This is a genomic window from Paraburkholderia sp. FW306-2-2C-D06C, assembly GCF_058781505.1.
The window spans coordinates 1-44,708 of sequence record NZ_JBYSWU010000067.1 but is presented as its reverse complement, the minus strand read 5'-3'; the positions used below and the strand labels follow the sequence as shown (position 1 = coordinate 44,708).

46 protein-coding genes are annotated in these 44,708 nt (G+C 62.7%); 16 read left to right on the top strand and 30 right to left on the bottom strand.

Annotated elements, in window-relative coordinates; genetic code table 11:
- Positions 1-336 precede the first annotated feature (336 nt).
- A complete protein-coding gene (locus AC3WLT_RS33360) occupies positions 337-1,011 on the top strand; it encodes a MarC family protein (RefSeq protein WP_492595878.1) in 675 nt (224 codons plus the stop codon).
- A 68-nt stretch (positions 1,012-1,079) separates the two neighbouring features.
- Here the strand turns inward: AC3WLT_RS33360 and AC3WLT_RS33355 are convergent, their stop codons facing one another.
- Both AC3WLT_RS33355 and AC3WLT_RS33350 read right to left on the bottom strand, forming a co-directional pair.
- Entirely contained in the window at positions 1,080-2,819 is a 1,740-nt protein-coding gene (locus tag AC3WLT_RS33355; RefSeq protein ID WP_492595877.1) for a cobaltochelatase CobT-related protein, read from the bottom strand.
- Between the two features lie 11 nt (positions 2,820-2,830).
- Entirely contained in the window at positions 2,831-4,054 is a 1,224-nt protein-coding gene (locus tag AC3WLT_RS33350; RefSeq protein ID WP_492595876.1) for an AAA family ATPase, read from the bottom strand.
- Between AC3WLT_RS33350 and AC3WLT_RS33345 the strand changes: the two genes are divergently transcribed.
- The 6 genes from AC3WLT_RS33345 to tkt all read left to right on the top strand — a co-directional run bounded on the left by AC3WLT_RS33345 (position 4,053) and on the right by tkt (position 11,709).
- A complete protein-coding gene (locus tag AC3WLT_RS33345; protein ID WP_492595875.1) occupies positions 4,053-4,226 on the top strand; it encodes a hypothetical protein in 174 nt (57 codons plus the stop codon). The genes AC3WLT_RS33350 and AC3WLT_RS33345 overlap by 2 nt on opposite strands.
- A gap of 281 nt (positions 4,227-4,507) precedes the next feature.
- Complete coding sequence (locus AC3WLT_RS33340) at positions 4,508-5,614, top strand: porin (protein ID WP_492595874.1); 1,107 nt, start codon at positions 4,508-4,510, stop codon at positions 5,612-5,614.
- Between the two features lie 189 nt (positions 5,615-5,803).
- Entirely contained in the window at positions 5,804-6,253 is a 450-nt protein-coding gene (locus tag AC3WLT_RS33335; protein ID WP_492595879.1) for a sugar dehydrogenase complex small subunit, read from the top strand.
- Between the two features lie 3 nt (positions 6,254-6,256).
- Positions 6,257-7,867, top strand: coding sequence for a GMC family oxidoreductase (locus AC3WLT_RS33330; protein WP_492595873.1), 1,611 nt, complete (start codon positions 6,257-6,259; stop codon positions 7,865-7,867).
- 2 nt (positions 7,868-7,869) lie between these two features.
- Positions 7,870-9,156 carry a c-type cytochrome gene (locus tag AC3WLT_RS33325; RefSeq protein WP_492595872.1) on the top strand — a complete coding sequence of 429 codons (1,287 nt, stop codon included), beginning with the start codon at positions 7,870-7,872 and terminating at the stop codon, positions 9,154-9,156.
- Positions 9,157-9,621: 465 nt separating this feature from the next.
- Entirely contained in the window at positions 9,622-11,709 is a 2,088-nt protein-coding gene (gene tkt / locus AC3WLT_RS33320; protein ID WP_492595871.1) for a transketolase, read from the top strand.
- Here the strand turns inward: tkt and AC3WLT_RS33315 are convergent.
- The 12 genes from AC3WLT_RS33315 to AC3WLT_RS33260 form a co-directional block, all read right to left on the bottom strand.
- Positions 11,706-12,059, bottom strand: a complete 354-nt coding sequence (locus tag AC3WLT_RS33315) for a response regulator (protein WP_492595870.1) — start codon at positions 12,057-12,059, stop codon at positions 11,706-11,708. The two genes, tkt and AC3WLT_RS33315, sit on opposite strands and share 4 nt — an antisense overlap.
- 9 nt (positions 12,060-12,068) lie before the next feature.
- On the bottom strand, positions 12,069-12,359 hold the full coding sequence (locus AC3WLT_RS33310) for a PAAR domain-containing protein (protein WP_492595869.1): 291 nt from the start codon (positions 12,357-12,359) through the stop codon (positions 12,069-12,071).
- On the bottom strand, positions 12,356-13,021 hold the full coding sequence (locus AC3WLT_RS33305) for a hypothetical protein (protein ID WP_492595868.1): 666 nt from the start codon (positions 13,019-13,021) through the stop codon (positions 12,356-12,358). The genes AC3WLT_RS33310 and AC3WLT_RS33305 overlap by 4 nt, the downstream gene beginning before the upstream one ends.
- 2 nt (positions 13,022-13,023) lie before the next feature.
- Entirely contained in the window at positions 13,024-14,502 is a 1,479-nt protein-coding gene (locus AC3WLT_RS33300) for a T6SS phospholipase effector Tle1-like catalytic domain-containing protein (RefSeq protein ID WP_492595867.1), read from the bottom strand.
- Between the two features lie 2 nt (positions 14,503-14,504).
- Positions 14,505-15,029: a DUF3304 domain-containing protein gene (locus AC3WLT_RS33295; protein WP_492595866.1), complete on the bottom strand. Its 525-nt coding sequence runs from the start codon at positions 15,027-15,029 to the stop codon at positions 14,505-14,507.
- 2 nt (positions 15,030-15,031) lie between these two features.
- Complete coding sequence (locus AC3WLT_RS33290; RefSeq protein ID WP_492595865.1) at positions 15,032-15,565, bottom strand: DUF3304 domain-containing protein; 534 nt, start codon at positions 15,563-15,565, stop codon at positions 15,032-15,034.
- A 2-nt stretch (positions 15,566-15,567) separates the two neighbouring features.
- A complete protein-coding gene (locus tag AC3WLT_RS33285; protein WP_492595864.1) occupies positions 15,568-16,065 on the bottom strand; it encodes a DUF3304 domain-containing protein in 498 nt (165 codons plus the stop codon).
- Positions 16,066-16,093: 28 nt separating this feature from the next.
- Entirely contained in the window at positions 16,094-17,509 is a 1,416-nt protein-coding gene (locus AC3WLT_RS33280) for a DUF4123 domain-containing protein (protein ID WP_492595863.1), read from the bottom strand.
- The gene (locus AC3WLT_RS33275; RefSeq protein WP_492595862.1) at positions 17,461-19,101 is read right to left on the bottom strand and encodes a DUF2345 domain-containing protein; all 1,641 of its coding nucleotides are present in this window, start codon (positions 19,099-19,101) and stop codon (positions 17,461-17,463) included. The genes AC3WLT_RS33280 and AC3WLT_RS33275 overlap by 49 nt, the downstream gene beginning before the upstream one ends.
- Positions 19,014-19,823: a contractile injection system protein, VgrG/Pvc8 family gene (locus AC3WLT_RS33270; RefSeq protein WP_492595861.1), complete on the bottom strand. Its 810-nt coding sequence runs from the start codon at positions 19,821-19,823 to the stop codon at positions 19,014-19,016. The genes AC3WLT_RS33275 and AC3WLT_RS33270 overlap by 88 nt, the downstream gene beginning before the upstream one ends.
- Before the next feature lie 341 nt (positions 19,824-20,164).
- Positions 20,165-20,506 carry a hypothetical protein gene (locus tag AC3WLT_RS33265; RefSeq protein WP_492595860.1) on the bottom strand — a complete coding sequence of 114 codons (342 nt, stop codon included), beginning with the start codon at positions 20,504-20,506 and terminating at the stop codon, positions 20,165-20,167.
- Positions 20,503-20,790 carry a hypothetical protein gene (locus AC3WLT_RS33260; RefSeq protein WP_492595859.1) on the bottom strand — a complete coding sequence of 96 codons (288 nt, stop codon included), beginning with the start codon at positions 20,788-20,790 and terminating at the stop codon, positions 20,503-20,505. Before AC3WLT_RS33260 ends, AC3WLT_RS33265 begins: the two co-directional genes overlap by 4 nt.
- A 259-nt stretch (positions 20,791-21,049) precedes the next feature.
- On the opposite strand from AC3WLT_RS33260, the gene AC3WLT_RS33255 reads away from it, so the two are divergent.
- The 3 genes from AC3WLT_RS33255 to AC3WLT_RS33245 all read left to right on the top strand — a co-directional run bounded on the left by AC3WLT_RS33255 (position 21,050) and on the right by AC3WLT_RS33245 (position 26,250).
- Positions 21,050-21,511, top strand: coding sequence for a response regulator (locus tag AC3WLT_RS33255; RefSeq protein ID WP_492595858.1), 462 nt, complete (start codon positions 21,050-21,052; stop codon positions 21,509-21,511).
- A gap of 100 nt (positions 21,512-21,611) precedes the next feature.
- Positions 21,612-23,825, top strand: coding sequence for a glycogen debranching protein GlgX (glgX, locus tag AC3WLT_RS33250; protein ID WP_492595857.1), 2,214 nt, complete (start codon positions 21,612-21,614; stop codon positions 23,823-23,825).
- Between the two features lie 259 nt (positions 23,826-24,084).
- Entirely contained in the window at positions 24,085-26,250 is a 2,166-nt protein-coding gene (locus AC3WLT_RS33245) for a hybrid sensor histidine kinase/response regulator (RefSeq protein ID WP_492595856.1), read from the top strand.
- Between the two features lie 84 nt (positions 26,251-26,334).
- Here AC3WLT_RS33245 and AC3WLT_RS33240 read toward each other — a convergent pair whose 3' ends face one another.
- The 5 genes from AC3WLT_RS33240 to AC3WLT_RS33220 form a co-directional block, all read right to left on the bottom strand.
- Positions 26,335-27,354, bottom strand: coding sequence for a class I fructose-bisphosphate aldolase (locus AC3WLT_RS33240; protein WP_492595855.1), 1,020 nt, complete (start codon positions 27,352-27,354; stop codon positions 26,335-26,337).
- Positions 27,355-27,463: 109 nt separating this feature from the next.
- Positions 27,464-27,883 (bottom strand): secondary thiamine-phosphate synthase enzyme YjbQ, encoded by a 420-nt coding sequence (locus AC3WLT_RS33235; RefSeq protein ID WP_492595854.1) that lies wholly within the window; start codon positions 27,881-27,883, stop codon positions 27,464-27,466.
- Between the two features lie 64 nt (positions 27,884-27,947).
- Positions 27,948-28,268 carry a thioredoxin family protein gene (locus AC3WLT_RS33230; protein WP_492595853.1) on the bottom strand — a complete coding sequence of 107 codons (321 nt, stop codon included), beginning with the start codon at positions 28,266-28,268 and terminating at the stop codon, positions 27,948-27,950.
- Positions 28,269-28,337: 69 nt separating this feature from the next.
- Positions 28,338-28,622 carry a hypothetical protein gene (locus AC3WLT_RS33225; protein ID WP_492595852.1) on the bottom strand — a complete coding sequence of 95 codons (285 nt, stop codon included), beginning with the start codon at positions 28,620-28,622 and terminating at the stop codon, positions 28,338-28,340.
- 56 nt (positions 28,623-28,678) lie between these two features.
- Positions 28,679-29,095 carry a MarR family winged helix-turn-helix transcriptional regulator gene (locus AC3WLT_RS33220; RefSeq protein ID WP_492595851.1) on the bottom strand — a complete coding sequence of 139 codons (417 nt, stop codon included), beginning with the start codon at positions 29,093-29,095 and terminating at the stop codon, positions 28,679-28,681.
- A 187-nt stretch (positions 29,096-29,282) separates the two neighbouring features.
- Between AC3WLT_RS33220 and AC3WLT_RS33215 the strand changes: the two genes are divergently transcribed.
- A complete protein-coding gene (locus AC3WLT_RS33215; protein ID WP_492595850.1) occupies positions 29,283-29,579 on the top strand; it encodes a DUF2628 domain-containing protein in 297 nt (98 codons plus the stop codon).
- Positions 29,580-29,881: 302 nt separating this feature from the next.
- On the top strand, positions 29,882-31,204 hold the full coding sequence (locus AC3WLT_RS33210; RefSeq protein WP_492595849.1) for a sugar efflux transporter: 1,323 nt from the start codon (positions 29,882-29,884) through the stop codon (positions 31,202-31,204).
- 61 nt (positions 31,205-31,265) lie between these two features.
- Here AC3WLT_RS33210 and AC3WLT_RS33205 read toward each other — a convergent pair whose 3' ends face one another.
- Positions 31,266-31,781: an ankyrin repeat domain-containing protein gene (locus AC3WLT_RS33205; RefSeq protein WP_492595848.1), complete on the bottom strand. Its 516-nt coding sequence runs from the start codon at positions 31,779-31,781 to the stop codon at positions 31,266-31,268.
- A 182-nt stretch (positions 31,782-31,963) separates the two neighbouring features.
- Here AC3WLT_RS33205 and AC3WLT_RS33200 point away from each other — a divergent pair, with 182 nt between their 5' ends.
- On the top strand, positions 31,964-32,596 hold the full coding sequence (locus AC3WLT_RS33200) for a LysE family translocator (protein WP_492595847.1): 633 nt from the start codon (positions 31,964-31,966) through the stop codon (positions 32,594-32,596).
- Between the two features lie 88 nt (positions 32,597-32,684).
- On the opposite strand, the gene AC3WLT_RS33195 is transcribed toward AC3WLT_RS33200, so the two are convergent.
- Both AC3WLT_RS33195 and AC3WLT_RS33190 read right to left on the bottom strand, forming a co-directional pair.
- A complete protein-coding gene (locus AC3WLT_RS33195; RefSeq protein WP_492595846.1) occupies positions 32,685-33,212 on the bottom strand; it encodes a GNAT family N-acetyltransferase in 528 nt (175 codons plus the stop codon).
- 6 nt (positions 33,213-33,218) lie between these two features.
- Positions 33,219-33,791: a helix-turn-helix domain-containing protein gene (locus tag AC3WLT_RS33190; protein ID WP_492595845.1), complete on the bottom strand. Its 573-nt coding sequence runs from the start codon at positions 33,789-33,791 to the stop codon at positions 33,219-33,221.
- Positions 33,792-34,049: 258 nt separating this feature from the next.
- Here AC3WLT_RS33190 and AC3WLT_RS33185 point away from each other — a divergent pair, with 258 nt between their 5' ends.
- Entirely contained in the window at positions 34,050-34,754 is a 705-nt protein-coding gene (locus tag AC3WLT_RS33185) for a YceH family protein (RefSeq protein ID WP_492595844.1), read from the top strand.
- A gap of 35 nt (positions 34,755-34,789) precedes the next feature.
- On the opposite strand, the gene AC3WLT_RS33180 is transcribed toward AC3WLT_RS33185, so the two are convergent.
- The 8 genes from AC3WLT_RS33180 to AC3WLT_RS33145 all read right to left on the bottom strand — a co-directional run bounded on the left by AC3WLT_RS33180 (position 34,790) and on the right by AC3WLT_RS33145 (position 42,591).
- The gene (locus AC3WLT_RS33180) at positions 34,790-35,620 is read right to left on the bottom strand and encodes a MipA/OmpV family protein (RefSeq protein ID WP_492595843.1); all 831 of its coding nucleotides are present in this window, start codon (positions 35,618-35,620) and stop codon (positions 34,790-34,792) included.
- Positions 35,617-36,504: an alpha/beta hydrolase gene (locus AC3WLT_RS33175; RefSeq protein ID WP_492595842.1), complete on the bottom strand. Its 888-nt coding sequence runs from the start codon at positions 36,502-36,504 to the stop codon at positions 35,617-35,619. Before AC3WLT_RS33175 ends, AC3WLT_RS33180 begins: the two co-directional genes overlap by 4 nt.
- A gap of 3 nt (positions 36,505-36,507) precedes the next feature.
- Positions 36,508-37,278 carry a DUF4118 domain-containing protein gene (locus tag AC3WLT_RS33170; RefSeq protein ID WP_492595841.1) on the bottom strand — a complete coding sequence of 257 codons (771 nt, stop codon included), beginning with the start codon at positions 37,276-37,278 and terminating at the stop codon, positions 36,508-36,510.
- A gap of 281 nt (positions 37,279-37,559) precedes the next feature.
- Complete coding sequence (locus AC3WLT_RS33165; RefSeq protein ID WP_492595840.1) at positions 37,560-38,078, bottom strand: SLATT domain-containing protein; 519 nt, start codon at positions 38,076-38,078, stop codon at positions 37,560-37,562.
- An 87-nt stretch (positions 38,079-38,165) separates the two neighbouring features.
- The gene (locus tag AC3WLT_RS33160) at positions 38,166-39,062 is read right to left on the bottom strand and encodes an ABC transporter permease (protein WP_492595839.1); all 897 of its coding nucleotides are present in this window, start codon (positions 39,060-39,062) and stop codon (positions 38,166-38,168) included.
- Between the two features lies 1 nt (position 39,063).
- Entirely contained in the window at positions 39,064-39,978 is a 915-nt protein-coding gene (locus AC3WLT_RS33155) for an ABC transporter permease (protein ID WP_492595838.1), read from the bottom strand.
- Positions 39,979-40,120: 142 nt separating this feature from the next.
- Positions 40,121-41,416 carry an ABC transporter substrate-binding protein gene (locus tag AC3WLT_RS33150; RefSeq protein ID WP_492595837.1) on the bottom strand — a complete coding sequence of 432 codons (1,296 nt, stop codon included), beginning with the start codon at positions 41,414-41,416 and terminating at the stop codon, positions 40,121-40,123.
- A 116-nt stretch (positions 41,417-41,532) separates the two neighbouring features.
- Positions 41,533-42,591, bottom strand: a complete 1,059-nt coding sequence (locus tag AC3WLT_RS33145) for an ABC transporter ATP-binding protein (RefSeq protein ID WP_492595836.1) — start codon at positions 42,589-42,591, stop codon at positions 41,533-41,535.
- A 348-nt stretch (positions 42,592-42,939) separates the two neighbouring features.
- On the opposite strand from AC3WLT_RS33145, the gene AC3WLT_RS33140 reads away from it, so the two are divergent.
- The gene (locus tag AC3WLT_RS33140) at positions 42,940-43,905 is read left to right on the top strand and encodes a polysaccharide deacetylase family protein (RefSeq protein ID WP_492595835.1); all 966 of its coding nucleotides are present in this window, start codon (positions 42,940-42,942) and stop codon (positions 43,903-43,905) included.
- Positions 43,902-44,636, top strand: a complete 735-nt coding sequence (locus tag AC3WLT_RS33135) for a GntR family transcriptional regulator (RefSeq protein WP_492595834.1) — start codon at positions 43,902-43,904, stop codon at positions 44,634-44,636. The genes AC3WLT_RS33140 and AC3WLT_RS33135 overlap by 4 nt, the downstream gene beginning before the upstream one ends.
- Positions 44,637-44,708: the final 72 nt, after the last annotated feature.

Here is a 44,708-nt window from a genome sequence, read left to right as displayed (position 1 = left end):
GGAAAACTCGACTTCTCACGCTTTAATGAGCATGCCCGATGAGCCCCGTTACCCACTCCGTTTTCAAAAGAGCCTCAAAAAAGTGTAGGCTTTCCGAAAGTTGTGCGAGCATCTTTCGGCAGCGAGGTTGCTGCGATGCAATGTCAGTCGCACGCGGGGTCGGCACGCTCGTCGGCACGCTTTATTGCGAATCGCGTGCCGCGCCACGATATCATCCGGTCACGCCACCCGAGCAATCGAACCTGGACGGCGCACAGCGCGTCCAGCCCCGTCAACACAGCACGGCGCACGGTGCGCGGTGAGTCCGCCCGAGCCGCTGCCCGATATGGATCGCGTATGGTCGAAAGTCTGATCCCGGACATTCTGTTTGGCTTTACCGGGCTGATCAGCATCATCAACCCCATCGGCATTGCTTTCGTTTTCCTTGACCGGACTGCCTCATTGACCACGGAGGAGCGCACCGCACTCGCCAGGAAAATCGCCATCAACGTGCTGTGCGTGCTGCTGGTGGCGTTTTTCGTCGGTACGCCGATCTTGCATTTCTTCGGTATTTCGATACAGGCGCTGCGCATCGGCGGCGGCCTCGCGGTGGCGGTGGGGGGCTGGCAGATGCTCAACGCGCCCGATACGCAACCCACCGAGCAACCCGTCAAGCGTGTGGATGCGGATAACGCGATGTCAAAGGCGTTCTTCCCGCTGACCGTTCCGCTGACCACCGGGCCCGGCTCGATCGCCACCGCCATCGCGCTGACCGCGAACCGCACGCACAAGCTGTCCGACTTCGTGGTGTCGAGTATCGCGTCGGTGGTGATCTCGATCGTCGTGGCCGTCGTCGTCTACCTGATCTACAGCCGCGCGGTGATCTTCGCCAGGTATCTCGGCGTGGAAGGGACCAAGGTCGCAATGCGGGTATCGTCGTTTTTGCTGCTGTGCATCGGCGTGCAGATCATGCTGACCGGCTTCTCCGAATTCCTGATTCCGATTGCGCAGATGCAGCCCGTGGTCAAATAGAGCGCAGCGCCACGCCCAGGCCGCGTCAGGTCCGTCGAGCGTGCCCGCCCTGCGGCTGGCGTAGCGGGTCAGCGCGTCAGCAGCATCGCGCTCAACACCGAGAACACTGTTGCCGGCAAGTCGGCGAGGCGGCTCACCACCACGTTGTGCGGATAGAAATCCTCGACGGCATCGGTCAGCACGCCGATGCCCACCAGTTCGATGCCGCGCTTGCCGATCGCCGCGACGCGTTCGCGCAGATCGCTGCGCAATACGTGCGGATTACCGTCGCCGGTCGACGGATAGCCGTCGGAGAACACGATCAGGATGCGCCGTCCGGCCGGATGATCGGCGAGCCGGGCGGCCGCCCAGGCCAGCGCCTCGCCGTCGGGATTCTCATGGCCGCAGTCGATTTCCGCGATACCGCTCGGATCGGTCGCGCCGAAGCGTTTATAGACTTTCAGATCGAGCCGCTCGACGAAGCGGTTATAGCGCCGCAAATCCACGCCCGCCGACACTTGCCGCTCATACAACTGCTTCATCGGCGCCGATTCGAGCGAGCAATAGCCGAGCACTTCGCAATCGAACGACAACTGCGTGAGCGCATCGCACAGCGCGGACGCGCAGAGCCGCGCGAGTTCGATCTTGCGCCCGGCCATCGAACCGCTGCGGTCGATCAGCAGGCTCACGGCCACATTGCGTCCCTTGGCCGCCCGCTGCGTGCGAAACGGCGTGCGGTAACCCGGTGACGTCGCCAGTTTGGCGAGCGACGTGCGGTCGATTTCGCCGCGCTCCTGTTCGCGACGCCAACGCGTGCGTTCGTCGGCGCTCAATGCGCGCTCGAGTTTCTCCTTGAGCGGCGCGGTTTCCTCGCGGGCCTTGGTGCGTAGTGCGCGCCACGTTGCACCGTCGCCCTGGCCGGTGAGATCGGTGATTTCGTCGAATTCGGTGGCGAGCGGGATCGACAGCAGTGCGCGTACGGAGTCTGCCGCCGTGCCTGCTTCGCCTGCGCAGCGTGCCGACGGCTGCTGCGCGTCGGCTAACGATTGCCCCATGCCGATTGCGTTTTCAGCCTGCGCGCCGCCGCTCTGATCGGCAGGCGGTGCGGTGGTGTTGTCCTGATCGGGCAGGGCGGCGGCGTCGCTGAACGGTTCGGACGAGGTCGCGGCAGTTTCCGTGTCGATGTCTTCGAGCGGATCCGCGCTGAACATCATGCTGTTGACGTCGCCCGCCGACAGCGCCCGCACACGTGCCACGAAGTCTTGCGCCGCCGCGATGCTGTGCGCAGTCGAGCCGCTCGCACGCGCCTGTTCGAGCAAATCTTGCGCGGCATGCAGCGCGGCCATCAGCGAATGGCTCGCCTCGGTCGAGCCCGGCGTTTCGTCCCACAGCGCGCGCTCCACCAGCCAGACCAGCCGGTCGCGCCAGTGCAGCTTCGGCCAATGCTGCCGCGCCTGTTGCGCGGCGTGCGCGCGCAGCTTGCCGATGAACCAGCGCGCACCAGGATATTCGTCGAGCAGTTGCGCGCACACGCGGCGGTCTTCGATCACCTGCGCCAGCTTTGCCGCGACGCCGGACGGCAACGCCGCGAGTTGCACGAGCGACGAATGCTTGGCGCGCGCCACCAGCAGATCCAGATAACCGATCAACACGTCGCGCTCGACGCCGCCGCTCAGCTCATAGTCGGGAATCACGATGCGGCCGGGTTCGACACGCGGCCCATCCGGACTGAACGCGACCGTCACGCCGTATTGCCCGGTGAGCACGCGCGCCACTTTGCCGAGCGTCGATTCGAAGGCGAAGCCCCGCGTGTCGCGCGCTGCGTGCATCACGCTCACCGTCAGGCGGCCGGCGCAATGTGATGGCGCACGATGCCGCGAATCAGCGCCGCGTCTTCCGGGCTGATCTTCGCGTAGATCGCCGGTCCAGCGGCGCGTTCGGGGTCGCCGGTGCGCAGCATCAGTTCGGCCCAGTCGAGCAGCCGGCGGGTCGAGAACGCGCTCGACAGATCCTCGCGGGCGAATGCCGCGCGGCAGTCGGCGGCGATTGCCGCGAGCGTGTCGGCGAGCGCGCGCGTCATATGTGGCGCGAGCGTGCGCATCAGCACATCGGCTTCTTCGGCCGGCGTCAAATAGTCGAGCAGATAGACGCGCCAGCGATCGAGAAACGCCTCGTTCATCAGATTCGCGCCCTGGTAGAGATGCCGGAACTGGCTCATCGCGCCGACCGCATTCGCGGTGGCGAACAACCGGAAGGCCGGATGCGGCGCGACGATCTCGTTGCCTTTCTCCTTCAGCACGAGGCGCCCATGCGGTTCGAGCACGGCGGTGAGCGCCGCGAGAATCGACGGCTCGGCGAAATCGATTTCGTCGACGATCAGCCAGAGCCCCTCGCGCATCGCCGTGGGCAGCACGCCGTCCACCCAGATCGTTTCGCCGCCCTTGACGGTCCAGAAACCGACGAAATCGCCGACCGTGGTCTGGCCATTCATGTTCGAGCGCAACACGCCGTGACGCGAGCGCGCCGCGACCTGTTCGATCAGGCTCGTCTTGCCGGCGCCGGTATGGCCGATCAGCATCACGCGCCGGTTCTCGACGATATCTTCGACGATGTCGTTGACGCGCCCGGAAAACAGATACGCGGGATTGACGCGCGGCACGAGCGGGTTGCCGCCGCCGCATGGCACGTCGGTACGGCCGATGCGCACGGTTTCTGGCGCGTGCTCCGCGTGCCGATGTCTGGCCGCCGACGCCAGCGCGGCCACCCGTTCAAGCTCCGGCATGAAGGCCACGCGTTCGAGCGGGGTCTGCTCGCTCGCGGCGTCGCCCGCGTCGATTGCAAAGCCTTCGCGGCGCCATTTCTTCAGCTTCGCGCGCAGATTCTCCGCGTCGACCACCAGATCGATATCGACCGCCGCAGCGCCGTTGCCGTCATCGACGCCGTGCTCGAGCCGGTAGTTTTCCGGGCGGTCCGCGATGCTGACGCGCCACCATTCCGCGCCGTGTTCGGTCGCGCGTTGATAGAGGCCAAGGTTTTCGTCTTCGGTCAATTCAGGCGCGTTCATGGCAAATGGCGAATATTGGAGTAGCGAATCACGGCAAATAGCGAGTTTTGATTTGGCGGATGGCAATTCGCCGCCTATCTTATCGTGGGTGCCTTTCGATCTGCCGAATCGGCGTCTGATCTCCAATGTCGAGCGCACTGTCAGCAAAAGTTTATTGCGTCAAGCGGAATAGGCTATCAAGCGTCTATCACCTATAGTTCGACACGCGAAGCGTGTAGTTTCACAACACCATCATTTGCAATTGGGTAAAATCCCGCTTCCCCGACGTAGGGCGGTATGCGTAACAGGTCATTGCGAATACCGTCCAGACGCCCGCAGCCGGGTCCGTTGCGGCCCTTGCGTCAAGATTCGCGGCCGCGCAGCAGAAAATCGCGGCACGCTGCGTCGAGTAGTTTTGTTTCATTCGCGATCCGCTTTGCCCAACATCGCGACAGAAAAAATTCACGGCAAACAATGAGACTACGTACGAAATTAATGGCTGCCTTAGCGGTGGCAAGCCCGCTGGCTTACGGTCAAACCAGCGTGACGTTATATGGCCGCCTCGACGGCGGCGTTGAATACCTGAATCACGTCAGCAATGGCGCGGGCGGCAGTTCGAGCCGCTGGAGCGCGGAAGGCGGCGATTGGGGCACCAGCATGCTTGGCCTCAAAGGTACGGAAGACCTCGGCGGCGGATTGAATGCGATCTTCAACCTCGAAACCGGATTGCAGGTGATGAACGGCACCACCAGCGGCGGGCGGCTCTGGTCGCGGCGCGCGTTCGCGGGTCTGTCCAGCAAGGAGTGGGGCACGCTGCAGGCCGGGCGCAATCTGTTCATCGACAGCGACGGCGTGTGGGAATTCGATCCGTTCGTGCAGCAGGCGTTTTCATCGGCTTCGCTGGTGCGCGGGCGCAACTGGCAGCAGACCAATAACAACGTCGAGTACCACAGCCCGGTGTTCTGGGGCTTCGACGTGCAGGCGCAGTACGCGTTCGGCAATCAGCCGGGCGCGTTCAACAGCGGTGCGGCCGGCGAATTCGGCCGCTCGGACGGCATCATGCTCACGTATCACTCGCCGCTTTTCGACGTGCGCGGCATCTATGACGAACTGCGCGACAGCAACGGCCGGTTCAGCAATATCTTCCAGAGTTCGCGCGAGTATTTTGTCGGTGCGAACCTGCACTTCGACGCGGTGAAGATTCAGGGCGCCTATACGCATTACGCGGCGCCGGATTCGCCGGCCGGCGTGGCCGACAGTGCGGATCACTATTGGCTCGGCGCCACCTATAACTTCCAGCCGCGCTGGGCGGTGACGGGCGGCGGCTATTACGTCAAGGTCGGCGACGGCGCCGGCGATGCGTCACATGATCCGTCCGGCCACGCGATGATGTACGTGCTCGGCACCACCTACAACCTGTCAAAGCGCACCTTCCTGTATGGCACGGTCGCTTACGTGCGCAACAGCGGCAACGCGAGTTTCTCGCTGGAAGCGTCGCCGCGTGATGCGTCCAGCAACACGAGTCCGCTCGCGGGCGAGTCGCAAACCGGCGCTTACGTCGGCATGCTGCATCAGTTTTGAAGCGGTTTCAGAAAGAGATCCGGCAACACCTTCGGCAACACGGATAGCCTCGCAGTACGTATTGAACGCATTGAACGCATTGAACGCATCACAAGGGATAAACAACAATTGACTCCACAAGACACTCACGAGGCGCCCCCCCAGGGGACTTCCTTCGGGGCGCACTCCGCGAGCGGTGAAGCGTCGGGCATGACGCGCCGCCGCTGGCTCCAGGGCGCGCTCGCGTTGACGGCGGCCGGTCTCACCGGCTCGCTCACGCTCAAAGCGCTGGCCGACGACACAACGGCCGTGCCGCTCGATGCCTTCATGACTTTGTCGCAATCGCTGACGGCCAGGTCCGGTCTTGATCGCGATGTCGGCACGCGCCTTCTGGCCGCGTTGCGCAAGTCCACACCCGATCTCGCGCAGCAATTGCCGAAGCTGGCCGGCGCGTTGGCGGCCGGTTCCGCCGATGCCGCGCAACAGGCGCTCGCGCTGAAGATCATGGAAGCCTGGTATCTCGGCACGGTCGACAACGTCGTCGTGACCTATGAACAGGCGCTGATGTTCGGCGTGGTCTCCGACACGCTGATCATCCGCTCGTACTGCCCCAACAAGCCCGGTTTCTGGGCGGCAAAACCCATCGAAAGGCAAGTTTAAGCAATGGCCGACACACAACAAGCCGATATCGTCGTCATCGGGTCGGGCGTCGCGGGCGCGATCGTCGCGCATCAAATGGCGCTCGCGGGCAAGTCAGTGATCCTGCTCGAAGCAGGGCCGCGCATGCCGCGCTGGGAGATCGTCGAGCGCTTTCGCAATCAGTTCGACAAGTCGGATAACTCAGCGCCGTATCCGTCGAGCGCATGGGCGCCGCATCCGGAATACGGCCCGCCCAACAACTATCTGATCCTGAAGGGCGAGCACAAATTCAACTCGCAGTACATCCGGGCAGTGGGCGGCACGACGTGGCACTGGGCGGCGTCCGCGTGGCGCTTCATGCCGAACGACTTCAAGATGAAGACGGTGTACGGCGTGGGCCGCGACTGGCCGATGCAATACGACGAACTCGAGCCGTACTATCAGCGCGCCGAAGAAGAACTCGGCGTGTGGGGCCCGACTGACGAAGAGCTCGGTTCGCCGCGCAGCCAGCCGTACCCGATGGCGCCGCTGCCGCTGTCGTACAACGAGCAGACCATCAAGAGCAAGCTGAACGGCTTCGACTCGCGCTATCACGTCGTGACCGAGCCGGTGGCGCGCAACAGCCGTCCCTACGACGGCCGGCCGACCTGCTGCGGCAACAACAACTGCATGCCGATCTGCCCGATCGGCGCGATGTACAACGGCATCGTGCACGTCGAAAAGGCCGAGCAGGCCGGCGCGAAGCTGATCGACAACGCCGTGGTCCACAAGCTCGAAGTCGGTCCGCAAAAACGCATCACCGCAGCGTTGTATAAGGACCCGCAAGGCAACGAGCATCGCGTGGAAGGCAAGTACTTCGTGCTCGCCGCGAACGGCATCGAAACGCCGAAGATCATGCTGATGTCCACCAGCCACGACTTCCCGAACGGCGTGGGCAACAGCTCCGACATGGTGGGCCGCAACCTGATGGATCACCCGGGCACCGGCGTCACCTTCTACGCGGACGAAAAGCTGTGGCCGGGCCGCGGCCCGCAGGAAATGACCTCGCTGATCGGCTTTCGCGACGGTGCGTTCCGTTCGACCGAAGCGGCCAAGAAGATCCACCTGTCGAACCTGTCGCGCGTCGATCAGGAAACCCAGAAAATTTTCAAGCAAGGCAAGCTGATCAAGCCCGCTGAGCTGGATGCGCAGATTCGCGACCGCTCGGCGCGCTTCGTCGAGTTCGACTGCTTCCACGAAATCCTGCCGCAGCCGCAAAACCGCATCGTACCGAGCAAGACGGAAGTCGATGCGATCGGCATTCCGCGCCCGGAGATTACCTACGCGATCGACGATTACGTGAAGCGCGGCGCAGTCCATACGAAAGAGGTCTACGCAAACGCAGCGAAGGTGCTGGGCGGCACGGAGATCGAGTATCAGGACGAGTTCGCGCCGAACAACCACATCACGGGCGCGACCATCATGGGCAGCGACCCGCGCGATTCGGTGGTCGACAAGCATTGCCGCACCTTCGATCACCCGAACCTGTTCATTTCCAGCAGCGCGACGATGCCGACCGTCGGCACCGTCAACGTCACGCTGACCATTGCCGCACTTGCACTTCGCATGGCAGACCAGTTGAAGAAGGAAGTTTGAACGTGCTGAAAAAGACTTTTTTCTGGCTGCTGGCCAGCGCGCTGACGGTGCCTGCTCTGGCGCAAGCCGATGCGGGCGTCAGCAGCAACGACACCGCGTTGATCAAGCGCGGTGAATACCTCGCGACGGCAGGCGATTGCATGGCCTGCCATAGCACCGCCAGGGGCAAGCCGTACGCCGGCGGCCTGCCGCTGAAAGTGCCGATGCTCGGCACGATCTATTCGAGCAACATCACGCCGGATCTGCAAACCGGCATTGGCAACTGGACGCTCGCCGATTTCGATCGCGCGGTGCGCAAGGGCGTGTCGAAGGACGGTCATAACCTGTATCCGGCGATGCCGTACGTGTCCTACGCGAAAGTCAGCGATGACGACGTGAAGGCGCTCTACGCTTACTTCCGATACGGCGTCGCGCCGGTGAAGCAGGCCACGCGCGCAAGCGCCATTCCGTGGCCGCTCAACATGCGCTGGCCGCTGACAGTATGGAACTGGGTGTTCCTGAAGAGCGGCCCGTACGAAGCCAGGCCGAACCAGAGCGCCGCATGGAACCGCGGCGCGTATCTCGTGCAAGGCCTCGCACATTGCAGCACCTGCCATACGCCGCGCGGCTTCGCGATACAGGAGAAGGCGCTCGACGAAACCGGCAGCGGCTTCCTCAGCGGTTCGGTGCTGGCGGGTTGGGACGGCTACAACATCACGTCGGCGACCCATGGCGGGATCGGCGGCTGGACCCATGCGCAACTGGTGCAGTACCTGCAAACCGGCAGCGTGCCGGGCCTCGCGCAAGCGGCTGGCCCAATGGGCGAAGCGGTCGAGCATAGCTTCTCGAAGATGACCGGCGCGGATATCGATGCGATCGCCACCTACGTTCGCACGGTGCCCGCGGTGAGCGACGGCAGCTCGCAGTCACGCAGCTCGTGGGGCCGTCCTTCGACGGATGTTGCGCGTTTGCGCGGCGTGGCGATGAACGACGGCACGCTCGATCCGGCGCGGCTGTATCTCGGCAACTGTGCGACGTGCCACCAGGCGCAAGGCAAGGGCACGCCCGATGGCTACTATCCGTCGCTGCTGCGTAACTCGACGGTGGGTGCGTCCAATCCGGACAATCTGGTGCAGGTGATCCTGCACGGCGTGCAGCGCAAAACCCCGGGCAACGACGTCGGCATGCCGGCGTTCGCCACGCAACTGAGCGATGCGCAGATCGCCGCGCTCACGAACTACGTGACGACGCAGTTCGGCAATCCGGCGGCGACACGTGTGAGCGATAAGGACGTCGCGAAACTGCGCTAAGCGTGTAATGAGCGGCACGTCGTTCTTTACGACGTATAGCAGGACCACAAGGCGCGCCCGGGCATCCCGGCCCGCCTTTTTCGTTCCGACCGCCGCATCGCCAGTCTCCCCCACGGACCCGATCGACGGCGCCCACGGCCCGCTTGCCGAACACTGGCTGCGCGCGGCTTGATCGCGGCGAATACGTGCATTGCCTGCGGTTGATCCCTTCCGGCTTTGCGTCCCGTCAGGGCCGCAAGCCGTCTGAAAGTTCAGCCCCTGACTGGCGGCCCGGCATGGCGCTTGCACGTGCCTGTCTGTAACGCGCCGTGCAGATTTGCGCGCATCGGCGCATCATCGGCGAGGTTGGCAGCGGTTCCTGATGAGTTCTTCCTGACGAGTTCTTCCTGACGAGCACGGTTCGCCGGGCATGCCGATGCAGCGCGTCCCGGCGATGTTCTCAACCGCCGAACAAGGAGTGTCCCCATGCAAAACGATCCCGCCCTCGATCAGTTGTGCATCAACACGATTCGCACGCTGTCGATGGACGCCGTGCAAAAGGCGAATTCCGGCCACCCAGGCACGCCGATGGCACTGGCGCCGGTTGCCTATCATCTGTGGCAACACCATCTGCGTTATGACCCGGACGAACCGTTGTGGCCGAACCGCGACCGCTTCGTGCTGTCGGTCGGGCATGCGTCGATGCTGCTGTATTCGCTTCTGCATCTGGCCAACGTGAAGGCGGTGGACGACGAGGGCAAGCCGACCGGTAAGCCCGCTGTCTCGCTCGACGATATCCGGCATTTTCGCCAGATCGGCAGCAACACGCCGGGCCACCCCGAGTACCGCTTGACGACCGGCGTGGAAACCACCACCGGGCCGCTCGGCCAGGGGCTCGGCAACAGTGTCGGCATGGCCATGGCGGCGCGCTGGTATGAGACCCATTTCAATCGAACCGATGCGCCGCTGTTCGATTACCGTGTCTACGCGCTATGCGGCGACGGCGACATGATGGAAGGCATTTCGCACGAAGCGGCGTCGCTCGCCGGCCATTTGCAGCTCTCGAACCTGATCTGGATTTACGACAGCAACCGCGTGACGATCGAAGGCCACACAGACCTCGCGTACAGCGACGATGTGGAAAGCCGCTTTCGCGGCTACAACTGGCACACGCTGCACGTACGGGACGCGAACGACACCGCGGCGCTCGAAGCCGCGCTTGTCGAAGCGAAGAGCGTCACCGGCAAGCCGACGCTGATCGTGGTCAACAGCATCATCGGCTGGGGCGCGCCGCATAAGCAGGACACGGCGTCCGCGCATGGCGAACCGCTCGGCGTGGAGGAAGTGGCGCTCGCCAAGCGCGCGTACGGCTGGCCGGAAGACAGGTTCTTCTACGTGCCGGACGGCGTGCACGAACGTTTCGAGCAAGGCATCGGCGCGCGCGGCGAGGCGGCACGCGAGGCATGGCAAGCGAAGTACGAGGCGTACGCGCAGAAGTACCCGGAGCTGTCGCGCGAATTCGCGCAGATGGAAGCGCACGAATTGCCGGCGGGTTGGGACAGCGACATTCCGGCTTTCGATGCCGACCCGAAGGGCATCGCCTCGCGCGATTCGTCGGGTAAGGTGCTCAACGCGATTGCCGCACGCGTGCCGTGGATGATCGGCGGGGCGGCCGATCTGGCGCCGTCCACCAAGACCAACCTGAAATTCGAAGGCGCGGGCAGCTTCGAGCACGACAACTATGGCGGCCGCAATCTGCACTTCGGGATTCGCGAACATGCGATGGGCGCGGTGGTGAACGGCCTCGCGTTGTCGAATCTGCGGCCGTTCGGCTCGACCTTCCTGATTTTCAGCGACTACATGAAGCCGCCGATCCGCCTCTCCGCGATCATGGAAGTTCCGGCCATCTTCGTGTTCACGCACGATTCGATCGGTGTCGGCGAAGACGGTCCGACTCATCAGCCGATCGAGCAACTGGCGTCGCTGCGCGGCGTGCCCGGCTTGACGCTGCTGCGTCCAGGCGACGCGAACGAAGTGGCACAAGCGTGGCGCGTGGCGCTGTCGCAGCCGCGGCGGCCGTCGTGCATCGTCCTGTCGCGCCAGCCGCTGCCGACTTTCGACCGCAGCCGCTATGCGTCGGCCAAGGGCGTACAGAAGGGCGCTTACGTGCTGGCCGATGCGCCTGACGGGCAGAAGCCGCAGGTGCTATTGCTGGCCACAGGCAGTGAAGTGTCGATATGCGTCGACGTCTACGAGAAGCTCGGGAGCGAGGGGATTGCGGCGCGCGTGGTGTCGATGCCGTCGTGGGATATCTTCGAGCGTCAGGACGACGCGTATCGGGACTCGGTGCTGCCGCCGGACATCGACGCGCGAGTGGCCGTCGAACAGGCTGCCACGCTCGGCTGGGATCGCTACGTCGGGCGCCTGGGCGCGCAGGTGGCGATGCATACTTTCGGTGCGTCCGCGCCGTTGAGCGATCTGAAGAAGAAATTCGGCTTCACGCCCGAGCATGTGTATGAAGCGGCGAAACAGCAGATCGCGCGGGTTGCAGCGGCTTTGCGCGGCGACGGTTAAACGCGCTGCCGGCTCAACACGCGCTGCCGGTTCAACACGCGCTGCAATTCGCGTGGATCGACGGGCTTGGTGAAATGATGGTCGAAGCCGGCCGCCTCGGCGGTCTGCTTGTCCTGCTGTTGACCCCAGCCGGTGACGGCGATCAGCAGAATGCCGGCGCCGCGATGATCGCTGCGAACGCGCCGCGCTACTTCATAGCCGTTCAGAAGCGGCAAGCCGATATCGAGAATCACCACTTGCGGCGCGAATTCGCCGATCAGGGGGTGTAAGCCGGAACCCCAGATTTGTTGGGAGTCTTTTTGATTCAGATAGTTAGACGTTATTTTCGGGCGGTAAAGGCCTGATCCCAACCCATGCGCTCAGGCGCGCGTACCGCAGCGGTATTGCGACGGAATCAGCAGCGGGCATGGCCGGCACTTGCACAGACACCAGTCACCACTGAGCGCCGACTGACGCCCACCCGGTCCACGGTCGGGCAGGCGCTCGCCCACGCAGACGATTTTCCCGCTCGTCTGGCATTTCGGACACCACACCGCGTCGCCTTCATACGCAACCGCAAGACCGTCCAGCGTGTCACCGGGCGACGTGGCGATGACCCGCCCGTCGGCCGTCGTGCTATCACCGTGGCGAATATCGTAACGAGCTTTCAAGCTGATTCCCCTGCTATCACGTCGGTGGGCCAGCGCGGCACAAAGTGCCACTGGCCGGACTCCGGGTCAAACAGCGCGACCTGCGCGCACTGCGTCACGTCGCCCCTCGCCACCCCGATTGAAGCCAGCGCCTGCGCGACCACGCGGGCAACCCGGTCCGGCTTCCATGCCCGCACCACCTCCAGCGTTTCGCGCCAGGCGAACAGGCCCGCCCATTCGTGCAGGCGGGTCACCTCGGCCAGCACGACCTCATCGAATTCGAAGCGCAGCGGTTCATGCGCCCAGTGATGCATCATCCTGCCGTAGCCCCCGAGCGCGCCGGCGGGACGCAGCAGCAGCCGGCCATTCTGGACCGGCCAGCCCAGGTGGACATTGGCGATCAGCCCCCGGCCGTCAGCATCGCGCCACCGCTCCGCAGGGACCAGCTGCGCCGGCATGACCCCGTACTGCGTCCCGAGCATCTGGTTCAATTGCAGCACTTCGATCAACGCGTCAACGGGCGAGAGGTAGCAGGTCATCGCGCGCCCCAGCTCGACTTTTTCCGTCACGACGCGCAGGTCGCCCGCCTCGTCGTGAAACGTCATGACATAGGCGGGCAGTTCCGCGAAGAATGGCGAGAGCGTAAAGCCATCCCGGTCCGGGTAAGTGTCAGACGGCTGCATGATCAGGACAACGCCAGTTGCGGCGCGGCCACGGGCTGCGCGACGGTCTTCGGGGTGCCGGATGGCTCGATGAGCTGGCGTGGCCTGAAGTAGCCACTGCTGTCGATGCGCAGGAACCCGGCGCGCGAGTCGTGCACATACTGGTCGAAGAAGCGCACCAGCTCCGGCGACAGCGTGGGGGGATTCAGCCAGGCCTCCCAGTAGGCGGCCTCCTCGTCCGACAGCAGCCTGTTCATCCCGCTACGGCCGCCGGCGGTTGAAATGGTGCGATCGTATTCGCTGCGGTCGGTCTTCCACAGGTCCGTTAGGTACTTGCGCCAGTTCATCGTGTCCGCGTCGATCTTCAGGCGGTCATGGAACTGCTGGATGCGTTGCAGTTGCGCATTCACTTCCGGGTCGGTCGAACACACGCCCTTGTAGAGGTCACACGGCTTCTGTCCGAAGGTCACCTTCAGCCACCCATAATAAAGGCGCATGTGCGCGAAAACCTGCGCCTCCAGCGTGCCGCCGGTGCCCACCACCCCTCTGTACTCGTCGGCCAGCGCCTTGACCTCCTCGTCGTACTCGAACAGCGCATGCACGTCCTTGGCGGCGAGCGACGGCGCGGTGAACGGCACACCGCTCATCGCGCCCTCCAGGCGCATGCGGTTCAGCGCGATACGCGCAAGCTGGTCAGAGCGACCCTGCTCGCCGGGACGATAACCGCCGCCGATATCGGAATGCACGCCCGGCCACACGAGCTGTTCGCAGGAGGCGCTGCCGTTGCGCACCGGCGTCAGCGGAAAGCAGGCGCGCAGCTCGTGGCCGGCCGCAATATGAAAGCACCGTTCGACCTGATCGGGGATATTCATCAGCATGCTGCTGTTCAGGTTATGCGCAGGCAACCCGACCGACTCCACCGTGTCGAAGATGCCCAGAAACCGGAAGTGCAGCGGCGCGGACTGGCCATCGAGCGCCGTGGGACACGGCCAGCAGGGCACGCCGTCCTTCATCTCGCACTTCTTCAGCAGCCGGTTCACGAACGCACGCGCGAGCGCTGCGCCGCGTGAAAAACCGAACACCGCAACGTCGATCCGGCTGACCTTATGATTGGACGTCAGAAAAAAACGAAAATCGTCTTCTGCCTTGGCTAGCCGTACATCGGAACCGAGTCCGGCTCCACTGCCCAGCGCCTCGCTATCGCGGATCTTTTCCCACCAGCTTGCGTCGCTCGCGTCCAGTGGTGTACCGACGCCGGGGTAGTAGAGCTTCCAGATCAGTGGTCGTTCTTCGTCGTGTCCCTCGTAGAGCCGGGCGACGTTCGACATCTTCTGCTTCGGCTTGTCCAGATCGCGGTTATTTCCCGTTCCGTCGAAAAAGAAGCTGAACCACGGCTGCTGCTCGCAGGTCGTGCAGGTCATGAACTCCTCGGCATGCAACTGCGTGGCGGTCTTGAGCGCCTGATGGAACGTATCGTGGCCATCGGTAATCCAGTCCTGCATCGTCATTCTCCTTTGTGGCGCATCACGCGCTGACCCAATAAAAGCTGATCGACTCTTGGATTTCGCATACCGCGTGGATCGTCTCCAGGAACGAATTCCGCTTCAACCTCATGGTTCGGGAAGAACCGGACAATTAGATAACTATGGCGAGCGGAGTCCGTCGACGTAGCTCCTTTTACGACTACATCCTGGCTGTAGGTTTTGTACTGGTCGGCCGCATCGTTGAATCCACCAACCCTCAAGTCCACGTGGACGGTTTGGCCGACACCAGGAAGCCGCGCACAACAAGCAGTGCCCCCTGTACCACCTTCCGAAAACGGTTTTGCCTCCCCTCCGATGCCGAGGTTCTCTCCCGATGGCGACATCAACGTAAAGTCGATGTAGTCGTTCGTATAGTTGACGCCCATAACGGCGGCGTCTGTTTTGCCTTGCTCTATTGAAGATGCCGCACACGCGCTAACCATCAACGCGATCGATACCAGCAATATCGTGAGCCGTTTGTGGTTATCGGTAATCCAGTCCTGCATCGTCATTCTCCTATGTGGCGCATCACGAGCGGCCCAACAAAAAACAGCTTGTCCACGCGGGGATTTTCGGGGCCAACATCACCGTCGCCAGCTAGCAATTCCGCCTCGACCTCATGATTCGGAAAGAACCGGACAATCAGATAACTCTGAAGCTTGTATTCCGGCTTCGGCATGGTCCCCGTCACGACCACATCCCGACTGTAGGTTTTCCACTGTGCCTCGTCGTCGTTGTGTCCACCGATTTTCCAGACGATGCGGATCGTCTGGCCCACACCAGGAATCAGCGAACAGCACTCTCGCTTTCCCTTTCCTCCTTTCGAGAACTCACTAACCTGAAGGCCTTCAAGTCCCGTGTCCTGGCCGGCTGCCGTTTGAATGTTGAATTCGTAGATGTAGTCTTCCGTGTAGTTGGCGCTCCAGGCCGTTGCCAATACATAACCGCGAGGCTGTACCGTCGCGCACGCGCTAACTAGTAACGCGATCGATACCAGCAATATCGTGAGCCGTTTGTGGTTATCGGTGATCCAGTCCTGCATCGTTATTCTCCCATCTGGCGCATTACGCGCTGACCTGAAAACAGCTTGTCAACGCGGGGATTCTTGGGTTCAAAGTCGGCCGATGGAATCAGTTCCGCCTCGACCTCATGATTCGGGAAGAACCGGACAATTAGATAACCATGATGATCGGAGTCTGTCGGCGTAGCTCCTTTTACGACCACATCCCGGTTGTAGGTTTTGTACTGGTCGGCTGCATCGTTGAATCCGCCGACTCTCAACTCCACTCGGACAGTCTGACCGACACCGGGCACCATCGCACAGCAAACCCCACCGCCTGTGCCACCTTTTGAAAACGGTTCAACGCTTCCTCCAGTGCCAAGGTTTTTCCCCGATGGAGACATCAACGTAAAACGGATGTAGTCGTTCGTATAGTTGGTCCCCATAACGGTGACGTTGGCTTCACCTGACCTCATAGAAGATGCCGCACACGCGCTAACCAGTAACGCGATCGACACCAGTAATATCGTGATCTTTTTCATTCGGATGACTGACATTTATCGTGTGTTATTACCATTGCCGCGCCGGCTTCGGCTCCTCGGCATACATGTGCACATAGACGCGGAAGTTGCGGGCGAACTGCACGATCGCCAAGCCCTCGCCTTCAGCGCGGGGCAGTTCCCCCGTTACGACGACCTCATCGTCCGAGCTTTCCCATCCGGCCGGGCTGATCCACTTCATCACGGCCTGGGTGCCGGGTATTGGGATGTTCACGGCCGGTACGTCAAGCTCTGCATCCGAATACACCCCGCCCGGCAATTCGTCGGCCAATGCCGACTCAGAAATGATGTTGCCGCGCTCCACAATCAGCCGGACCTTTTGCCTGCGGTGCTCCGTGCGGTTGATGATCCGTGTGCGCACCTTGGCATAGCCGTATTTGCGCAACTTGTCCTGATGCGCCTGCGCGGCGGCTTCGGCGGCTCGCTGCCGGGCGGTTTCCCGCACCTCTTTCCACACGCCACTACCCAGCGCGGCATAGGCGTCGATCAGCGCTGCGTCAGCAGCGCGAAACTGCGTGAGCACCCCTTGCAGGGCGGGATGATCGTCGTACTGCGGGCCGTATTGCAGGCCGTGGGCGGCATACACGCCGAGATCGGTCTTGCCGGTGATGCCATACGCAAAGGCTTGTTCGGCAAGCGGCGTGAGCTGCTGGAGCTGCGCATTGGCGCTATTTTGATCGAGCAGGGCCGGCATGGCTTTTTGCAGCCAGGCGCGCACCTGGGCCGGTGCGCCGGCACGATGGAGGGCGTTGACCACTTCTTCGGGCACGGGGAACGCGTCCCATGCGGCGGGCAGCGGCAGGTTTTCGCCGGCCAGCTCGACCAGCTCGCCGCGCGGATCGAGACACCACCATGCAAGGCACGGCCCGAACATGTAGCGACGTGACGGCTCGGGCAGCTCACGGTGCAGGACGGGCAGGTAGGCCGGCTGATGGAAGAAGAACCACGCATCCCCGTCATCGGGACCCAGCCGCGCATGCAGCAGCGTTTGCAGATGGCCGATGAGCGGTTCGATATCGTGTGTCGTCCACAACCACGACACGAACCGGTGATCGCTTCGGGTCAGACCGTTAAGCGCGTTGTACAGGGCTCGGGTTTCGACGCCTTCCGGCTCCGGGCAGGCGATCAGGAACGGGCCGGTTTCCGACAGGTCATCAAGCCCGGTATCGCTGTACAGCGCAAAACGCGGCACGGCCTTCAGATCGGCCAACAGATGGCGTTGCCAGTTGCCTGACATGGTGGCGAAATCGATCAGGGCATACAGCCGCACCTGCGGATGCGCCACCTTCAGGGTGGCGTACTGGCTACGGAAACGCTCCAGTAGCGGGTCGGTTCTTTCAAGTGACATGGGGGTACTGTCCGTGTAGCGGCGAGGTGCTAGAAACGCGCGAACGGCACGCCAGAGCGGCCGGCACGCAATGCGCATTCCGTGTCGGCAGGCTTGGGCAACACGGGAAGCGCGGCCGGCATGCTGGCCGGTCCCTGGCGGGCGTAGGCGGCGGCCTTCCACTTGCGATCGCCCGGTGTCGCATCCTCGATGCCGGTACTGGTCATGCGGAAATACGAGCCGCCGCACTTGAACAGCAGTTCCGTCTTCGCCTCGATGACGACACGCCCGTTTGAGCTGGTGATGGTGGTGTCTTTTTCCGAAGCGATGTTGATCTCATCGCTCTGCGCCTGAATCTGCACCTTGCCGCGTGCCGCGAACAGCTTAATGCCGAGCCGGTGGGCGAACAGGGACAGCACATCGCTAGCGGCTACGACCACGTTTTTCAGGGCGCTGACATTGAAGCCCGACGAGGTCGCCACGCTCACATCCTTACTGGCCGACACCAGTACACGATCGGGCGTCGACAGACCGATGCCGTGCGGCGCGGACAGGGCGATAACGGCCTGCTTAAGGCCCGCCAGTTCGTCCTTGAGCCACTGGTTTTCAGCCTTCACGTTGGCGACCTCCGCCTGGGCCGCGCGCGCCACATCGGCCAGCTCCTGCGCAGCGGCCTGCGTCGCGCGCATCTGTTCGAGCGCGGCGCTCATGTCCGTCTGCTCACCGGTCGCGCGCGACTGCATGTCCGCCGACACCAGCACACCGCCGCCGGCGCGCACCGCACCTTTCAGGTCCGTGCGCAGCTCGAAACCATTGCCCCTCAACTTGAGGTTGCGGTCCACCGTATGGCCGAGATTGAGCTGCGACTTGCCCTGCTCGGTGGCAACCTTGATGTGTTCTTCGCGCGGGAAGTCCTCGAACTCGATCGTGTTGTTCGAGCGCGTGTGAATCGTGCTGCGGCTGTTCCATCGTCTGCCGCTGACGATCGGGTCCGGCTCGCGCGCGTTGTGGAGTACCTGACTGATGTAGGGAAGGTCGGGATTGCCGTGATGGAAGCCCACCGTGACCTCAGTGCGGTCCACCAGGCCGAAATGCAGGCCACTCTGGTTTGCGCCGGCGAAGGGTTTGGCAAGCCGCATCGGACAGCTATCCAGACCCGGTGTGCGGCTGTCGCGATCCAGATGAAGGTTGACTATATAGTTGCCGTGTTCGTCGACGTAGGGCTGGGGATAGTCACCGGGCGAAGCGATCCGCCCGGTAATCGTGCCGTGAATTCTCGGCCACGTATGTTCAAGCAGCGGCAGGCGGTAAAGCCGGTCCGAAGGGATCGCGGTGAATTCAACCCGATACGGCTTGCTGCGCGAGGCGCTGCACTTCACCGACACGGCCAGCAGTCCGTGTGAGGCCTCGGGCAGTACGCGGTTCGAAAGCTTGAGCACGCTGACAGGCGTGAGATCCAGCATGTCGCAGGTGCCGCGATACTCGATCTGTGCGGCCAGCGCCGCCTCGCGTCGCAGGAGCGCTTCGCGCTGCGCCTCGTCGGCAGTGAGATACGGCGTGCCCCAGGTATAGGTTTCGCCATACGTGGTGCGGTCATCATGAATCACGTTGGTCGCGTCGATCGGCTCGGGCGCATGCTGGGGGTTGTACGAGCGCACCATGTAACGCGCCGGCACGGTTTTCGCGCGCATCTCCAGACCGACTCCGCGCCGCTAGTCTCCAGGCCGCTGCGTTCGCGGTAAGGCACGCTCAGGTTCGGGTGACGGCGATAGTGTGTGAAGTCGTCACCAAAGCGCACTGCCTCGCAATGCTCGCCCTCCTCGCAGACGAACCAGATTCCCGAGCGGCGGCACAGGCGCGTGATGAAGGTCAGGTCATCTTCTTCCCACTGCATCACGAAGGCGCGCTTGCCATAGGTGCTGTAAAGGTTGAAGTCGAAGCTGCCGTGAATCCGGTCAAAGCCGTGCTCGCGCAGGATCTGCCCAATGATGTCCGGAAAGCTCTTTTCGAGAAAGAACCGGCATTTCGGTGCGTTGCGCAGCAGCGCGAGGCGCGATTCCAGCACGACCTCATAGGTCGTCTGGTCGCGGTTGCTGGCAAGCTGGGCAAAACCGGTAATCACGCCCTGGACCCGTCGCGGGGGTTCCGGCTCGCGCATCCTGGCCGGATCGAAAGGCGGCTGGATCTCGAACGTCGCGGGCTTGTTCAGGTACTCGGTGCGGGACAGGTCGGGCTGCGGATGGGTGAAGCTGATCACGTACTTCGTCGGCGCACCGATGGCCCGCTCACCGTCGAAGGCGAACACGTCGGCCAGGGCGGAACTGCGGGCCTGCGGCACGTCGAGATGGTAGTGGCGGTGTACGGCGCGGTTTGCTCGCCCGGACACATCGATTTCAGCGGTTTTTGGACTCAAGAACGCCCCCTGGTTATCGTCTGCGGAATATCCCCTTAGGACTTTAGCTGACAATCCATCTTGAAAAAGACAAGAGTTGTCAGGGATTTCGATCCTGCATGAAACATTTTTGAAAGGAAATTGCCGCCGCGTCTGCGGTGGTGCGATAGACGCGCACGGGACGAAAAAAAACCGACCGGGTAAGCGGTCGGCTGAAGGATTCTGGCTTATTCCGAGGGCCGCGCCAGAACCTGAGAGGCGGGCATTGTCGCACGGCAATCAGTTGTCGCCGGCCGGCGGCCCGTCATGGTCGTCCACTTTGCTATCAGCGGCGCATGAGCGCACTAACACTCGTGTCGTGCTTAGTCGAACACAACCACCCTGGCTGGCGCATGCTCGGGTAAGCGCGGCGGCACGCGCGCGATGCCCCATGCCGTGAGCAGCGCATCGAATAACGGGCCGGCGGTGCCTTGGGAAGTAGCTGGTACCGGTCGGCCAGTCATCCGGTACTGGACCCGTTCGTTGGGTCTGGCACCAGGCCGCCGGATGCGTTCGATGACGCCATGCCGAACGCCGTACTGCACCGCATCGGATGCATCGCGCGAATTCATCACGCCTGCGGCAGCGAGTTCCGCAACGGTTGTTGGCTGCGGGTGCTGACGCAGATAGTCGATCAACCGTTCAGCGTTATCGCGGGTCTTCACTTGCTGCTACTCCGGTTCCGCGACGCCCCGCGATGCTGGCAGTGCTGCGCAGCCAGTTGCCGGATGCGCGGGTTAAAGTCATCAGGGCGCAGGCACTCGATCGGCGCGCGCTCGGGCCACACCTTGAGGATGTTGGCTGGCTGTTCTTTCACCGGCACCTGACCTAACGGGCGGGGATGGCGAACCGGCAGCGAAGTGGTGGCGCTGCTGCCTTTGCCGAGTGTTGTTTCCAGCAGCTGGGTCAGTTCCCTGCAGATCGGGTCAAGAACCCTTCTGCGCTGCACACCCCAAGGGCGACGTGCACGACGGACGTGCGTTCCATGACCCGCCGCGAGATCCAGTGCATACGTTGATGGATCGGCGCCCGCAATCCAGCGAGCAGCATGGCGCACTGTAAGCTATGGTTGAAAAGAAAAGCACCGCCCAGCAGCGTGTCGGCCGGAACTGAAACAAACGCCAGAAGAATCGTCGACCTTGACTGCGCGGCGGGAGCGAATCTTGCGCGCGTATTTCGAAGGTGCCCGCTAGCGGCACAAGGAGAGGATGGTGACGCCCAACGACGGAATGGACGAGAACGACGACGTCGTAGTCTGGCGGCCGATTCGATATGCAATGGCCTCGCACCGGCGCGTCCTGGTGGTGGACGATTATCGTGAAGCCGCCGAAGCGTTGCAGATGCTGCTGAACGCGGACGGCTTCGAGTGCCGCGCACTTGACGATCCTCTGGCCGTTTGTGAAATGGCCTGCGAATGGCAGCCGTTTGCAGTCGTGCTGGACATCAAGATGCCGGGCCTCGACGGCTTCGAACTGGCACGCCGCCTCAGGGCCAATCCATTGACCGCGCATATGTTGCTGGTGGCCTGCACCGCGTTTGCATCGCGTGAGGATCGGGCTCGCGCCAAAGCAGTGGGTTTTGATGCGCACTGCGCCAAGCCGCTGACACCGGAGCGTCTGTTGCGCGTGCTTGAATCGGCCGCTGCGTTGCGTGTGGCGGGGCCGCCGTAAAGCTGCATCGGGGTTTGAAAAAATGCGTCATCCTTGAACGCGAGCCCGCGCCGCGAAAAGTACGCGTGGGCTGATGTCGGCGGACTCCACAGGAACCACTATGTCATCCCAGATCAATTACTCGACGCGCATTTCGGAAGGCACATCCTTTCCGCTTGGTGCGACGTGGAACGGAAGCGGTGTCAATTTCGCACTGTTTACTGCGCATGCAACCAAGGTAGAACTCTGTCTGTTCGATGAAACGGGGCTGACGGAAATAGAACGCATCGAGCTGCCGGAGTACACGGACGAGGTCTGGCATGTGTTCGTGCCCAATCTGAAACCGGGCGCGGTTTACGGCTATCGCGTGCATGGTCCCTACGAACCCGAAAATGGCCATCGCTTCAACCCGAACAAGCTGCTGCTGGACCCCTATGCCAAAGCCCATATCGGCGATCTCCAGTGGGCGCCGGAAATCTTCGGCTATACGCTCGATTCGGAACAAGGCGATCTGTCATTCGACGAGCGCGACAGCGCCCCCTTCGTGCCGAAGTGCAAGGTGGTCGATGCGAATTTCTCGTGGACTCATCCGGAGCGCAATGCGTTGCCGTGGGAGCGCGTGATCTTCTACGAGACCCATGTGCGCGGGTTGACGAAGCGTCATCCCGGCGTGCCGGAAAATCTGCGCGGCACGTTCGCGGGGCTCGGGCAGCAAGTCGTGGTCGACTACATCAAAAGCCTCGGCGTCACGTCGGTCGAATTGCTGCCGGTTCAGACCTTCGTCAACGACAGCCATCTGCTAGAAAAGGGGCTCACGAACTACTGGGGCTACAACACGATCGGCTTCTTCGCGGCCGATCCGCGTTTCTTTGCGTCGTCGATCGATTCAGTCGGCGAATTCAAGGGAATGGTGGACAGCTTTCATAACGCCAACCTCGAAGTGATTCTCGACGTGGTCTACAACCACACCGCCGAAGGCAACGAGCGCGGCCCGACCATCTCCTTCAAAGGCATCGACAACGCGTCGTACTACCGGCTGATGCCCGACGAGCCGCGCTATTACATCAACGACACGGGCACCGGCAACACGCTGAACCTGTCGCATCCACGCGTGCTGCAAATGGTCACCGACAGCTTGCGCTACTGGGTGACGGAGATGAAAGTCGACGGCTTCCGTTTCGACCTCGCGACGATTCTCGGCCGCGAGCCGCACGGTTTCGACGAAGGCGGAGGCTTTCTCGACAGCTGCCGGCAAGACCCGGTGCTCTCGAGCGTGCGGCTGGTCGCGGAACCGTGGGACTGCGGCCCCGGCGGCTATCAGGTGGGCGGCTTTCCGCCGGGCTGGGCCGAATGGAACGACCGCTTTCGCGACACCGTGCGCGGATACTGGAAGGGCGACGAAGGCGCGGTCGGCGATCTCGCCAAACGCCTGACCGGTTCGGGCGACAAGTTCAATCATCGCGGCCGCCGTCCGTGGGCCAGCGTCAATTTCATCGCCGCGCACGACGGCTTCACGCTCAACGATCTGGTCTCGTACAACGACAAGCACAACGAGGCCAACGGCGAAGACAACAAAGATGGCCATTCGGACAACAAGACGTGGAACTTCGGCGTTGAAGGTCCAACGGATGACCCCGAGATCCGCCAGCAACGCGAGCGCCAGAAACGCAACCTGCTGGCCACGCTGCTGCTCTCGCAAGGCACGCCGATGATGCTCGCCGGCGACGAATTCGGCCGCACGCAGAACGGCAACAACAACGCGTATTGCCAGGACAACGAGATCAGCTGGGTCGATTGGGAGCGTATCGACGACGACGGCCGCGCATTGATCGAGTTCGTCAAGAATCTGACCACGCTGCGTCATCGTTTGCCGGTGTTGCGGCGCGGGCGCTTTCTCGCCGGCGAGTACAACGAAGCGCTGGATGTGACCGACGCGCGCTGGCTGTCGCCTGACGGCAGCGATCTTTCTCCTGAACAATGGGACGATCCGTCGATGCGCTGCTTTGGCCTGGTGATCGACGGGCGCGCGCAGGCGTCCGGCATTCGCCGGCCTGCGTCCGATGCCACTTTGCTGTTGGTGCTGAACGCGCATCACGACGTGGTCAACTTCACGCTGCCTGATATTCCGGAGGGCGAGCAGTGGACCTGTCTGCTCGACACCAACATGCCCGTGCGGGCGGAGTTGCCGGAGTTCCGTGCTGGTGATGCTTACCAGGTGACAGGACGTTCGTTGTTGCTGTTCGCGCTTGAAGCGCCGAGCCGGGCGACGCAGCGGGTGTTTGAAGGTTTGCAGGTGCAGCTCACCACCGATGAGAGTGTCACCTCCGGTCAGTGACGGCGGCTGGTCAGCAATTCGCATGCCCGAATTCGTCCGACGATACGCGCGACGATATGCACGACGACCCGCACGACGACCCGCACGACGACCCGCACATCATTTCCCTGCTCCGGCAGGCTAGGGAGAGCCACGGAAGTAAGGTACATTCCGACGGAATGGGCATTGGCGCACAGACGGCGCACGGACGCCGCGCGGAACATGCGAGACAATCCGCGAAACGCGGTGCAGCGCTCACCCCGACCTGTTGCCATTTTTCATGGAGATCGTGACCGTGCAGCGTGCGGAACGTGTCGCAGTCGATTTCCCGATGCCCTCGCGAAACTTCGCGGCGACGCGGCGCGTGCTGCTGATCGTGCTTGCCGTTTCGATTGTGTTTCCGCTGGCCTGCCTCGCGGGCTATGGCTATTTCGACTACCAGCGCCGCATCGCGGATTCGAACGACATGATCGACAGGCTCGCGCGCGTGGCTGAGGAACAGGCCGTCAAGGTGCTGGACCTCAATCAGCAGATGGCCTCGCGCATCGTCGAGCTATTGGGCGATGAGGACGACACGGGAATACGCGCGCATGAAGCCGCATTGCACGATCGCTTGCGCGAAATCGGCGGCGATTTCCCACAGGTCGCGTCGATCGCGGTGTTCGGCGCGGCCGGCGATCTGCTGGTGTCGAGCCGCGTCTATCCGGCGCCGGCGATGTCGGTTGCGCAGCGCGAGGACTTCACTGCGGCCAAAGCAATGCGTCCACACCCGTATTTTTCGCTGCCGATGTTCGGGCCGCTGTCGCGAACCGATGTGTTCAACACGGCGATTGGCCGCTCGGGTATCAACGGGCCATTCCTCGGTGTGGTGTCGGTCGCGCTACGTAATGAGTATTTCTCGCGCTTCTATCGTGATCTGACGAGTGGGGATGCGTCGCTGTCGCTAGGCTTATACCGCCAGGACGGCAATCTGCTGGTCCGCTATCCGGCATGGCCCGCGGGCGCCCAGCCAAAAGCGCAGAGCGCGTTCATCGCCGCATTGCGCGACCAACAGCTGTTCGGTCACATCCGCCTGACCTCGACGGTGGACGGCGTCGAACGCTTGCTGGCGTTTCGCCGCGTCGGCGACTATCCGCTCTACGTGATGAGCGCTTACGCAACCGCGTCGATCACCGGCGCGTGGCGCGGCCATTTCATGCTGATCGCGGCGATCACGGCCGTGCCGTGCCTCGCGATCTGGCTGCTGGTGTTTTTCTCGCTGCGTCGACTCGAAGGGGAGCGCCGCGCGTGGGAGCGCTGGCAGGGCGAAGTGGCGATGCGTCTTTCCGCCGAGGCATCGAGCCGGCAATTGCAGCGTATGGGCGCGCTCGGCAATCTGGTCGCCAACGTCGCGCACGATTTCAACAATCTGCTGATGGTAGTGTCGGCGAACACCGAGCTTGCGCGGCTGAAGCGCTTTAACAACCTCGAAAAAGAAGTGCTCGCGGTGGAGCGCGCAACCGCCACCGCTGAATCGCTGACGCGGCGTCTATTGAGCGTCGCGAAAAAGCAGCCGCTCAAACAGGAACCGCTCGACTTCGCCCAATGGCTGCCCGCAGTCGTGCCGCTGATCGACGCAGCGCTCGGCGACAACGTGGAAGTGGCGTTGAACATCGTCGACAACGTCTGGCCGGTGCTGGCCGATCCGACCGACCTCGAATTCGCACTCGTGAACCTTGCTGTCAACGCGCGCGATGCAATGCCGCGTGGCGGCCGTTTTGTGATCCGCTGCCAGAACAATCGGCTGGTGAGCAGCGATACGTTGCTGCCGGACGGCGAATACGTGCTGATTGCCTGCTCGGACGACGGCGAGGGCATGCCCGAAGCGGTTGCGCGGCGCGCGTTCGAACCGCTGTTCACCACCAAACTGCGCGGCTCGGGCAGCGGCCTCGGTCTCGCCCAGGTTCTCGCGATGTGCGAACAGGCGGCGGGCGCGGCCAGGATCGACAGCGTGCCGGGCAGCGGCACCACCGTCAGGCTTTATCTGCCGCGCTATCGCGAGCGTCATAAGGCGGCGCCCGGCGCCGAAGCGGCGTATCAGCCGGCGCCTTCGTCGCCCGGCATGGTTCTGCTGGTCGAAGACAACGAGGACGTGGCGGCGGGTGTGGCCGCGGTGCTGGAGACCTTCGGTTGCGAAGTGCGGCATGAACCCACCGCCGATCAGGCGTTCGACGTGCTGAGCGGCGGCGCGAAGTTCGAACTCGTGCTATCCGACATCCAGATGCCGGGCAAGCTCAGCGGTATCGACCTCGCGGAAAAAGTACGCAGCGCGTGGCCGGCGCAGAAGATCGCGCTGATGACCGGCTACGCCGACGAACTCGAACGGGCGCGCCGTCTTGGCGTGGCGATTCTCGCCAAGCCGTTCAATATCGACGAACTGCACGCGCTGGTTGCGTGCGAACCGTAAGCTTGCCGGCCGCCATGCACGGCGCGGCCGGGCCGCCACGACCTTATATGTCCCGGCATGGCGGACCATCGGTTGCCGCCCACGTTACTTCTTTTCCTGCGTCGTGTCGTACTGGCCGAGCGCTGCTGCGCCATTCAGGCGCGCACGCTTGAGCAAGGCCTTTTGCGCTTCTTCGACGTGGCTTGCCTCGCCTTTCCACGTTTGCAGCGGCGGTTCCTGCAACGCCCGTCCATATGAAAAGCTCAGATTCCACGGCAGCGGCCCGAGGCGATTCATCGCGTCGAGATTGGCCGTGGCTTCTTCCGGCGCTTGGCCGCCGGACAGGAACACGATGCCCGGCACGGCGGACGGCACCGTACGTTTGAGCACCCGTAAGGTTTGCGCCGCGATCTCCGCAGTGGTCGATTGCTGGGCATGATCCGCGCCGGCCAGCACCATGCTCGGCTTCAGCAGGATGTGTTCGAGCACGACACGATGCCGATGCAGCGCGTGAAAGACCTCGTGCAACACTGCCTCGGTCACTTCGGCGCTGCGCTCGATGGTGTGATCGCCGTCTATCAGCACTTCCGGTTCGACGATCGGCACGATGCCCGCTTCCTGGGAAATCGCCGCGTAACGCGCCAGCGAATCGGCATTCGCTTCGATCGCGAGCCGGCTCGGCAGACTTGCCGTGACGTTGTACACCGCGCGCCATTTGGCAAAGCGCGCGCCTTGCCGCTTGTAGTCGACGAAGCGTTTGGCGAGGCCGTCGAGGCCTTCGGTGATTTCGTCGCCGGGGGCGAGCGCAAGCGGGATCTTGCCGAGGTCTACCTTGATGCCCGGCACGATGCCGTTCCTGACGGCCAGCTGCGCAAACGGCGTACCGTCGTTCGCTTTCTGACCGAGCGTTTCTTCGTAGAGGATCACGCCGCTGATGAACTCGCCGAGACCGGGCGTGGTCAGCAGCAGATTGCGGTACGCACGGCGGTTTTCCTCGCTGGATTCGAGGCCGATCGTCCTGAAGCGTTTGGCGATGGTCGGGCCGCTTTCGTCGGCGGCGAGAAGGCCCTTGCCGGGTTGGACCATCGCATCGACGGTAGCCTGCAGTTCGCTATGGGTGCCCATGAGATGTTGCTCCCTTTAAGCCGGTTGACGGATAAAGCAGTGCAGCAAACGCATTTGCAGATATCTGCTGCCGGAGTCTGCTGTCTGCTTCGACAGCGCCGGCAGCAGATCATTCGCCGATCAGGTGCAGCACGATATCGCGCGGTTGCGTGCGACGGCGATGTTCGAACAGGTAAAGACCTTGCCACGTGCCGAGCACCATCTGGCCGTGCTCGACCGGCACCGACAATTGCACCTGCGTCAACGCCGTGCGAAGGTGGGCCGGCATATCGTCCGGTCCTTCGGCATTGTGTTCGTAACGCTCGGCGTCTTCGGGCGCAAGGCTCGCGAAGTAGCGTTCCAGATCTCGTTGCACGGCAGGATCGGCGTTTTCCTGGATCAATAGCGAAGCTGAAGTGTGACGGCAGAACAGCGTCAACAGGCCGGTGCCGATCGCCTGTTCGGCGACGAAGCGGCGCGCTTCGTCGGTGAACTCGACGAGTCCGCTGGTGCGGGCTTTGACGCTCAAGTGATGGATGGCTTGTCGCATGATGGGTTGTCGCTTACGCGTTGCGGCGGGGCACGCTGTGATCGCGCCCGGATCCGCGCGCGGATCAGAGAGACGTGAAGGCTTCGGCAATCTCGGTCGCGTTGGCGGGGCGCACTATGCGTGCGACTTCGGCTCCATCGCGCATGAAGATCAGCGTTGGCCAGAATTTGACCTTGAAGGAGCGGCCCAGCGGGCGGCCGGGTCCGTCTTCAATCTTTAGATGCCTAATGCCGGTGTGTGGTTCGAAGGCCTTGCTGATCGACGCCTGCGCGCCCTGGCAGTAGCCGCACCAGTCTGTGCCGAATTCCAATACCGTGGCGCCCGGGAGGGTGTCTACCTCGGCGCGCGAGGGGGCTTTCTGTGAGTAAGCTGTTTGCGTGGCCATCGTGACTCCCGATGTTGGTTGCCTCTTCAGGCGAGATATTGTTGATAATTGCGGATTTGGTAAGAAAAATCACCTGGTACATTGCGCAACAGCTTCAGCAAGGACATCTTCCCCAGCAGGATTCTGAAAAAACGCCTCGACACTCACGTGTTGCTCATCGGCGAGCGCTTGCATACAGCGCTCGTTATTGCTTCGCACGCTGCCGGGTGCACAAGCAATCGCGATACCCAGCAACACGCAAAGCGAAACACCTATCAAGAGACCAAAAATCCAATCGACCGATAGCCGCGAGCGGGCACTAAAGCGCCACAGACCCTTGCGGCCCGGGCACGGGGGAGTCGCCAGATCTTTCATTCCTTCCTCTCTTTTTATAGTTAGCAAGACAATCATTGGATTGAAAAAAACGCGCCTCAACCAAGCGCCTTCCGTACCCCGTGCATCGACGTCACGGCCGATTCGAACAATTCGGCCCCGATCTTCGCACGCAGATTCTTGGCGATTTGCGAGCTGGCCTCGTTAATTGGGCGTTCCAGCGCCTTGCCTGCACGCGTGGCGTACACGCACCACTCGCGGCCGTCCGTTTCGCCTTGACGGCGCTCCACCAGCCCCTTGTCGCTCAGGTTATCGATCAGCCGCGTCGCGGTAGGGCGCGCAATACCCAGCAAGTCGGCAACCTGGCTGCTCAGGCAGCCGGGCGTGGCCAACACGACGCGCAGCACAAAACCTTGCGGCGGCGTCAGCCCGAATTCCGCGTACACCGCACCCCATTCGCGCTCGACAAGCCGCGCCAGCGCGGATGAATTGAAGTAAAGGCAATGATCGAACATGGGCTCCATTGAAGCGCAATATGGTTAGCAAGGCAACTAATATTTTGCAGATACCCGGTACGGCGTCGTTCATGATCCGCACGCGTTCGATGAAAATGTAGGCAGACACACGTTCTTGCCAACCGGGCGTGTTAAACATCATCATTTGCCGCAAAGCAGCGGCGTGTCATCGCGTTCAGGAAAGGAAATGGGAGAACGAATCTATCTGCATTACCCGGGCAAGGACGAAACGGTCGCCGTCGCCACCGGCTTCAGCTGGGGCGCGCTCCTGCTCGGCTTCGTGTGGGCTTTGTCAAAGAGAATGTGGTTTGCCGCTTTCGTCATGCTGGCGGTCAATATCATGCTTTTCTTTGCGGGCCTGTGGGGCAGTGCGGGCGACCTGATCGGACTGGCGCTGTCGATCCTGTTCTGCATCGCTTGCGGCGTCTACGGCAATCAATGGCACCTGCGGACGCTCGAAAAGCGCGGTTACGTCGTTCTGTGACGATGTAGCGGCGAGGGCGGCAAAGCGGGAGCGAATCTTGCGAGGCATCCACCGCGCTAATGCACGTCCCGAAGCACGTCCGCCGAAGCACGCCCGCCGAAGCAATGCGCGCAACGGACGGCAAGCAGCGTTTTCCTCGTTGCGAGATCGTCAGCGACGGCACGCTACGCGAATTTGGGACGCGGGGTACACGGGTTTACGCGCAAGCGAGGTCGGCCGATAATGCTCCGTCGATCCGGCCATGCATTCCTTGGCGCCCATGGCGCCTGGCAGCGGCTCGCGTTCCCTGACCACCGCCACCCGTGCTGAAGACCTCACGTTTTTTCGATCTGCTGCGCATCCCTGGCTTCAAGCCGCTGGCCGCCGCCACCCTCATGCTCGGGGTGGCGATGTCGTTTACCGCTCCGTATCTGTCGCTGTTCGGCGTCGAACGCGCCGCCATGACGCCGTTCAGGCTCGGCGTATTCATGACGCTGATCGCCGCCAGCGGCGTGCTCGCCAGCACCTTGGCCGGCCGCTGGAGCGACGCGAGCGGACGGCACCGGCCCTTGCTGCTGGCGTCGCTGGTAGCCGCCGCGCTCGGCTATCTGTGTTTATGCGTAGTGCGTGATTACCGGCTGTTGCTGGCGGTCGGCATTGCCTTTATCGGCGCGGGCGGCTCGGCCATCTCGCTGGTGTTCTCGTTCAGCCGCGCGGCGCTGCCGGTGCCGGACCCGGCTGAGCGCGCGTTCGCCAGCGCGACCTTGCGGACCATTCTGTCTGCGGCATGGGTGTTCGGTCCGTCGGTGGGCGCGCTGGTGCTCGCGGCGAGCGGTTTCTACGGGCTCTTTCTGTTCGCCGCGGCAAGCTTTGCCGCCTGCGCGACGATCGTCTGGCGGATGCGGGAGCCGCAAGGCCATCTGGGCGATCACACGGTGGAGGACACGGCATCCGAGCCGTCGGCGTCGATCACGGTGCCGCCATTGACCGCCCCCGGCGAAGATGCGCACGAGGACCTGCCGGGTGTCGCTTCGCCGAGCGACATTCGCCGCGCGGTAGCCGCGCTCACGCTGCTTGGCCTCGCCGCCAACGCCACCATGATCGTGCTGCCGCTCTACATCGTGCATGGCCTGAACGGCACGCATCTGGACGTGTCGATCATGCTCGGCCTCGGCGCATTGACTGAAATCCCGATGATGCTCGCGCTCGGCGCGAAATCGTCGACGCTGCACAAACCGAACTGGCTGGCCGCATGCGCTGCGGTGCACGCGGTCTATTTCATCGCGATGTCGCTGGCCGGGCACGTCGACGTGCTGATCCCGATGCAGATGCTCAACGCCTTCGTGGTCGCGGTGACCTCGTGCCTCGGCATGACCTACGTGCAGGATCTGATGCCGGATTCGCCGGGCCGCGCAACCGCGCTGTTCTTCAACGCGGCGCGGCTCGGATCGATTCTGTCGGGCGTGTTGTCGGGTTTGCTGGTGCAGGCGTTCAGCTATCGCGGCACGTTCCTGTTCTGCGGTCTGCTGGCGCTCGGCGCGCTGGTGCTGTTCGCGGTGCCGGGCTACCGCTATCCGTTGATGTGGCGAACGGTACGGCGTTTTGTGCGGACGCAATATGGAAAGCTTCAGGTGCGGCGGCAGTAGCGCCAGGCCGTTGAAAAGAGGCGTATCGCCTTTTCGATGAGCAGTAATTCGGCCGCGGACGTTACTGTCGAGAGGATTGGGGAACTCGCCGGTGTCGATGTCGATTTGGAGTCATTCTGTTCAAATCACGCGCACCGGGATCTGCCCCGTGGGCAATCAGCAGATCGACAATCGCCGTGCGATTGAACATGGCAGCGACCATAAGAGCAGTGCGCCCATCCGGCGACGCACCCTCGACATCCGCGCCATGCACAAGCAATACCTGAATCACGGCGTCAAAGCCCTTAAACGCGGCGCCGGCAATGGGTGTCTGCCCATTATCATTGCGCAGGTTCGGATCGGCGCCATGCTCAAGCAGCGTCCGCACCGCATCCACGTGACCGTGATAACTCGCCAGCATCACGCGACTGTCGCCTTTGTCATTGCGCAAATTCGGCGGCACGCCTTTTTCGATCACCGCGGCGAGCATCGCGGCATCACCGCGTCGTGCAAGTTCGAAGACTTCGTGCGCGAGTTCGAGCAATGCCGGATCGATCTGCGGCTTGGAGGATGGGGAAGAATCAGCGTGGTCGGTCAATGGCATCTCCTTGCGATGACCCCGGTCGCCTCGGCGGCGCCGGGAACATCGGTGAGGATACACATTTTGCGCCGCTGACGCCTGCGCAGGGGCGCGCCCAAGGCCGAGTGTGAGCCGGGTGCCCGCGATATAGGCTATATTTGGCGGCACTGCCAGATTTCACTTTTCCAGAGGAGAACGCCGTGCCCGCTGTCACAACGCTGCTTGCCTTCGGCCTGGTTTCGCTCGGCATGGTGCTCACGCCTGGGCCGAACATGATCTATCTGATCTCGCGCTCCCTTTGCCAGGGGCGTCGCGCGGGGCTCATATCGCTCGGTGGCGTCGCGCTCGGTTTTGTGTTCTACATGTTCTGCGCCGCGTTCGGCATTACCGCGCTGCTGTTGACAGTGCCCTATGCGTATGACGCGTTGCGTTTCGGCGGCGCGCTCTACCTGCTGTATCTGGCGTGGCAGGCGGTCAAACCCGGCGGACGCTCGCCGTTCCAGGTGCGCGATCTGCCGCACGACAGCCGCCGCAAACTGTTCACGATGGGACTCGTGACCAACCTCGCGAATCCGAAGATCGCGGTGATGTACTTGTCGCTGCTGCCGCAATTCATCTCGCCGGGGCACGGCAGCGTGCTGGCGCAGTCGATCGTGCTCGGCTGCGTGCAGATCGTGGTGAGCGTTACCGTCAACGCGCTGATCGCCAGCATGGCGGGTTCGATTGCCGTGTTTCTCGGCGGCCGGCCGGTGTGGCTGCGGGTGCAACGCTGGCTGATGGGTACCGTGCTCGCGGGGTTGGCGGTGCGGATCGCGCTCGATTCGCGCCGTTGAACGCATAACGGCGGCAAGCGGAGAAGGCGGCGCGCAAGGTACTTTCAAATCTTCGAAAGCGGCCTGACAGCGAACCGCCGATGCTTTCTCAAAGCGCCTTGTACATGATCGTTGTCGAATCGAGCCGCTCTTCGATCGTATCGCGGCAGAAGCCCGGAATCACGCCGACCGTCCGGTAACCCAGCGATGCATACAGTGGCTCGGCCTTGTCGCCGGTGCGCGTGTCGAGCGTGAGCAGGCTGCGCTGCAACTGGCTTGCGCGGGCTTCAAGTTCGGTCATCAGCGCCTTGGCGATCCCCTGGCGGCGAAACTCGGGATGGACCAGCAGCTTGCGCACTTCGGCGCGGTGACGCTGGTTCGGCATCGTGTCGTAATCGAGTTGAACCGTCCCCGCGATGCGGCCTTTGCAGCGTGCCACCAGCAGCACGAGCGAACCGGCTTGCAGCGACGGCAGCACCTTGGCGTTCCAGAACGCCTCGCTTTCCTCGACCGTGCAAGGCAACACGAAACCGATGCTGGCGCCGTCATGAACGCAGGCGCGCAGCAGCGCGCCGAGTTCCTGGGTATGGCGAATCAGATCGTCGGCGGAGAAGCTCATCGGGGTGGTTGCAGTCATGCGGGCTCACACGATGAAAAGAATGTAGCGGGCGGCGCAATGTGCGGGCGTCACGAACGCGCTGGGACCGAACAGCTGGTAACGCAGACAGTCGCCGGGTTGAAGGTCGTGGCTTTGCCCGCCGACAGTGATCTGCAATTGTCCTTCGAGCAGGATCAGGTGATGTTCGAGGCCCGGTCTCGGCGACGCGTCGTAAGTGATGCGCACGCCGGCGTCAAGTTCGCACTCGAGCGCTTCGCCGCTCAGCGCCTGCGCCGGCGGCGACGCCGAGCGCCGCCGGAAGCCGACGCTGGGATCGCTCCAAACCGGCTGCGCGCTGCGCGGCACCAGCGGCGCAAAGTCTTCCTCGACCATATGCATCAGACGCGACATCGGCAGACCGTAGGCGACGCAGAGTTTGCCCAGCACGCTCGCGGTAGGGCTCACGGCGGCGTTTTCGAGGCGCGATAAGGTCGCGCGGCTGACGTTGCCAAGCTTCGCCAGATCGTCGAGCGACCAGTTGCGTTCGGCACGCAGCGCCCGCAAACGCTGGGCGATACGACGGTCGATGACGTTGTCGTCGGTGATTGAATTTTCCATATTCGAGAAATTATCTCGAATATGGAAAATCGTCAACGAAACAAAAATCCGGGCGGAAGCTCCGTCGGGAATGGGCTTTGTGCGGCGGCATGCGTCGTGCCGCGTAGCGCCGCGCGCGGCGTGTTGCTGCGGAGATTCATACACCGAGGGTGCCTGGGCCGTTTATCATAGGGCTCACAAACTAAAAACTCCGCCCGGCTGTGCGACGCTATGCACGCCGGTCCACGCGACCCGGCGGCGTCCGCCGTGACATCATCTATGAACTCCAATCCTGACGCTTTTTCCCGCCCGTCCATCCGTGCTCTGACGCAACTCGAAGGGCGCGTGCTCGGCGTGCTGGTCGAAAAACAGCACACTGTGCCGGACAGTTATCCGCTTTCGCTCAACGCGCTGACTTTGGGCTGCAACCAGAAAACCGGTCGCGCACCGGTGATGAGCGCCACTGAAGCGGAGGTGCTGACTGCCATTGACAGCTTGAAGCGTCTGAGCCTGGTTCTGGAGGGCAGCAGCAGCCGTGTGCCGCGGTTCGAGCACAACATGAATCGCGTGCTTGGGCTGCCGGGCCAGTCGGCTGCGTTGCTGACCACGCTGCTGTTGCGCGGCCCGCAGACCGCGGCCGAGTTACGGCTGAACAGCGCGCGTTTGCACGGTTTTGCGGACATCTCGTCGGTCGAGGCGTTTCTCGACGAACTCGCCGTTGGTGAACCACCTCGCGTGGTGAAACTGGCCCGCACGCCGGGCGAGCGTGAGAACCGCTGGATGCATCTGTTATGCGGGGAAGTCAGCGCGAGTGAAATCGCTCAAGCGGGAGGCGATGAGGATAGTGCGCCGTTGTCGGCGTTCGAGGCTGTTAAGGCCGAGCAGAAGAGGCTCGCTGATGAAGTGAGCCGGCTTCACGTGCTGGTTGCGCGTATGGCCGCGGAGCTCGGGATCGATCTCGGCGATATCGAAGGGCGGTCGTAACACCGCAGGCACAACAAAAACCCCGCCTGGCAGGGCTAAAACCGATAATTCACCGAGGCGAGCGTATCTAGCTCAAACCTCCGCTCGGTAATCGGACTATTAGCCGCGTTATGCTCCAGACGTCCAAACGTTGCCGACACCGACCCAACCCAGTGTCTGGAAATATCGTAAGTGACGACCGCATTCATATGAATGTCCCGCACACCGGCGCTGGTGTTGTATACCGGCAGCCCCGAAGCGGCGCTCTGCTGACTCGACACGCCAAAGAACGTCCGCGTATAGGTGCCATTCGCCCAGGTCAATCCGGGCCCCACCGAGAACAGCCATCCACCGACCGGCGCGGAAGCGACCACGTCCGTGCTCACCGTCGTGCCCTGATGATGTCCGGCGATATCCTGATAGAGCGCGACCGAACCCGTGAACGCCCACACCGTGTAATCGGCGAATAGCTTGAGCTTGGGGCCGCTGTGCACGTCGCCGAGACCGTGCAGACGCGGATCGTCGGATTCCTTGCGGGTCTGGAAATCGAAACTGAGCGCAGCGCCCAGGTGATACGCCGGCCCTCGCAACACGTTGATGCCGAGCACGTCGGGACCTTGCGAGAAAATCCGGTCGTCGTAGGAGATGTCGAGCGCAGGGAAGGGGAACACGCTCAACTGGCGCGAGCCCGGATACTTGGGCGTGACCATCACGCCGGGCCCGAGCGCGATCTTCCATTTGCTGTCGGCGCTCGCGTTCGCGTTCGCAGGCGCCTGCGTGTCCGCAGCCGGACTCTGATCGTCAGCGCGCGCTACGCTTGCCGCAAGGAGGCAAGCCGCCGCAAGCAGCAGCGGCGCGCGAGCCGGTTTGCCGAGCCTGAGCGTCATGCGCGCTCCTTGCCGAGCGCCGCGAGTTGCCGCAGGCGCCGCGCCAACGCCTTCGATACGACCTGCGGCCTCTCGCCGTCGCTATTGCTGTGGGCCACTTCACTTTCGCGCAGAAACAGCACGGTTTCGCGCGCGACGATCTCTCGCTCGTTGTCCGATGTGATCATGTGATACGAGTCATCCAGCCAGATGGTGCGTAAAAAAGCGGCGCCGATATTCCCGGCGACAAAACGGGCGTTGTGCGGGCTCGACGTTTCGTCGTCGATTGCGTGGACGATCAGGCAATCGGTCTTGATGTCGCGCACCAGCGTGCGCACGTTCGCGGCCAGCCGGCTCGCCTGGTGCAACGCCGGCAACGAAATGGTCGACGGGCCGACTTCGCTGAAGTCGCTGCGCTGCATGGCGCGCGCGATCTTCGCTCTGAGCGCTTCGTTGCGCAGACCGAACGGCGTCTCCTCGCGATAACGCCAGCGGTTGCGCAGCGGCGTGAAGTACGCCCAGTCGAGCAGAAAGCGATACCAGGGGATCGCCCAGCCGTCGTAGGACAGCGTCAGCGACAGCAGCACCACGGCTTGAGCTTGCGGGCGGCGGTGCGCGAGCGCGAGCGCCAGCGCCGCGCCAATCGAAAGGCCGCAGATCGACACGCGGGCAAAGCGCGCGGCCAGCGCGTCGTACTCGCGCACGGCGGCGTCGAGCCAGACTTCCATGGCCGCTTCGTCGAAACCTGCACTGTAGCCGACGAGAAGCGGCGCGCTGGTCGTGAAGCCTTCGGCGTTCAGATGGCGCGCGAGGAAACGCAATTCAAGCGGCGAGCTGGACAGGCCGTGCAGCATCAGCACCGCATGGTCGTCGCCGGGATAGAACAGGCTGGTCGGTCCACTCATGGCTCAGGTTCCGATCCGCAGCACGAGGAAGTCGCCCGCATGCGTGGTGAAGCGTTCGCACACGCACTCGGTCAGTTTCGACCGGCCGTCGCCGCTGCTCAGCCGGACGCGATGGCTGCCGGGCCACAATGCATTGCTGAGCCGCTGGATATCTTCGGGATGGACTTCGGCAAAGCGCGGGCCGGGTGCGATCTCGTTGGGCAGGCGCGGCAGCGTGCCTTGCGGTTTGATGTCGTCCGCCTGGTGCAGCGCGTTGCGCTCGAGTGCCTGGATGAGGATAAAGGTCTTGTGATGATGCGACAGATGCCGCAACAGCCGGTGTGTTTCGTCGACGGCGCGGCGCGCGAGCATGCGTTCGTTGTCATGACGCAGCAGCATTTCATAGCGCGATTGCGCGACCGATGCGATCAGCTCCGCGCGAAACTGCGCGCGCCGCAGGCGTTCGACCAGCACGATGACCAACAGCGTGACCAGCGGATAGGAGACGAGCAGGATCACGTCTTCGCGATCGAAGACGGCAATGGTCGCGTAGGGCGGAACGAACAGATAGTCGGCGACACCAAGACCGAGCAGCATCACTGTCAATGCCGGTGCGAGACCGAAATAATATTCGACCAGTGACGCCGCGATGCAGAACGCGGTGCCCGGCATGATCGGGCCGATGAGCGGGTGAAGCAGCAGGCGCACACCGCTGGCGATCGCCAATGCGGCGGCTGCGGCAAGCCAGGCTCGCTTTCCCCGTGGTGCCCAACGGCGGGCGTTTTGGACTTCCATAATATTTTTTAGGGAGCGATTACGCTTCCCGATAAAGCGTGGCAATGAGCTTTAGAGCGTCCGGCGGACAATACCATAATCGGGCGCGGGCGAAGGCCGTTGCAGGTGTAAATATTGCCCGGCGGGCTTGGCCTGCTGCGAATTCTGTACGGAAAAATATGCCGAATTGGGCTGGCGCAGCGTCGTACATTGTGCGGGGTGCGGCCTTAAATGAAGCTTAAGCGCCGTCTGGGACCCTGGACGCGTGCTAACGTCGAATCCACACTAACTTTGTGGTGCGTTCATTCACCGCGGCTTCTTTCGGCGTCGCCGGACAGGGTGCGTTGCGTGCGATAGAAAACCGCCGGCGGCACGTTCGGCGAATCTTCCGCCAGCCGGTCCAGTTCGTCGCGAATCGCGGTGAGATAGTGGCCGTCGCGCGCATCGGTGTCGCCCGCAAAGACCGCTTCCAGCCGGCGCCGCACCGCGCCGTACCTCGCTCCGGCGGCGCGATGCTTTTCCGCGCGCTCCGCAAATCGGAAGAAGGTTTGCAGCGCGGCGGAGACCGCGGCCGTCACGCTCACGAGACCCACGATGATCCTGAAAGCCGGAGAGACGGCCGCCGCATTCAAGGACGCAAACACCGCCGTGCCGACAAAGGCGGTCAGCGCGGTCACCAGCCAGCCGACGCGGCGGTCCCGCGCAGACAGCAGGTCGGCCATGTCGTAATGGCTCATCTGGGATTCGCGCACGCGCCGGATCCACTTCATCAAAAGCGCGTCTTCGTCGACCGGGGGTTCGTACGCAGTCAGGTTTTTCATGTGGCTGTGATCGTTGTCCAGTTCCGCAAGCGTAACGCTTGCGCTCGACGATACTGTGCCACATGCCGCGTTCGTGAAATCAAAAACTCAAGCAACCGTGCGCTTTCGCGCCAACCCCCTCACGGCAAGCAGGCACAAACCCATCACAGCAAATGACAAAACCGTGGTCATCGTCCCAAGCGCGTAAATCACGGGCGTAGTCACCGAAGTGGTAAGACCCTGCAGCTCGAGCGGCAAAGTATTCTGGTCACCGATCGCCTGCGAGGTACGAGCAATCTCATCCCATGAGAGCGTGAACCCGAACATGGCAACGCCGACAACCGAAGGGCCGATGATCGGCAGAACGACATGCCGGAAACTCTGCCACGGCGTGGCGCCCAAATCCCTCGAAGCTTCTTCGTAAGCCGGATTGAACCGGTTAAAAACAGCAAACATCACCAACAAACCAAAGGGCAAAGTCCAGGTGAGGTGCGCACCAAGCGCAGAGGTCAACAACCCCATCGAAGTCGTATAGCTGTCGGCAAGAGACTGATATCCCCATGCGGCAGCGAGGTACCTGATACCGTTGTCCAGCAACCGGAACGTCAATCCGATTCCAAGCGAAACGATAATGGAAGGCATGATCAGACTGGCAACCGACACATAAAACACCGCCGTATCGCCCCGAAAGCGCCTGCGAAAAGCCAACCCCGCTGCCACGGAAAACAGCACGGTAAGAACCGTCACCACCAAAGCGAGCCGCACGGATCGCCCAAACGCGGCCCAGATATCGACGTCGCCGACCCCGTCGCGCAGCACGGCAAACCAGTGCAGCGAAACGCCGCGCATCGGAAACGTCAGCCCGCCCTCGGGTCCCTGAAAGGACAGAATGAAAATCGTGATGACCGGGCCATACAAAAACAGCACGAACAAGCCGAACAGCAATGCGAGCCAGTAAAAACTCGCCGGCCGGTGCTCGCGGTGTTTGAGGCGATTGGCCTGCATATCAAAGCTCCTTGCGGATATCGACCACCCGCGTCAAACCCCACACGATCATCAGCACAACGGCCAGAAGAATGATCGCGTTAGCCGCCGCGGCGGGAAATTGCAGGTAGCTGGTCTGAACCTGAATGATCTTGCCGACCGATGCAATCTGCTGGCCGCCCATCACGCCAACGGTCAGGAAGTCGCCCATGACGATCGTGATCACGAAGATCGAACCGATCACAATACCGGTCTTCGAGAGCGGCAACACCACGTTGCGAATGACCTGCCAGCCGCTCGCGCCGGCATCGCGCGCCGCTTCGAGCAAGGAGCGGTCGATGCGCATCATCGCGTTGAAAATCGGCACGATCATGAAAAACGTGTAGAGGTGCACGAACGCCAGCACCACCGAAAAATTCGAATACAGCAGCCATTCGAGCGGCTGGTCGATCAGATGCGCGCCCAGCAGCGCCTGGTTGACGAGTCCATTGCGGCCGAGCAGCGGCATCCACGAGATCATCCGGATCACGTTCGAGGTCCAGAACGGAATCGTGCAGACAAGGAACAGCACCGTCTGCATGCTCGTCGTGCGCACGTGGAACGACAGGAAGTACGCGATCGAAAACCCCAGCACGAACGTGACGGCCCACACGATCGCGCAGAACTTGAGCGTGGACCAATATGTCTTGAAGGTCACGCAGACATCCGTCATGGACGAGCAGCCGTTGAAAATCGCCGCGTAGTTCTTCAGCGTGAAGGCTGGAATGATCTGGTATTCGTTGAAGTCCCAGAAGCTGACGATCAGCGTGATGACGAGCGGCACGATGAAGAACAGCGCGAACGTCAGCGTGAGCGGGGTGGCCTGCAACCATGCCGGTGCGCGCCGGTGCCTGGCGGGTTCGTCCTGCGCGTGGGAGGGGAGTTCGATCGTTGCCATGGGCGGTGTCTGGGGAATGACTGCGGAATGACTGCGGCGGAATTACTGCGGTGGAATGACTGCGGTGGAATGACTGCGCTGCCGGAAATGCAGCGGCTGCCGGCGTGCGATGCGCCGGCAGCGTGTCAAACAGCTGCGTCAATCAGGCCGCGATGAACTCGTTCCACTTCTGGATCATATAGATGTTCTCGTCCATCACCGCATTCCAGCAGGCAATCGCGCCCATGCGCTGGTTGTACGAGCCGCCGTCGCGCACGGTGCCGGCCTTTTCGAGCAACTGGCCGTCCGGCGCCTTGATGTCCTGGGTGGCGGGTTTGCCCTCGATCCAGTAGTCCCACTCGTAAGCTTGCATGTGGGTTTTCGCGGTTTCGAGCACGCCCGAGTAGTAGCCCTGGCGCATCAGGTAGGCGCCGGCCCAGCCGTTCTGGAACCAGTTGACGAACTCATACGCGGCATCGAGCTTCTTGCCTTGCAGCGAGCGCGGAAAGCCGAAGCCCGATGCCCACGAGCGATAGCCTTCCTTGAGCGGCTGGAACGTGCAGGCGACACCCATCGTGCGCACCTTGGTCACTGCCGGCGACCACATCGACTGGATCACCACTTCGCCGGAGGCCATCAGGTTCACGCTTTCGTTGAAGTCCTTCCAGAACGCGCGGAACTGCCCGGCGCGTTTGGCTTCGATCAGAATCTTGATGGTCTGGTCGATCTCGGCCTTCGTCATATTGCCTTTGTCGCCGTACTTGACGTGACCCATCGCCTCGATCGCCATCGCCGAATCCATGATGCCGATCGCGGGAATGTTGAGCAGCGCCGCCTTGCCCTTGAACTGCGGATTGAGCAGCTCGGCCCAACTGTTGATCGGGCGCTTGATCAGGTCGGGGCGAATGCCGAGCGTATCGGCGTTATAGGTGGTGGGAATCAGCGTCATCCATTCGGTGGGCGTCGCCGAAAATTCGGTGGAGCGGGGGCCGGTCAGGAACATCACCTTTTTCGGCGCGGTGCCCTGGTCGCCGATCTTCTTGCCGTTCACTTCGCCGCGCGTGAGCACCGGGGTGATCTTGTCCGCGAGTTTGATCCGCTTCGCGTCGAGGCCCGCGAGCGTGCCGGCCGGAATCAGCTTCTTGAGCGCAAAATATTCGGTGTCGACAATGTCGAACGAGTTCGGCTGCGTGATGATGCGCTTGGCGACGTCGTCGGTGGTCACCGGCACGTATTGAATCTCGATGCCGGTGTCTTCCTTGAATTTCTTCGCGATGTCGGCGCTCTGGTTGACCGCCGTGCCGAGATAGCGCAACGTGATCTTCTCCTGCGCGTGCACGTACGGAAAACCGGCAATACCGGCCGCCGCCACCGCGCCCTTGATGAACGTGCGGCGCGACAGGCCTTTTTCCGTTAGGTCGGATGCGGCCGCTGCCGGGCTCTCGTTCGCTTCACTCATTGCTTTCTCCTCAGTTGGCGCTCAGTTGAAATTCAGTTCGCGCCCGGTTGACGTTCCAGATCAGTCGCTCTCTTCACGGCCGCACACGGCCGCATAACGCAATGCCGCGCAAACGCTCAGGCCGCCAGCGGGTGGGCGTCCTGTTCGTTCCACCAGACCACCACGCGCGCCTCGGGACCGAGCCTTGCCGGATCGTATTCGCCGTCGCTCACGAGCGAGATCAGTTCAGGCGAGCCGTCGAGCGGGTCGAGTGTCATGCGCAAATGGGTGCCCTGGTATTCGGCTTCGCGCACCGTGCAGGGCACACCGCCGATTCGCGCGAGACCGCTTTCGCCGCCCGCGGTCTGGACCGGCGTCACACCGTGCGGCACCACGCGCAGATGGTCGGCGCGCACGGTAAACAAGCGGCCGTTCGTGTCGAATACGTTGTGTCCGCCAAGAAAACGCGCGACGAACTCGGTGCGCGGGCGGTTGAAGACTTCATGCGGCGACCCGCTTTGTTCGATGCGGCCATGGCTCATCACGACCACCAGGTCGGCAAGCGCCATCGCTTCTTCCTGCGAGTGAGTGACGTGCACGAAGGTGATGCCGAGTTCCTTCTGCCAGCGCTTGAGTTCGGCGCGCATCTGAACGCGCAGGAAGGGATCGAGCGCGGACAGCGGTTCATCGAGCAACAGGCAGCCGGGCTGATTCAGCAACGCACGCGCGAGCGCCACGCGCTGCTGCTGGCCGCCGGAGAGCTGCGCCGGTTTGCGTTCGGCATACGCCGACATCGCGACGAGTTCCAGCAGTTCGCCCGCGCGTTTGCGGCGAACGTCCTTTGCGACGCCACGCATCTTCAGGCTGAACGCCACGTTATCGAGCGCGCTCAGATGCGGGAACAGCGCATAGTTCTGAAACACCATCGCGGTGCCGCGGGCGGCGGGTTCTTCGCGCGTGACGTTGCGGCCCGCGATCAGAATGTCGCCTTCGGTGACGGATTCATGCCCCGCGATCATGCGCAAGGTCGACGTCTTGCCGCATCCGGATGGCCCGAGCAGGCAGCAGTACCGGCCGCCCGCGATACGCAGATCGATAGCGTCGACCGCGAGTGCGTCGCCGTATTGCTTCGAGACGTGCACCAGTTCGATATCGGCGGCTTTGGTTTCGAGCACCGCTGAAGCAGGCTGAATCATGAAGGGGATGTCCTCGTGAACGGCGAAGGCTGGGCGCAGGCGTGGCACAAGCGTGATACAAGCGTGATACAAACGTGACGCAAGCGCCGTCTGCGCGAAACCATGCAAATGCAAGACATGTGCCATCCGTTGCGTCGTCACGCTTGTCGATTGCAAACGTGCTGCGGTGCTTAACGTCTACAAGTTGGCTCACATATTGCAAACGATCTGATGTATCGATCGTCGGCGATCAAATGGATTTATTTGCGCGATCGCGGTGCGTCTTCGATCCGTCACGGGGCATGATCCGGCCAACCCGGTTCATCCGGCGCGTTCCCGTCGCTTATCGTCACCCATGGCTTTCTTCAAATGAAAGAATCACGGAACATGCCAGCAGCGGAGAACCGCGCTCGCCAATTGCTCGCCACGCATGGCCGTTTTGCCTATCGGCCGATCACGGACAGCGATGGGTTCCGCTGGCCCGGCGACACGGGACTCGCCGTCTATCTGGGCTTTAACATCGAGCACTTTGCTTTCGGCGAAGGACTCGGCGCCGCGCTCGGGCCAATCTCGCCGCAACCGGACGTGCTGAATCACAGCTGGCGCGAGTATGGCAACCGGGTGGGGGCGTGGCGCTGCATCGAACTGTTCGATCAGCTCGACTTGCCGGCCGGCACGCTCATCAACACAGCGCTCTACGATCATTGCCCGGAGCTGGTTGCGGCTTGCGTTGCGCGCGGCGATGAACTGATCGGTCACGGCCATACGAATGCGCACCGGCAGAGCGATCTCGACGAAAGCGGTGAACGTGCGCTGCTTCTGCATTGCCGCGAGCGCATCGCCGAAGAAGCCGGCACGCCGCCGGACGGCTGGCTCTCGCCGTGGATCTCGGAGTCACATCTCACGCCCGATCTGCTGGCCGAGACCGGCTATCGCTACACGCTGAACTGGTGCCACGACGACCGTCCCGTGCGGATGGCCACGCGCGGCGCGCCGTTGTGGTCGATTCCGTACCCGCAGGAGCTCAACGATTTGCCGATGATGGTGGCGCGTCATATGGACGGACGCGCGTTCGCCGACATGATCGTCGATCAGTTCGACGAGATGCTCGAGCAGGCCAATCGTGGAACGAAGCCGCAGGCGCTCGTGATGGGCATCGCGCTGCATCCGTATCTGGTCGGGCAGCCGTACCGGCTGCGCCATCTGCGCCGCGCGCTTGCGCATATCGCCGCGGCGCGAGCGAAGGGCGATGTATGGATCACGACGCCGGGCGCAATCGCGCGTCATATGGACGAACTGGAACGGGAAGGCGCGCTGCGCCCGGCACTCGCATGAGCGCGAAAGCCGGCGTGGCCACCGCAAAGATGGCGCGCAAGGAGGACGCGGACGTCGACGCACGTATCTATCAGTCGATCTTCGACGGCGTCCTGAACCACCGCCTGACGCCCGGCACGAAGCTGCCGGAGCCCGAGTTGTGCCAGCTGTTCGGCGTGGGCCGCGCCGTCGTGCGGCGGGTGCTGGAAAAGCTCGCCTACGACGGCATTGTCGTGCTGCGGCCCAACAAGGGCGCGGTGATCGCCGCGCCGACGCCGGAGGAAACGCGCGAGATTTTCGAGGCGCGGCGCTCCGTCGAACGCATGCTGGTCGAGTTGGCCGTGCAGCGCGCGAGCAGCAAGGACATCGAGTTGTTGCGTCAACAACTGGCCGATGAGCACGAGGCGATGCATCGCTTCGATCAGCCGTCGTGGGCCACGCTCGCCAGCGGTTTCCACATGCGCATCGCCGTGCTGGCGGGCAATTCGATCCTGCAAAACTATCTGAAGGAACTGGTGTCGCGCTGCTCGCTGATCGTCGGCGTATATGAGCCGCCGGGCCACGCGCCGTGTGAACACGCGGAACACGCGGCAATCGTCGATTGCATCGAGGCACGCGATGCAGCCGGCGCGATGGCGCATATGGAAGCGCATCTGCGCGACCTGGAAGAGCGCATCGAAACGTCGCGGATGCGGGGCGAGAAAAGTCTCGGCCAGTTGCTCGGCATCACTGAATACGCTACCCAGACCTAGCAGGCTGTTGAATTTGGGTCCCGTGTAAACGGGGTTTGAGGGACGGGCGTTATGGATATCGTGTTCATGATC

Bases quoted from the DNA above. Each gene is read 5' to 3' on its own strand.
- AC3WLT_RS33360 (WP_492595878.1), top strand. From the start codon at position 337: ATGGTCGAAAGTCTGATCCCGGACATTCTGTTTGGCTTTACCGGGCTG.
- AC3WLT_RS33355 (WP_492595877.1), bottom strand. From the start codon at position 2,819: ATGCACGCAGCGCGCGACACGCGGGGCTTCGCCTTCGAATCGACGCTC.
- AC3WLT_RS33345 (WP_492595875.1), top strand. From the start codon at position 4,053: ATGGCAAATGGCGAATATTGGAGTAGCGAATCACGGCAAATAGCGAGT.
- AC3WLT_RS33350 (WP_492595876.1), bottom strand. From the start codon at position 4,054: ATGAACGCGCCTGAATTGACCGAAGACGAAAACCTTGGCCTCTATCAA.
- AC3WLT_RS33340 (WP_492595874.1), top strand. From the start codon at position 4,508: ATGAGACTACGTACGAAATTAATGGCTGCCTTAGCGGTGGCAAGCCCG.
- AC3WLT_RS33335 (WP_492595879.1), top strand. From the start codon at position 5,804: ATGACGCGCCGCCGCTGGCTCCAGGGCGCGCTCGCGTTGACGGCGGCC.
- AC3WLT_RS33330 (WP_492595873.1), top strand. From the start codon at position 6,257: ATGGCCGACACACAACAAGCCGATATCGTCGTCATCGGGTCGGGCGTC.
- tkt (WP_492595871.1), top strand. From the start codon at position 9,622: ATGCAAAACGATCCCGCCCTCGATCAGTTGTGCATCAACACGATTCGC.
- AC3WLT_RS33305 (WP_492595868.1), bottom strand. From the start codon at position 13,021: ATGCAGCCGTCTGACACTTACCCGGACCGGGATGGCTTTACGCTCTCG.
- AC3WLT_RS33300 (WP_492595867.1), bottom strand. From the start codon at position 14,502: ATGCAGGACTGGATTACCGATGGCCACGATACGTTCCATCAGGCGCTC.
- AC3WLT_RS33295 (WP_492595866.1), bottom strand. From the start codon at position 15,029: ATGCAGGACTGGATTACCGATAACCACAAACGGCTCACGATATTGCTG.
- AC3WLT_RS33290 (WP_492595865.1), bottom strand. From the start codon at position 15,565: ATGCAGGACTGGATCACCGATAACCACAAACGGCTCACGATATTGCTG.
- AC3WLT_RS33285 (WP_492595864.1), bottom strand. From the start codon at position 16,065: ATGAAAAAGATCACGATATTACTGGTGTCGATCGCGTTACTGGTTAGC.
- AC3WLT_RS33280 (WP_492595863.1), bottom strand. From the start codon at position 17,509: ATGCGCATTGCGTGCCGGCCGCTCTGGCGTGCCGTTCGCGCGTTTCTA.
- AC3WLT_RS33275 (WP_492595862.1), bottom strand. From the start codon at position 19,101: ATGCGCGCGAAAACCGTGCCGGCGCGTTACATGGTGCGCTCGTACAAC.
- AC3WLT_RS33255 (WP_492595858.1), top strand. From the start codon at position 21,050: ATGGTGACGCCCAACGACGGAATGGACGAGAACGACGACGTCGTAGTC.
- glgX (WP_492595857.1), top strand. From the start codon at position 21,612: ATGTCATCCCAGATCAATTACTCGACGCGCATTTCGGAAGGCACATCC.
- AC3WLT_RS33245 (WP_492595856.1), top strand. From the start codon at position 24,085: ATGGAGATCGTGACCGTGCAGCGTGCGGAACGTGTCGCAGTCGATTTC.
- AC3WLT_RS33240 (WP_492595855.1), bottom strand. From the start codon at position 27,354: ATGGGCACCCATAGCGAACTGCAGGCTACCGTCGATGCGATGGTCCAA.
- AC3WLT_RS33235 (WP_492595854.1), bottom strand. From the start codon at position 27,883: ATGCGACAAGCCATCCATCACTTGAGCGTCAAAGCCCGCACCAGCGGA.
- AC3WLT_RS33230 (WP_492595853.1), bottom strand. From the start codon at position 28,268: ATGGCCACGCAAACAGCTTACTCACAGAAAGCCCCCTCGCGCGCCGAG.
- AC3WLT_RS33225 (WP_492595852.1), bottom strand. From the start codon at position 28,622: ATGAAAGATCTGGCGACTCCCCCGTGCCCGGGCCGCAAGGGTCTGTGG.
- AC3WLT_RS33220 (WP_492595851.1), bottom strand. From the start codon at position 29,095: ATGTTCGATCATTGCCTTTACTTCAATTCATCCGCGCTGGCGCGGCTT.
- AC3WLT_RS33215 (WP_492595850.1), top strand. From the start codon at position 29,283: ATGGGAGAACGAATCTATCTGCATTACCCGGGCAAGGACGAAACGGTC.
- AC3WLT_RS33195 (WP_492595846.1), bottom strand. From the start codon at position 33,212: ATGACTGCAACCACCCCGATGAGCTTCTCCGCCGACGATCTGATTCGC.
- AC3WLT_RS33190 (WP_492595845.1), bottom strand. From the start codon at position 33,791: ATGGAAAATTCAATCACCGACGACAACGTCATCGACCGTCGTATCGCC.
- AC3WLT_RS33185 (WP_492595844.1), top strand. From the start codon at position 34,050: ATGAACTCCAATCCTGACGCTTTTTCCCGCCCGTCCATCCGTGCTCTG.
- AC3WLT_RS33180 (WP_492595843.1), bottom strand. From the start codon at position 35,620: ATGACGCTCAGGCTCGGCAAACCGGCTCGCGCGCCGCTGCTGCTTGCG.
- AC3WLT_RS33175 (WP_492595842.1), bottom strand. From the start codon at position 36,504: ATGAGTGGACCGACCAGCCTGTTCTATCCCGGCGACGACCATGCGGTG.
- AC3WLT_RS33170 (WP_492595841.1), bottom strand. From the start codon at position 37,278: ATGGAAGTCCAAAACGCCCGCCGTTGGGCACCACGGGGAAAGCGAGCC.
- AC3WLT_RS33165 (WP_492595840.1), bottom strand. From the start codon at position 38,078: ATGAAAAACCTGACTGCGTACGAACCCCCGGTCGACGAAGACGCGCTT.
- AC3WLT_RS33160 (WP_492595839.1), bottom strand. From the start codon at position 39,062: ATGCAGGCCAATCGCCTCAAACACCGCGAGCACCGGCCGGCGAGTTTT.
- AC3WLT_RS33155 (WP_492595838.1), bottom strand. From the start codon at position 39,978: ATGGCAACGATCGAACTCCCCTCCCACGCGCAGGACGAACCCGCCAGG.
- AC3WLT_RS33150 (WP_492595837.1), bottom strand. From the start codon at position 41,416: ATGAGTGAAGCGAACGAGAGCCCGGCAGCGGCCGCATCCGACCTAACG.
- AC3WLT_RS33145 (WP_492595836.1), bottom strand. From the start codon at position 42,591: ATGATTCAGCCTGCTTCAGCGGTGCTCGAAACCAAAGCCGCCGATATC.
- AC3WLT_RS33140 (WP_492595835.1), top strand. From the start codon at position 42,940: ATGAAAGAATCACGGAACATGCCAGCAGCGGAGAACCGCGCTCGCCAA.
- AC3WLT_RS33135 (WP_492595834.1), top strand. From the start codon at position 43,902: ATGAGCGCGAAAGCCGGCGTGGCCACCGCAAAGATGGCGCGCAAGGAG.